57 protein-coding genes and 1 tRNA gene are annotated in these 54,927 nt (G+C 68.7%); 36 read left to right on the forward strand and 22 right to left on the reverse strand.

The features are described from left to right. On the forward strand, window positions 1–321 hold a 321-nt coding region (locus tag VEC03_RS04335), incomplete at its 5' end, for a general secretion pathway protein GspB (protein WP_324912959.1). A gap of 3 nt (window positions 322–324) precedes the next feature. Here VEC03_RS04335 and VEC03_RS04340 read toward each other — a convergent pair. After that, entirely contained in the window at window positions 325–1,017 is a 693-nt protein-coding gene (locus tag VEC03_RS04340) for a hypothetical protein (RefSeq protein WP_324912960.1), read from the reverse strand. Window positions 1,018–1,209: 192 nt separating this feature from the next. Here VEC03_RS04340 and VEC03_RS04345 point away from each other — a divergent pair, with 192 nt between their 5' ends. Both VEC03_RS04345 and VEC03_RS04350 read left to right on the forward strand, forming a co-directional pair. Further along, window positions 1,210–1,719, forward strand: a complete 510-nt coding sequence (locus VEC03_RS04345; RefSeq protein WP_324912962.1) for a polymer-forming cytoskeletal protein — start codon at window positions 1,210–1,212, stop codon at window positions 1,717–1,719. 156 nt (window positions 1,720–1,875) lie between these two features. Then, window positions 1,876–3,585, forward strand: coding sequence for a thiamine pyrophosphate-binding protein (locus VEC03_RS04350; protein ID WP_324912963.1), 1,710 nt, complete (start codon window positions 1,876–1,878; stop codon window positions 3,583–3,585). 87 nt (window positions 3,586–3,672) lie between these two features. On the opposite strand, the gene VEC03_RS04355 is transcribed toward VEC03_RS04350, so the two are convergent. Together VEC03_RS04355 and yedA are read right to left on the reverse strand one after the other, a co-directional pair. Further along, window positions 3,673–4,116 carry an SWIB/MDM2 domain-containing protein gene (locus tag VEC03_RS04355; RefSeq protein ID WP_324912964.1) on the reverse strand — a complete coding sequence of 148 codons (444 nt, stop codon included), beginning with the start codon at window positions 4,114–4,116 and terminating at the stop codon, window positions 3,673–3,675. A 190-nt stretch (window positions 4,117–4,306) separates the two neighbouring features. Next, on the reverse strand, window positions 4,307–5,206 hold the full coding sequence (gene yedA / locus VEC03_RS04360) for a drug/metabolite exporter YedA (RefSeq protein WP_324912966.1): 900 nt from the start codon (window positions 5,204–5,206) through the stop codon (window positions 4,307–4,309). Window positions 5,207–5,297: 91 nt separating this feature from the next. Here yedA and VEC03_RS04365 point away from each other — a divergent pair, with 91 nt between their 5' ends. Next, window positions 5,298–5,792 (forward strand): Lrp/AsnC family transcriptional regulator, encoded by a 495-nt coding sequence (locus tag VEC03_RS04365; protein WP_324912967.1) that lies wholly within the window; start codon window positions 5,298–5,300, stop codon window positions 5,790–5,792. Then, window positions 5,789–6,289 (forward strand): ribonuclease E activity regulator RraA, encoded by a 501-nt coding sequence (rraA, locus tag VEC03_RS04370; RefSeq protein WP_324912969.1) that lies wholly within the window; start codon window positions 5,789–5,791, stop codon window positions 6,287–6,289. The genes VEC03_RS04365 and rraA overlap by 4 nt, the downstream gene beginning before the upstream one ends. Here rraA and VEC03_RS04375 read toward each other — a convergent pair. Then, a complete protein-coding gene (locus tag VEC03_RS04375; RefSeq protein WP_414708454.1) occupies window positions 6,267–7,124 on the reverse strand; it encodes a DMT family transporter in 858 nt (285 codons plus the stop codon). The genes rraA and VEC03_RS04375 overlap by 23 nt on opposite strands. A gap of 214 nt (window positions 7,125–7,338) precedes the next feature. Between VEC03_RS04375 and VEC03_RS04380 the strand changes: the two genes are divergently transcribed. The 15 genes from VEC03_RS04380 (at window position 7,339) to VEC03_RS04450 (ending at window position 22,210) form a co-directional block, all read left to right on the forward strand. Then, the gene (locus tag VEC03_RS04380; protein WP_324912972.1) at window positions 7,339–7,500 is read left to right on the forward strand and encodes a hypothetical protein; all 162 of its coding nucleotides are present in this window, start codon (window positions 7,339–7,341) and stop codon (window positions 7,498–7,500) included. A gap of 14 nt (window positions 7,501–7,514) precedes the next feature. Next, window positions 7,515–8,822 (forward strand): isocitrate lyase, encoded by a 1,308-nt coding sequence (gene aceA, locus VEC03_RS04385; RefSeq protein WP_324913123.1) that lies wholly within the window; start codon window positions 7,515–7,517, stop codon window positions 8,820–8,822. A gap of 166 nt (window positions 8,823–8,988) precedes the next feature. Continuing rightward, window positions 8,989–10,887, forward strand: coding sequence for a CHASE domain-containing protein (locus tag VEC03_RS04390; RefSeq protein ID WP_324912973.1), 1,899 nt, complete (start codon window positions 8,989–8,991; stop codon window positions 10,885–10,887). Window positions 10,888–10,958: 71 nt separating this feature from the next. Then, the gene (locus VEC03_RS04395) at window positions 10,959–11,153 is read left to right on the forward strand and encodes a hypothetical protein (RefSeq protein ID WP_324912975.1); all 195 of its coding nucleotides are present in this window, start codon (window positions 10,959–10,961) and stop codon (window positions 11,151–11,153) included. 193 nt (window positions 11,154–11,346) lie between these two features. Beyond that, window positions 11,347–13,254: a threonine--tRNA ligase gene (gene thrS / locus VEC03_RS04400; RefSeq protein ID WP_324912976.1), complete on the forward strand. Its 1,908-nt coding sequence runs from the start codon at window positions 11,347–11,349 to the stop codon at window positions 13,252–13,254. A gap of 78 nt (window positions 13,255–13,332) precedes the next feature. Beyond that, window positions 13,333–13,929, forward strand: a complete 597-nt coding sequence (infC, locus tag VEC03_RS04405) for a translation initiation factor IF-3 (protein ID WP_324913125.1) — start codon at window positions 13,333–13,335, stop codon at window positions 13,927–13,929. 147 nt (window positions 13,930–14,076) lie between these two features. Further along, window positions 14,077–14,280 carry a 50S ribosomal protein L35 gene (gene rpmI / locus VEC03_RS04410; protein ID WP_324912978.1) on the forward strand — a complete coding sequence of 68 codons (204 nt, stop codon included), beginning with the start codon at window positions 14,077–14,079 and terminating at the stop codon, window positions 14,278–14,280. A 27-nt stretch (window positions 14,281–14,307) separates the two neighbouring features. Then, entirely contained in the window at window positions 14,308–14,667 is a 360-nt protein-coding gene (rplT, locus tag VEC03_RS04415; RefSeq protein WP_324912979.1) for a 50S ribosomal protein L20, read from the forward strand. A 96-nt stretch (window positions 14,668–14,763) separates the two neighbouring features. Then, window positions 14,764–15,807 (forward strand): phenylalanine--tRNA ligase subunit alpha, encoded by a 1,044-nt coding sequence (gene pheS, locus VEC03_RS04420; protein ID WP_324912980.1) that lies wholly within the window; start codon window positions 14,764–14,766, stop codon window positions 15,805–15,807. A gap of 24 nt (window positions 15,808–15,831) precedes the next feature. Then, window positions 15,832–18,261 carry a phenylalanine--tRNA ligase subunit beta gene (pheT, locus tag VEC03_RS04425; protein ID WP_324912982.1) on the forward strand — a complete coding sequence of 810 codons (2,430 nt, stop codon included), beginning with the start codon at window positions 15,832–15,834 and terminating at the stop codon, window positions 18,259–18,261. 32 nt (window positions 18,262–18,293) lie between these two features. Then, entirely contained in the window at window positions 18,294–18,632 is a 339-nt protein-coding gene (locus tag VEC03_RS04430) for an integration host factor subunit alpha (protein WP_324912983.1), read from the forward strand. A 91-nt stretch (window positions 18,633–18,723) separates the two neighbouring features. After that, window positions 18,724–19,173 (forward strand): MerR family transcriptional regulator, encoded by a 450-nt coding sequence (locus VEC03_RS04435; RefSeq protein WP_324912984.1) that lies wholly within the window; start codon window positions 18,724–18,726, stop codon window positions 19,171–19,173. Window positions 19,174–19,195: 22 nt separating this feature from the next. Beyond that, window positions 19,196–19,272, forward strand: a tRNA-Pro gene (locus VEC03_RS04440). A gap of 136 nt (window positions 19,273–19,408) precedes the next feature. Continuing rightward, complete coding sequence (locus tag VEC03_RS04445) at window positions 19,409–20,299, forward strand: adenylate/guanylate cyclase domain-containing protein (protein ID WP_324912986.1); 891 nt, start codon at window positions 19,409–19,411, stop codon at window positions 20,297–20,299. A gap of 18 nt (window positions 20,300–20,317) precedes the next feature. Next, a complete protein-coding gene (locus VEC03_RS04450; RefSeq protein WP_324912988.1) occupies window positions 20,318–22,210 on the forward strand; it encodes a serine/threonine-protein kinase in 1,893 nt (630 codons plus the stop codon). 10 nt (window positions 22,211–22,220) lie between these two features. On the opposite strand, the gene VEC03_RS04455 is transcribed toward VEC03_RS04450, so the two are convergent. The 7 genes from VEC03_RS04455 to VEC03_RS04485 form a co-directional block, all read right to left on the reverse strand. Further along, window positions 22,221–22,772, reverse strand: coding sequence for an NUDIX hydrolase (locus tag VEC03_RS04455; RefSeq protein ID WP_324912989.1), 552 nt, complete (start codon window positions 22,770–22,772; stop codon window positions 22,221–22,223). A gap of 77 nt (window positions 22,773–22,849) precedes the next feature. Beyond that, on the reverse strand, window positions 22,850–23,917 hold the full coding sequence (locus tag VEC03_RS04460; RefSeq protein ID WP_324912991.1) for a TRAP transporter substrate-binding protein: 1,068 nt from the start codon (window positions 23,915–23,917) through the stop codon (window positions 22,850–22,852). Window positions 23,918–24,004: 87 nt separating this feature from the next. Further along, window positions 24,005–25,327, reverse strand: coding sequence for a TRAP transporter large permease (locus tag VEC03_RS04465; protein ID WP_324912993.1), 1,323 nt, complete (start codon window positions 25,325–25,327; stop codon window positions 24,005–24,007). Continuing rightward, window positions 25,324–25,800 carry a TRAP transporter small permease gene (locus tag VEC03_RS04470; protein ID WP_324912994.1) on the reverse strand — a complete coding sequence of 159 codons (477 nt, stop codon included), beginning with the start codon at window positions 25,798–25,800 and terminating at the stop codon, window positions 25,324–25,326. Before VEC03_RS04470 ends, VEC03_RS04465 begins: the two co-directional genes overlap by 4 nt. 124 nt (window positions 25,801–25,924) lie before the next feature. Then, on the reverse strand, window positions 25,925–26,620 hold the full coding sequence (locus tag VEC03_RS04475; protein WP_324912995.1) for a fumarylacetoacetate hydrolase family protein: 696 nt from the start codon (window positions 26,618–26,620) through the stop codon (window positions 25,925–25,927). Further along, a complete protein-coding gene (gene gtdA / locus VEC03_RS04480; RefSeq protein ID WP_324912996.1) occupies window positions 26,617–27,672 on the reverse strand; it encodes a gentisate 1,2-dioxygenase in 1,056 nt (351 codons plus the stop codon). The genes VEC03_RS04475 and gtdA overlap by 4 nt, the downstream gene beginning before the upstream one ends. 31 nt (window positions 27,673–27,703) lie before the next feature. Continuing rightward, window positions 27,704–29,047: an FAD-dependent oxidoreductase gene (locus VEC03_RS04485; protein WP_324912997.1), complete on the reverse strand. Its 1,344-nt coding sequence runs from the start codon at window positions 29,045–29,047 to the stop codon at window positions 27,704–27,706. Window positions 29,048–29,320: 273 nt separating this feature from the next. Between VEC03_RS04485 and VEC03_RS04490 the strand changes: the two genes are divergently transcribed. Then, entirely contained in the window at window positions 29,321–30,043 is a 723-nt protein-coding gene (locus tag VEC03_RS04490) for an OmpA family protein (protein WP_324912998.1), read from the forward strand. 15 nt (window positions 30,044–30,058) lie between these two features. Here VEC03_RS04490 and VEC03_RS04495 read toward each other — a convergent pair whose 3' ends face one another. From VEC03_RS04495 to VEC03_RS04505, 3 genes are read right to left on the reverse strand one after another with little or no spacing between them, the layout of a single operon-like run. Then, window positions 30,059–30,385, reverse strand: a complete 327-nt coding sequence (locus tag VEC03_RS04495) for a 2Fe-2S iron-sulfur cluster-binding protein (protein ID WP_324913000.1) — start codon at window positions 30,383–30,385, stop codon at window positions 30,059–30,061. Between the two features lie 12 nt (window positions 30,386–30,397). After that, a complete protein-coding gene (locus VEC03_RS04500; RefSeq protein WP_324913001.1) occupies window positions 30,398–31,876 on the reverse strand; it encodes a glutamine synthetase family protein in 1,479 nt (492 codons plus the stop codon). Beyond that, window positions 31,873–33,261: a Rieske 2Fe-2S domain-containing protein gene (locus VEC03_RS04505; protein ID WP_324913002.1), complete on the reverse strand. Its 1,389-nt coding sequence runs from the start codon at window positions 33,259–33,261 to the stop codon at window positions 31,873–31,875. The genes VEC03_RS04500 and VEC03_RS04505 overlap by 4 nt, the downstream gene beginning before the upstream one ends. 57 nt (window positions 33,262–33,318) lie before the next feature. Between VEC03_RS04505 and VEC03_RS04510 the strand changes: the two genes are divergently transcribed. From VEC03_RS04510 to pgeF, 3 genes are read left to right on the forward strand one after another with little or no spacing between them, the layout of a single operon-like run. Continuing rightward, complete coding sequence (locus VEC03_RS04510) at window positions 33,319–34,041, forward strand: GntR family transcriptional regulator (protein WP_324913004.1); 723 nt, start codon at window positions 33,319–33,321, stop codon at window positions 34,039–34,041. 37 nt (window positions 34,042–34,078) lie between these two features. Beyond that, entirely contained in the window at window positions 34,079–34,720 is a 642-nt protein-coding gene (maiA, locus tag VEC03_RS04515) for a maleylacetoacetate isomerase (RefSeq protein WP_324913005.1), read from the forward strand. 55 nt (window positions 34,721–34,775) lie between these two features. Further along, complete coding sequence (pgeF, locus tag VEC03_RS04520; protein WP_324913127.1) at window positions 34,776–35,513, forward strand: peptidoglycan editing factor PgeF; 738 nt, start codon at window positions 34,776–34,778, stop codon at window positions 35,511–35,513. On the opposite strand, the gene VEC03_RS04525 is transcribed toward pgeF, so the two are convergent. Beyond that, complete coding sequence (locus VEC03_RS04525; protein WP_324913006.1) at window positions 35,445–35,741, reverse strand: hypothetical protein; 297 nt, start codon at window positions 35,739–35,741, stop codon at window positions 35,445–35,447. The genes pgeF and VEC03_RS04525 overlap by 69 nt on opposite strands. A gap of 93 nt (window positions 35,742–35,834) precedes the next feature. Between VEC03_RS04525 and phaC the strand changes: the two genes are divergently transcribed. The 3 genes from phaC to phbB all read left to right on the forward strand — a co-directional run bounded on the left by phaC (window position 35,835) and on the right by phbB (window position 39,649). After that, window positions 35,835–37,556 carry a class I poly(R)-hydroxyalkanoic acid synthase gene (gene phaC / locus VEC03_RS04530; RefSeq protein ID WP_324913008.1) on the forward strand — a complete coding sequence of 574 codons (1,722 nt, stop codon included), beginning with the start codon at window positions 35,835–35,837 and terminating at the stop codon, window positions 37,554–37,556. A gap of 102 nt (window positions 37,557–37,658) precedes the next feature. Next, complete coding sequence (locus tag VEC03_RS04535; protein WP_324913010.1) at window positions 37,659–38,843, forward strand: acetyl-CoA C-acetyltransferase; 1,185 nt, start codon at window positions 37,659–37,661, stop codon at window positions 38,841–38,843. Window positions 38,844–38,911: 68 nt separating this feature from the next. Further along, window positions 38,912–39,649 (forward strand): acetoacetyl-CoA reductase, encoded by a 738-nt coding sequence (phbB, locus tag VEC03_RS04540; RefSeq protein WP_324913011.1) that lies wholly within the window; start codon window positions 38,912–38,914, stop codon window positions 39,647–39,649. Between the two features lie 34 nt (window positions 39,650–39,683). Here the strand turns inward: phbB and VEC03_RS04545 are convergent, their stop codons facing one another. The 3 genes from VEC03_RS04545 to VEC03_RS04555 form a co-directional block, all read right to left on the reverse strand. Further along, a complete protein-coding gene (locus VEC03_RS04545; protein ID WP_324913013.1) occupies window positions 39,684–40,088 on the reverse strand; it encodes a hypothetical protein in 405 nt (134 codons plus the stop codon). Between the two features lie 117 nt (window positions 40,089–40,205). Further along, on the reverse strand, window positions 40,206–40,574 hold the full coding sequence (locus VEC03_RS04550) for a hypothetical protein (protein WP_324913015.1): 369 nt from the start codon (window positions 40,572–40,574) through the stop codon (window positions 40,206–40,208). Window positions 40,575–40,762: 188 nt separating this feature from the next. Continuing rightward, on the reverse strand, window positions 40,763–41,701 hold the full coding sequence (locus tag VEC03_RS04555; RefSeq protein ID WP_324913016.1) for a LysR family transcriptional regulator: 939 nt from the start codon (window positions 41,699–41,701) through the stop codon (window positions 40,763–40,765). A gap of 876 nt (window positions 41,702–42,577) precedes the next feature. Here VEC03_RS04555 and VEC03_RS04560 point away from each other — a divergent pair. The 9 genes from VEC03_RS04560 (at window position 42,578) to VEC03_RS04600 (ending at window position 52,799) form a co-directional block, all read left to right on the forward strand. Then, window positions 42,578–43,819 carry a nucleotidyltransferase gene (locus VEC03_RS04560; RefSeq protein WP_324913018.1) on the forward strand — a complete coding sequence of 414 codons (1,242 nt, stop codon included), beginning with the start codon at window positions 42,578–42,580 and terminating at the stop codon, window positions 43,817–43,819. Further along, window positions 43,819–44,280 carry a hypothetical protein gene (locus tag VEC03_RS04565; RefSeq protein WP_324913019.1) on the forward strand — a complete coding sequence of 154 codons (462 nt, stop codon included), beginning with the start codon at window positions 43,819–43,821 and terminating at the stop codon, window positions 44,278–44,280. The genes VEC03_RS04560 and VEC03_RS04565 overlap by 1 nt, the downstream gene beginning before the upstream one ends. Continuing rightward, complete coding sequence (locus VEC03_RS04570) at window positions 44,265–45,224, forward strand: CBASS cGAMP-activated phospholipase (protein ID WP_324913021.1); 960 nt, start codon at window positions 44,265–44,267, stop codon at window positions 45,222–45,224. Before VEC03_RS04565 ends, VEC03_RS04570 begins: the two co-directional genes overlap by 16 nt. A 567-nt stretch (window positions 45,225–45,791) precedes the next feature. After that, window positions 45,792–46,184, forward strand: coding sequence for a hypothetical protein (locus tag VEC03_RS04575; protein ID WP_324913022.1), 393 nt, complete (start codon window positions 45,792–45,794; stop codon window positions 46,182–46,184). Between the two features lie 74 nt (window positions 46,185–46,258). After that, entirely contained in the window at window positions 46,259–47,491 is a 1,233-nt protein-coding gene (locus VEC03_RS04580; RefSeq protein ID WP_324913023.1) for a TolC family protein, read from the forward strand. Next, the gene (locus tag VEC03_RS04585; protein WP_324913025.1) at window positions 47,488–48,999 is read left to right on the forward strand and encodes an efflux RND transporter periplasmic adaptor subunit; all 1,512 of its coding nucleotides are present in this window, start codon (window positions 47,488–47,490) and stop codon (window positions 48,997–48,999) included. Before VEC03_RS04580 ends, VEC03_RS04585 begins: the two co-directional genes overlap by 4 nt. Continuing rightward, window positions 48,996–52,172 (forward strand): efflux RND transporter permease subunit, encoded by a 3,177-nt coding sequence (locus VEC03_RS04590; RefSeq protein ID WP_324913129.1) that lies wholly within the window; start codon window positions 48,996–48,998, stop codon window positions 52,170–52,172. The genes VEC03_RS04585 and VEC03_RS04590 overlap by 4 nt, the downstream gene beginning before the upstream one ends. 89 nt (window positions 52,173–52,261) lie before the next feature. After that, on the forward strand, window positions 52,262–52,420 hold the full coding sequence (locus VEC03_RS04595; protein ID WP_324913026.1) for a hypothetical protein: 159 nt from the start codon (window positions 52,262–52,264) through the stop codon (window positions 52,418–52,420). A 37-nt stretch (window positions 52,421–52,457) separates the two neighbouring features. Beyond that, a complete protein-coding gene (locus VEC03_RS04600; protein WP_324913028.1) occupies window positions 52,458–52,799 on the forward strand; it encodes a copper-binding protein in 342 nt (113 codons plus the stop codon). Window positions 52,800–52,814: 15 nt separating this feature from the next. On the opposite strand, the gene VEC03_RS04605 is transcribed toward VEC03_RS04600, so the two are convergent. Genes VEC03_RS04605 through VEC03_RS04620 form a run of 4 tightly spaced genes read right to left on the reverse strand, consistent with a single transcriptional unit; the run spans window position 52,815 to window position 54,825 of the window. Next, a complete protein-coding gene (locus tag VEC03_RS04605) occupies window positions 52,815–53,495 on the reverse strand; it encodes an aquaporin (protein WP_324913029.1) in 681 nt (226 codons plus the stop codon). After that, window positions 53,495–53,995: an arsenate reductase ArsC gene (locus VEC03_RS04610; protein ID WP_324913030.1), complete on the reverse strand. Its 501-nt coding sequence runs from the start codon at window positions 53,993–53,995 to the stop codon at window positions 53,495–53,497. The genes VEC03_RS04605 and VEC03_RS04610 overlap by 1 nt, the downstream gene beginning before the upstream one ends. Before the next feature lie 9 nt (window positions 53,996–54,004). Then, a complete protein-coding gene (locus VEC03_RS04615; RefSeq protein WP_324913032.1) occupies window positions 54,005–54,487 on the reverse strand; it encodes an ArsI/CadI family heavy metal resistance metalloenzyme in 483 nt (160 codons plus the stop codon). 11 nt (window positions 54,488–54,498) lie between these two features. After that, window positions 54,499–54,825 (reverse strand): metalloregulator ArsR/SmtB family transcription factor, encoded by a 327-nt coding sequence (locus VEC03_RS04620; protein ID WP_324913033.1) that lies wholly within the window; start codon window positions 54,823–54,825, stop codon window positions 54,499–54,501. Between the last annotated feature and the right edge of the window lie 102 nt (window positions 54,826–54,927).

Genomic DNA, 54,927 nt, shown 5'->3' on the forward strand with positions numbered 1-54,927 from the left:
GCACCCGCACCCGCACCCGCACCCGCACCCGCACCCGCACCCGCACCTGTCGCTGCGCCGCCGTCCGCCACCGTGCAGGTGCAGGCCGTCGCGAGGGAGCCCGCGAAGTCCCCCGAACTGCAGGGTGCGCCGCCCGGCGCACCGCCCCTCGCGGTCAGCGGGGGTGTGTGGTCGCAGAACCCGGCCCAGCGCCTGTTGATCGTGAACGGCCAGGTATTCAACGAGGGCAGCGAGCTTGCGCCCGGCGTGCGACTGGAGGAAGTGAAGCAGCACCGCGCGGTGCTGAGCTGGCGCGGCCAGCGCTACGCGGTACCTTACTGAGGCTCAGTGCGCCAGCGGCGGCTGGAAGACCGACCAGCGGCCGTCCTTGAACAGGTAAAGCGCCGACGACAGCTGGCGCCGCGACGACCCGGCATACAGCGCCGTTGCGCTGAAGCGCAGGGTGGCAACGGCATCCTCGTCGTCGGCCGGGGCATAGAGCAGGCCGCCGCGCACCGGAACGGCAGCGACCAGGCCCTGCGGATGCCGCTCTTCCAGCGAACGCCAGAAGGAACGGTCGAGGAAGTAGCTGCTGTTGAGATCGTCGGCGCGCCCCCGCACCTGCATCAGCCCGCCTTGCCAGGGCTGGACCAGCGGCTCGCCGTAGGTGCGGCGCATGTTCTGCACCGCCAGTTGCAGCGCCTGTTCCGGCGCCAGTTGCATGCGCTGCAGGTCATCGGGCGATGCGCTCTGCAGTTCCGTGCGGCTGTCGAACACCAGCCGGATGTGCATGTCGCCGACGTAGCGGAACCAGCTCATCTCCAGCTCGACCACGCGCCCGTCGGGCAGTTCGGCCCGCAGCCGGCCGTACGGCTGCAGCGTCTCCTGCGGCTGGTTGTCGCCGTCCGACCCGCGCAGCACCGCCAGCAGGTTGCCTGTGTCGGTGTCGAATTCCTGCGGTGCGCTGGCCTGGGCGTTGGCGCCCAGCGCCACCAGGGCCAACCAGGCCGCAACGAGCTTGCGTGCGTGTCGGTTCATCGAATGCCTCCTGCTGGACCGCATCCTGCTCATCCGTTGCAGGCTCCGCAACAACTGTTACGAGATGTGTTGCAGTGACGCCGCTGGGCCGTGGCATGTAAACAGTTACCGAACTTGCCTCAGCAGGGATGCGTGTAAGCAAGCCCATCCCTAGCATTCGTGACTCATCTACACCACCGAGGAGTTCACGCGATGGCACTGCAGTCCCCCTTCTTCAACAACAACAAGCGCGACAACGACGTGCGCCCGGGCACGCCCAACGCTGCCGCGCTGGCCGCCGCCACCGCGCCCATTCCCACCGCCCCTGCCGCCAACAGCGCCACCTCCAACGTGCCCGGCGGCGAGGCCAAGCTGACCGTCGGCCCGAACATCAAGCTCAAGGGCGTCGAGATCACCGATTGCGACACCCTGGTCGTCGAAGGTTCGGTCGAGGCCACCATGGACTCGCGCATGATCCAGATTTCCGAGCGCGGCTCGTTCAAGGGCTCGGCCGAGATCGACGTGGCCGAGATCCGCGGCGCCTTCGACGGCAACCTGACGGTGCGCCAGAAGCTGGTGATCTACTCGACCGGCAAAGTGACCGGCCGCATCCGCTACGGCAAGGTGGTGATCGAGGAGGGCGGCCAGCTCTCCGGCGAGATCGAGTTCGGCGCCGGTGGCAGCACCGCGGCCGTGCGTCCGCCCAAGCTGCAGGTGGCCTGAGCCCCCAGCCTTTTCGGCACCCCAAGGAAGCGCGGCCTGGTCCGCGCTTTTTTTCGCGCAGCCGACTGGGGAGTGACCGAGTTCTCACCGTCGCGCTCCAGGGCCGGCGCGGATAATCCGCGGGACCTTTCACTAGCCGTTTCCCGTCCAGTCCCCATGACCCCTGACACGCCCCGACTTGCCGGCCACCTGATCGTCGAATGCCTGGTGGAGCAGGGCGTGAGCCACGCCTTCGGGGTGCCGGGCGAGAGCTACCTGGCCGTTCTCGACGGCTTCCACGCGTTCCGCGATCGCATCCGCTTCGTCGTCAACCGGCAGGAGGGCGGGGCCGCCTTCATGGCCGAGGCGGTGGGCAAGCTGACCGGCCGCCCGGGCGTGTGCTTCGTCACGCGGGGCCCCGGCGCCACCAACGCCTCGATCGGCGTTCACACCGCCTTCCAGGACTCGACGCCCATGGTGCTGTTCGTGGGCGACGTCGCGTCCGACCAGCGTGACCGCGAGGCCTTCCAGGAGGTCGACTACGCCAGCTTCTTCGGACCGAGCACCAAGGGCATGGCCAAGCGGGTCGAGCGCATCGACGATCCCGACCGCATTCCGGAAGCGATCGCGCGCGCGTTCGCGACCGCCATGAACGGCCGCCCCGGCCCGGTGGTGCTGGTGATGCCCGAAGACATGCTCACCCGCCGCACGGCCGCCCGGCCGTTGGCGCGGGTGGAGCCGGTCCAAGCCGGCTGCGATCCGCACGCGATGGAGCGGCTGAGCGGCCTGCTGCTGGCGGCACGGCGCCCCTTCGTGATCGCCGGTGGCGGCGGCTGGACGCCGGCGGCCGCGCAAGCCCTGCAGCGCTTTGCGGAGCAGTGGCAGCTGCCGGTGGGCAACGCCTTCCGCTTCCAGGACACCTTCGACAACCACCACCCGCTCTATGCCGGCGACGTCGGCATCGGCATCAACCCGAAGCTGGCCGCGCGCATCCGCGAGAGCGACCTGGTGCTGGCGATCGGCCCGCGGCTGGGCGAGATGACCACGAGCGGCTACACGCTGCTGCAGCCGCCGCGTGCGGCGCAGCTGCTGGTGCACATCCACGCCGGTGCCGAGGAGCTCAATCGCGTCTACCAGGCCGACGTCGCGATCAACGCCGGCATGGAAACGGCAACGACGGCGCTGCAGGCGCTGGCCGCACCCGGGCAATTGCCCTGGGCCGAGTGGGCCCGCGCCGCGCACGCGGACTACCAGGCCAACCTGGTGCCGCAGCCACTGCCCGGCGAGATCGACATGCCGGCCATCCTGGCCGTGCTGCAGAAGCACCTGCCGGCCGATGCGGTGCTGACCAACGGTGCCGGCAACTTCGCCAGCTGGCTGCACCGCTTCCATCGCTACCACGGGCTGGCGAAAGGCCTGAAGACGCAACTGGCCCCGACCTCGGGTGCGATGGGCTACGGCGTGCCGGCGGGCATCGCCGCCAGCCTGGTCAGCGGCCGCACCGCCTTCACCATCGCGGGCGACGGCGACTTCCTCATGACCGGCCAGGAGCTGGCCACCGCGGTGCAGTTCGGCGGCAAGAGCATCGTCGTGCTGCTGAACAACGGCATGTACGGAACCATCCGCATGCACCAGGAGCGCGAGTACCCGCAGCACGTGCACGGCACGCAGCTGCACAACCCGGACTTCGCTGCGCTGGCGCGCGCCTACGGCTACGCCGGCGTGCGCATCACGCGGACGGCGGAGTTCGAACCCGAACTGCTCGCCGCGCTGGAGCGCGAGCAGGGCACGCTGATCGAGGTGATGCTGGATCCCGAGGTGATCACCACGCGCGGCACGCTCAGCGCCATCCGCGAGGCGGCTTTGCAGCGCGCATCGGCCGAATGAACCAGGGCCGCACGCAGCGGCCCTTCCCATCGACAGGCAAAAGAAAAGGGCCGCTGCGAAGCGGCCCTTTGTTCGTCGACTGGCGGCTTACTTGACGTGCTTGCCGATCAGGCCGGCCATCTCGAACATCGAGACCTGTGCCTTGCCGAAGATCTCGCGCAGCTTGGCGTCGGCGTTGACCATGCGCTTGTTGACGGAGTCCTGCAGCTTGTTCTTCTTGATGTAGGCCCACAGCTTGCTCACCACCTCGGTACGCGGCATGGGGCTGGTGCCGACCACGGCCGCCAGCTGGGGGCTGGGGGTCAGCGGCTTCATGAACGCGGCGTTCGGGGTGCGCTTCTTGGCGGGCGCCTTCTTCGCGGCGGCCTTCTTGGCCGGAGCCGCCTTCTTCGCCGCCGCCTTCTTGGCGGGAGCCGCCTTCTTCGCCGGTGCGGCCTTCTTCGCCGGGGCCTTCTTGGCGGCAGCCTTCTTGGCCGGAGCGGCCTTCTTCGCGGGGGCCTTCTTCGCGGCCGCTTTCTTCGCAGTTGCCATGATCTTGTTTCCTTCTAGAAGTGGATCGATCGCCAGCGGCTACGGCTGGCCACCACTGGCAGAGCGGATGCTAAAGGAGAAAAAACGCGTTTCCAAGGGGAAAACGGCTTTTTTCACTGGGGGCTGTCGCTTTTTTGGCGGGGCGGATCGCCCCCGTGCGCGACCTGCGGCGCACGGTCGTTGCCGTGCTTCAGGCGCTCGGTCGGCCCTGCCTGCCGCGCACGATCAGGACCACCCCGGCCAGGATGACCCCGCAGGCGCTCCATTCGGCAGCGCTGACCACCTCGGCGCCCAGCGAGACACCCAGTGCCAGCGCGATCACCGGATTGACGAACGCGTAGCTGGTGGCCAGGGCGGGAGAGGCATGCCGCAGCAGGTACAGGTAGGCGCTGAAGGCCACCAGCGAGCCCGCCAGCACCAGGTACAGCCAGGCCGCCGCGGCCATCGGCTGTGGCGGCCATTGCGGCTGCTCGCCCAGCGCCAGCGAGGCGGCGACCAGGACCACGCCGCCGCACAGCATCTCGCTGGCGAAGCCCGCAGCGCCGGGCGCCAGCGGCAAGCGCGTGGTGGACAGCACCGACCCGAGCGACCAGGCCAGGGTGGCGACGGCGATCCCGGCCAGCGCCTGGGGCGAGCCACCGAAACTGGCGCCCCGCACCAGCAGGAGCACGCCAACCAGGCCGACCGCCATCCCGGCCACCTCGAGCCTGCCGGGCCGCTGGCCGAAGAGGAGCCCCCACAGGCCGACCAGCATGGGCACCACGGCGATGAAGGCCGCCACCAGCCCGGACCCGACGTGCTGCTCCGCACTGGCGGTCAGGCCCATGCCCAGCCCCAGCATCAGGGCGCCGACCACGGCGGCGTGGGCCCACTGGCGGGCCGTCGGCCAGGTGCCGCCGCGCAGCGTGATCCACCCGAACAGCAGGATGCCGGCGACCAGGAAGCGGCTGCCCATCTGGAAGAAGGGCGGGAAGCTGGCCAGGGCCAGCCGGATGGCGAGGTAGGTGGACCCCCACACCAGGTAGCAGGCCAGCAGCGCGGGAACGAGCAGGCTGCGCGGGCGCGCGATGGACAGGGCGGCGGTGTTCATGGACAGCGATCGTAGGTGGCCGGAAGTCCGCTTTACAGGCACACTTCAAGGCAATCGAACCCTGTTGCCTTGAGAATCAAGGTTGAATTCCATGACGACCGAAGTTTCCGAGATCGACGCCTACGACGCCCGCATCCTGGCGGAACTGCAGCGCGACGCGCGCATCAGCATGGCCGAACTCGGCCGGCGCGTGCACCTGAGCCAGCCCGCCGTCACCGAGCGCGTGCGCAAGCTGGAACTGCAGGGCGTGATCAAGGGGTACCGCGCCGTGCTGGACTACCAGCGCCTGGGCTACGGCATCCGCGCGATCGTGCGCGTGGGCCGGGTGGAGTACGCGCGCGTGGTGAAGCTGATCGAGCAGACGCCCGAGGTGATCAATGCCTTCAACGTCACGGGCGAGGACAGCTGGATCCTGGAGATCGCGGTCATCGACGTCGAGCACCTGGACGCCGTGGTCACGCGCTTCTGTATGCTCACCGAGACCTCGACCTCGATCGTGCTGAACATGCCGCGCGAAAACGCCTCGGTGCTGCCGGCCCGTCGAGAGAACATCAAGCCCGCCATCAAGAAAGTGACCGGTCGATGAATCCGCCCGACTTCAGCACCTGCGACCTGTGCGACGCGCACGAGAAGGACGCCATCCCCATCCTGCGGGCGCTGCCCCCGGTGTTCCGGGAGTTCGGCAGCGTCGCGCGGTTCTGCGGGCCGGTGGCCACCGTGCGTTGCTTCGAGGACAACTCGCGGGTCAAGGAAGCCGTCGAATCCCCGGGGGAGGGCCGCGTGCTGGTGGTGGACGGCGGCGGTTCGGTCCGGCGTGCCCTGGTCGGCGGCAACCTGGCCTCCGCGGCGGCGCGCAACGGCTGGGCCGGCATCGTCGTCGATGGGGCGGTGCGCGACAGCCGCGAGTTGCAGGCCGCAGGCATCGCCGTCCGCGCGCTGGCGCTGATGCCCCAGCGCTCGGTCAAGCGCAACGAGGGGGAGCGCGACGTCCCCGTGCTGATCCAGGGGGTGCCGGTACGACCGGGCCACTGGCTCTACGCCGACGAGGACGGCATCGTCGTCAGCGAACGGCCCCTGGCCTGACCGGCAGCGTCGCCAGCAACACGCCGGCCAGCGCCAGCGCGAACGCCGAGGCCTGCAGCAGGCCGAACGGCTCGCCCAGGACCAGCACGCCCACCGCTGCCGCCGAGACCGGCAGCATGACCGTGAAGACGCCGCCCAGCGCGGCGGGGAGGGTGCGCAGCCCGGTCATCCACAACCAGACGCTCCACACGCTGGCTGCCAGCGAATAGAACAGCAGCAGCGCCCAGGTGCCGGCGCCCGGGCTGCCGAAGTCGAAGGTCCACGCCTGCCAGAGGCCCAGTGGCGTCATCAGCGCCAACCCCCACAGGTTGACCACCGCGGTGATGCGCCGCGGCCCGATCGCGCCGGTCAGCTTCTTGCCGATCACGGCATAGGACGCTTCGCACAGCACGGCGCCGACGATCAGCAGGTTCCCCAGCCAGGATTGGCCGCCCGCGGCGCCCGCATCGGTACGGCCCAGGGCGAGCAGGGCGATGCCGCCGGCAGCGCAGGCCACCGCGGCCCACACCCGCGGGGCCACCCGTTCGCGCAGGAAGGCCCAGCTCATGACGGCGACCACGGCGGGGATGGCGGCCATGATGACGCCGGCCGACACGGCGCTGGTCATGCTCACGCCATAGAGCATGAAGATCGAGAACAGGAAGTTGCCCAGCAGCGATTCCAGGAACAGCAGCCGGCGCACGTGCGGCGTGGGCGGTGGTTCGTTGGTCGGGCGGCGCAGCCAGTGCGGGATGGCGAGCGCGCCGATCGCGAAGCGCAGCCAGGCCAGCAGGAACACCGGGATGGCGGCGACCAGTGGCTTGGACAAGGCGACGTAGCTGCCCACCAGGGACATGCTGAGCGCCAGGCACGCGCAGGCGAGGACGCGGGAAGGACGGGCGGCGGACACGAGGAGCGAAAAGCGCGCATCTTGCCCGAGCCGTGTGCCATGGCTTCCGCCACCCTGCCAGAGCGCATTTCGTTTTCGCGCAAAAGCCTTCCACGATGCGGAAACATGGTTTGTTGCGATGCGGCAAATTTTCCCAATATGAGAATCGAAGATTCGCTATATGAAAAACGATACGCATGCCATTGAAAAACAAGGAGAAATTTTTTGGTCTTCTATAAGACACAAGATGCGCGCCAAGTCTTCTACAAGACTTAAAGTCTTCTCCATGGCGGACGAAGCCTTCGCCGACCGGCCTTGCAACAACCACGGAGAAAGACCATGAGCAACTGGACGCACCTGAGCCGCGAGCAGCAGATCGCGCAACTGGAGAAGGACTGGGCGGAGAACCCGCGCTGGAAGGGCATCAAGCGTGGCTACAGCGCCGCCGACGTGGTGCGGCTGCGCGGCTCGCTGCAGATCGAGCACACGCTGGCCAAGCGCGGCTCCGAGAAGCTGTGGAACCTGATCAACACCGAGCCCTTCGTCAACTCGCTGGGCGCGCTGACCGGCAACCAGGCCATGCAGCAGGTCAAGGCCGGCCTGAAGGCGATCTACCTGTCCGGCTGGCAGGTGGCCGGCGATGCCAACAGCAACGGCGAGATGTACCCCGACCAGTCGCTGTACTCGGTGGACTCGGTGCCGAAGGTGGTTCGCCGCATCAACAACACCTTCCAGCGCGCCGACCAGATCCAGTGGAGCGAGGGCAAGGGTCCCGGCGACGAGGGCTACGTCGACTACTTCGCGCCCATCGTGGCGGATGCCGAGGCCGGTTTCGGCGGCGTGCTCAACGCCTTCGAGCTGATGAAGTCGATGATCGAGGCGGGCGCCGCGGGCGTGCACTTCGAGGACCAGCTTGCCGCGGCCAAGAAGTGCGGCCACATGGGCGGCAAGGTCCTGGTGCCCACCCGCGAGGCGGTGTCCAAGCTGGTGGCGGCGCGCCTGGCGGCCGACGTGATGGGCACCCCCACCGTGCTGCTGGCCCGGACCGACGCCGAGGCGGCCGACCTGGTGACCAGCGACGTGGACGCCAACGACCAGCCCTTCTTCACCGGCGAGCGCACGGTCGAGGGCTTCTACCGCAGCCGCAACGGCCTGGAGCAGGCCATCAGCCGCGGCCTGGCCTATGCCGAGTACGCCGACCTGATCTGGTGCGAGACCGGCACGCCGGACCTGGCCTTCGCCAAGGCCTTCGCCGACGCCATCCATGCGAAGTTCCCCGGCAAGCTGCTGGCCTACAACTGCTCGCCGTCCTTCAACTGGAAGAAGAACCTGGACGACGCCACCATCGCCAAGTTCCAGAAGGAGCTGGGCGCCATGGGCTACAAGTTCCAGTTCATTACCCTGGCCGGCTTCCACAGCCTCAACTACTCGATGTTCAACCTGGCCTACGGCTATGCCCGCAACCAGATGAGCGCCTTCGTCGAGCTGCAGCAGGCCGAATTCGCGGCGGCCGAAAAGGGCTTCACGGCGGTCAAGCACCAGCGCGAGGTGGGCACCGGCTACTTCGACGCGGTGACCACCACCATCGAGAAGGAAGCCTCCACGGCCGCACTGAAGGGTTCGACCGAGGACGCCCAGTTCTTCGACGAGAAGAAGGCGGCCTGATCCGGCGGCAAGGGCCGGCAAGGCCCGGAGGCCCGGTGGCCTCCGGGCCTTTTTGCCTTTTCTTCACCTGCCGGGGATCCGGGGTGCGCCGTTCGTCCGCCCCAGCCTGTGCCGCGCAGCAGCGGGGTAGCATTCATCGCGAGTCGCTGCTGCCTCCCGCGCTGACGTGTTTGCACCCCCCGAGTCCGCTCCCCGCTCCGATGCCGATGCCGTGCGCAAGCGGTCGCCGTGGCTGGCGCCGGCCGTGGTGTTCGGGCTGGCGCTGGCCATCACGGCCGTCCTGCTGCTATCGGTCACCCGCACGATCGAGCAGCGCGACCAGGCCGCGTTCGAGGCCGAGGCCACCCGGACGGCCGACGCGATGCGGGAACGCGTGGACACCACCATCACGCTGCTGCACGGTGTGAGCGGACTGTTTGCCGCCAGCCGCAACGAGGTCTCGAAAGCCGAGTTCGCTGCCTACATCGCGCAACTGGGCCTGAGGGACCGCTATCCGGGCATCCTGGGCATCGGCTACACGATGCGGCTCCAGCCCACCGAGGTACCCGCGCTGGAGGATCGCATGCGGACCCGGGGCGGCGAGCCCGGCTTCCGGGTGTGGCCCAAGGACCCCCGACCGGAATACCACTCCATCCTGTTCCTGCAGCCCCTGGGGGAGCGCAACCGCGCGGCCATCGGGTACGACATGGCCACCAACCCGGTCCGCAAGGCCGCGATGGAACGCGCGCGCGACCTCGGACGGCCGGCCGCCTCCGGCAAGGTCACGCTGGTGCAGGAGATCGACGAGCACAAGCAGGCCGGCTTCGTCATCTACCTGCCCGTGTATCGCGGCGACCGCCCGCCCAGGGATCTTGCGGGGAGGCGGCAGTCGCTCCAAGGCTTCGTCTATGCGCCGCTCCGGGTCGGTGACCTGTTGGCGGGCGTGCGCGGCAGCAGCATCCGCCAGATCGATTACGAGCTCTACGACGGCGAGCAGATCGGGCCCGAGGCATTGCTGCTGTCGACACGCGAGCCAGGCGCCCATCCCGCGGAGTACCGGACGATGCGGCGGCTGGACGTCGCAGGCCGGCCGTGGCAGCTGGTGATGACCAGCCGGCCGGCACTGGAGTCGCTGTCGCAGCGTCGGCTCGTCCCCTGGCTGGCCGTCCTGTCGGTGGCGGTGTCGGCCCTGCTGGCCTGGATCACGCTGGTGCAGGCCCGCGCCCGTCGTGCCGCCGAGGCCGCGGCCCGACAGCGCGAGCTCAACGAACTGGCGCTGCGGGCCAGCGAGGAGCGCGCCCTGGAGCGGGCCCAGCGGCTGGAGCAGCTCTATGAGGAACAGCGCGAGGGCGACCGGCGCAAGGACGAGTTCCTCGCCGTGCTGGCGCACGAGCTTCGCAACCCGCTGGCCCCGATCCGCAACTCGCTGGAAATCCTCAACCGCGCCCCCGAGGGCGAACTGGCCAGCCGGGCGCGCGCCATCGCCGAGCGCCAGGTCAAGCAGATGGTGCGGCTGATCGACGACCTGCTCGATGTCTCGCGCATCTCGCGCGGCAAGATCGTGCTGCAGGTGCGCAGGATGCGGCTGGCCGAAGCCGTCGAGGCGGCCGTCGAGACCAGCCGGCCGTTGATGGAGGAGCGCGAGCACCGGTTGCACACCGGGTACGTGGAGCCGGACATCGAGCTCGATGCCGATCCCACGCGGGTGGCGCAGGTCCTCACCAACCTCCTGAACAATGCGGCGAACTACACGCCGCCCGGCGGCGACGTGTGGCTGCAGGTGAGCACGCCCGACCCGGGGGAGGTGCGTATCTCGGTGCGGGACAACGGCATCGGCATCGAACCGCAGCGCCTGAACCAGGTGTTCGAGCTGTTCATGCAGGTGAACCGGTCGCCGGCGGGGGGTGGGCTGGGCATCGGCCTGAGCCTGGCGGCCCGGCTGGCCGAGATGCACGGCGGCCGGATCGAGGCCCACAGCGAAGGCCCGGGCCGCGGAGCCGAGTTCGTGCTGGTCCTGCCACGGGCCGGCCACGGCCCTGCGATCGACCCGGCTGCGAGTCCCGGGGCGGCCACCCACGCCAGCTGAGGCCGGGAAGGGCCTCTTTGCGCCGCGGCCGCCCGCCGCTAGAGTGGCCGACTGCCCCAGCAGGAGGATCCATGGCCGACAACAGCGAGAGGACGGGTGTCTTCGATGAGCGCCAATTGGGCCAGCAGCGCTGTCCCGACTGCGCCGGTTCCGGCGAACTGCGCATCGAGAGCGAGAACATCAACGAGCACTTCGAGGTGGAGAAGCAGGTCGTGATCGCGCCTTGCACCCGGTGCAACGGGTCGGGTTTTGCCCCGGCGGGGTAGAATCGGTGCTTCTTCCACCAGCAAGAACCGGGAAAGGCAGCTTCGGTTATGACACCGCGAACTACCTCGCAAGGAACGGCCCGCTAGCGGCCGGGTAGTCGCGCACGCACTGAACGCATCCCTTCCCGATGTCCAGCAAGAGCGCGGCTACAGGCCGCGCTTTTCGTTTGTCCCGCTGGAGTTACAGCCGCCCATGATCCAGATCACGCTTCCCGACGGCTCGCGCCGTGAGTACCCCGCACCGGTCACGGTGGCGGAGATTGCCGCATCGATCGGCGCCGGCCTGGCCAAGGCCGCGCTCGCCGGCAAGGTCGACGGCAAGGTGGTGGACACCGCGTACACGGTGGACCGCGACGCACCCGTCTCCATCATCACCGCCAAGGACCCGGAAGGCCTGGAGGTGATTCGCCATTCGACGGCGCACCTGCTTGCGTACGCGGTCAAGGAGCTGTTCCCGGAGGCGCAGGTGACCATAGGCCCGGTGATCGAGAACGGCTTCTACTACGACTTCGCGTACAAGCGCCCCTTCACGCCCGAGGACCTGGCTGCGATCGAGAAGCGCATGGCCGAACTGGCCGCCAAGGACGAGCCCGTGGTGCGCCGCGTGCTGCCGCGCGACGCGGCGGTGGAGTACTTCAAGGGCCTGGGTGAGCACTACAAGGCCGAGATCATCGCCAGCATCCCGCAGAACGAGGAAGTTTCGCTGTACCGCGAAGGCGGCTTCGAGGACCTGTGCCGGGGCCCGCACGTGCCCAGCACGGGCAAGCTGCGGCACTTCAAGCTGATGAAGGTGGCCGGCGCCTACTGGCGCGGCGACCACCGCAACGAGATGCTGCAGCGGGTGTATGGCACGGCCTGGGCCAGCAAGGACGACCTGCAGCAGTACCTGACCATGCTGGAGGAGGCCGAGAAGCGGGACCACCGCAAGCTCGGCCGCGAGCTGGACCTGTTCCACATCGACGACGTGGCACCCGGCGTGGTGTTCTGGCACCCCAAGGGCTGGGCGATCTGGCAGGTGGTCGAGCAGTACATGCGTCAGGTCTACAAGGACACCGGCTACCAGGAGGTCAAGGGCCCCCAGATCCTCGACAAGAGCCTGTGGGAGAAGACCGGCCACTGGCAGAACTACCGGGAGAACATGTTCACGACCGAGAGCGAGAAGCGCGACTACGCCCTCAAGCCGATGAACTGCCCGGGCCACGTGCTGATCTTCAAGTCGGCGCTGCGCAGCTATCGTGACCTGCCGCTTCGCTATGGCGAGTTCGGCCAGTGCCACCGCAACGAGCCGTCGGGCGCGCTGCACGGCATCATGCGGGTGCGCGGCTTCACCCAGGACGACGGCCACGCCTTCTGCACGGAGGACCAGATCCTGCAGGAGTGCGTCGACTACACGGCCAAGCTGCAGCAGGTCTACAAGGACTTCGGCTTCACCGACATCCTCTACAAGGTGGCGACGCGGCCGGAGCAGCGGGTCGGCTCGGACGCCTTGTGGGACAAGGCCGAGCACGCCTGCATGGAGGCGCTGCGCCGATCCGGGGTCGAATTCGAGGTCTCGCCCGGCGACGGCGCCTTCTACGGGCCCAAGATCGAGTACACGCTCAAGGACGCGCTGGGCCGGCAGTGGCAGTGCGGCACCATGCAGGTCGACTTCAACACGGCCGAGCGCCTGGGCGCGGAATACGTCACGGAGACCAGCGGACGCGCCCACCCGGTGATGCTGCACCGGGCCATCGTCGGCAGCCTGGAGCGTTTCATCGGGATGCTCATCGAGCACCATGCCGGCGCGCTGCCGGCGTGGCTGGCGCCGGTGCAGGTCGCCGTGCTGAACATCACGGACGGGCAGGCCGACTGGGCCCGGGAGGTTGCAAAAAGTCTGCAGAATCAAGGCTTTAGGGTGGAGCTCGACCTGCGCAACGAGAAGATCACGTATAAAATACGGGAGCATTCGATGCAAAAGCTGCCTTTCATCCTGGTCGTGGGCGACAAGGAGAAGGCGGCTGGTGCCGTCGCAGTGCGCGCCCGGGGCAATCAGGACCTCGGCGCAATGCCCCTGCAGGCTTTCGCCGAAAGGCTGTCCCGGGACATTGCCGGCAAGTGCTGACCTTCAACGAAGTACAGGGCTTGGCGTCCGCGCGTACCGCGGCGGTTTTGCTGCTGGTGCAGCCCATTTGTTTGAAGGATCCAGACCATCGCTACTGACTTCCGCGACCGCCGCCACCGCGAGGAACGCAAGCACCGCCTGAACCGGGAAATCATGGCCCCGGAGGTCCGGCTCTCCGGGCCGGACAACGAACCCCTGGGAATCGTCAGCCTGCAGGAAGCCCTGCGCATGGCCGGCGAACTGGACGTGGACCTGGTGGAGATTGCCGCCACTGCCAATCCGCCGGTATGCCGGCTGATGGACTACGGCAAGTTCAAGTACCAGGAACAGAAGAAGGCCGCGGAAGCGAAAGCCAAGCAGAAGGTCATCGAGGTCAAGGAAATCAAGTTCCGCCCGGGAACCGACGACGGCGACTACAACATCAAGATGCGCAACATCCGGCGCTTCCTGGAAGAAGGCGACAAGTGCAAGATCACGCTGCGCTTCCGGGGCCGCGAGATCACGCACCAGGAGATCGGGATGGCGCTGCTGCAGCGCATCCGCGACGAGCTGGGCGACGCCATCCTGGTGGAGCAGTTCCCCAAGCTCGAAGGGCGGCAGATGGTCATGATGATCGCGCCGGGCCGCAAGAAGGCGGCCCAGGCCAAGCCGGCGACCGAAACGGCCGCGGCGTAGAGAGGAGTTCGGCGCCTGCCGGGTTTGGTCACCCGGCCGGTGCGACAGGCGGCGGGCCCCCGTGCCCGCCGCACAAGTGGCTCGGGGCCATCAAGACGCGAAGGATTCGCGGCGCCTCACGAGCACAAGGCAAGAAGGAGCAGTCACATGCCCAAGATGAAGACCAAGAGCGGGGCCAAGAAGCGCTTCCGCGTGCGTCCGGGTGGCACCGTCAAGCGGGGCCAGGCTTTCAAGCGCCACATCCTGACCAAGAAGTCCACCAAGAACAAGCGCCAGCTGCGCGGTGCCGTGAACGTCCACGAGACGAACCTCGGCCACATGGCGCAGATGCTGCCGTTCGCCGGCCTGTAACCCGCAGACGAAAGAAGGAGAAAGCACATGCCTCGCGTCAAACGTGGTGTCACGGCCCGCGCCCGCCACAAGAAGGTGCTCGCCCTTGCCAAGGGCTTCCGCGGCCGCCGCGGCAACGTCTTCCGCATCGCCAAGCAGGCGGTGATGAAGGCGGGCCAGTATGCGTACCGCGACCGCCGCACGAAGAAGCGCGTGTTCCGCCAGCTGTGGATCGCGCGCATCAACGCGGCCGCGCGTGAATGCGGCCTGACCTACAGCCAGTTCGCCAACGGCATCCGCAAGGCCGGCATCGAGATCGACCGCAAGGTGCTGGCGGACATCGCCGTGCACGACAAGGCCGCCTTTGCCGGCATCGTGGAGCAAGTCAAGGCCAGACTGGCAGCTTGAGTTCCAAGGCCGGTGCCGCTCCTTGGCGGGACCCGGTGCAACCCACTCGATGAACAGGGCTAGGGCTGGCAGGCACTAGCCCTGTTTTCCTTTCGCATGACCGAAGACTTGCAATCCATCGTCGAAAGCGCACGCAGCGCATTCGCCCAGTCCGCCACCCCGGCGGAGCTGGAGAACGCCAAGGCCCGGTACACCGGCAAGGCCGGCCGCATCACCGAGCTGATGAAAGGCCTGGCGGCCTTGCCCGTGGAAGAGAAGAAGTCCCGGGGGGCGGCGATCAACGTGGCCAAGCAGGCCATCGAGGCGGCGCTGGCCGAGCGGCGGCAGGCGCTGGCCGATGCCGAGCTGGCCGTGCAGCTGAAAGCCGAGGCGCTGGACGTCACGCTGCCCGGCCGCGGCCGGGAGCCGGGTGGCCTGCACCCGGTCAGCCTGACGATGGAGCGCATCGAGCTGATCTTCGCCAGCATGGGCTTCGACGTGGCCGACGGCCCCGAGATCGAGACCGACTGGCACAGCTTCACCTCGCTGAACAATCCGCCGAACCACCCGGCGCGATCGATGCAGGACACGTTCTACGTGGACATCGACGGCGAGGACGGCATCCCCTACAACCTGCGCCCGCACACCAGCCCGATGCAGGTGCGCTACGCGCAGCAGCACGTGAAGAAGTACGCCGGCCGCGAGATGCCCGAGATCCGCGTCATCGCCCCCGGCCGCACCTACCGCGTGGACAGCGACGCCACCCACTCGCCGATGTTCCACCAGTGCGAGGGCCTGTGGCTGGGCGAGAACGTGAGCTTCAAGGACCTGAAGGTCGTCTTCACCGACTTCTGCCGCACGTTCTTCGAGAGCGACGACCTCGCGCTGCGCTTCCGGCCGAGCTTCTTCCCGTTCACGGAGCCCAGCGCGGAGATCGACATCCAGTTCCAGAGCGGGCCTCTGGCCGGCCGCTGGCTGGAGGTGGCCGGCTCGGGGCAGGTGCACCCGACGGTGGTGCGCAACATGGGCCTGGATCCCGAGAAGTACATCGGCTTCGCCTTCGGCATGGGGCCGGATCGCCTGACCATGCTGCGCTACGGCGTGAACGACCTGCGCCTGTTCTTCGAAGGCGACATCCGCTTCCTGCGCCAGTTCCGCTGAGACCGCAAGCCGAGTTCAACAGACATGCAATTCCCCGAGTCCTGGCTGCGCGAGTTCTGCAACCCGCCGCTGTCAACCAAAGAAATCGCCGACGTCCTCACCATGGGCGGGCTGGAGGTGGAAGACCTGCACCCCGTCGCCCCGCCGTTCACCGGCGTGGTGGTGGGCGAGATCAAGGAAGCCGTCCAGCATCCCAACGCCGACCGCCTGCGCGTCTGCCAGGTGGACGTGGGGCAGGGCGCCTTGCTGAACATCGTGTGCGGCGCGCCCAATGCCCGTGCCGGCATCCGCGTGCCGTGCGCGAAGGTGGGCGCCGAACTGCCGCCGGGCGATGACGGCAAGCCCTTCGCCATCAAGCTGGGCAAGCTGCGCGGCGTCGAGAGCCAGGGGATGCTGTGCTCGGCGCGCGAGCTGAAGCTTTCCGACGACCACGGCGGGCTGCTGGAACTGCCGGCCGACGCGCCCATCGGCAAGGACGTGCGCGAGGTGCTGCAGCTGGACGACCAGGTCTTCACGCTGAAGCTCACGCCCAACCTGGCGCATGCGCTCAGCGTGTATGGCGTCGCGCGCGAGCTGTCGGCGCTCACCGGTGCGCCGCTGAAGCAGCCCACCTTCCGGCCGGTCGAACCGGCGCACGACGGCCGCCTGCGCGTGAAGGTGCAGGCCCCCGACCTGTGCGGCCGCTTCTCCGGCCGTGTCGTGCGCAACGTCGACACCCAGGCGAAGACGCCGCAATGGATGGTCGACCGGCTGGCGCGCTGCGGGCAGCGCAGCGTCACCGCGCTGGTGGACATCTCCAACTACGTCATGTTCGAGTTCGGGCGGCCCTCGCACATCTTCGACTACGACAAGATCCACGGCGGCCTCGACGTCCGCTGGGGGCGCGCCGGCGAGCAGCTCAAGCTGCTGAACGGCAACACGATCACGGTGGACGAGAAGGTCGGCGTGATCGCCGACGACCGCCAGGTCGAATCGCTGGCCGGCATCATGGGCGGCGACGCCACTGCCGTGTCCGACGACACGCGCAACGTCTACGTCGAGGCCGCGTTCTGGTGGCCGCAGGCCGTGCAGGGGCGCTCGCGGCGCTACAACTTCTCGACCGACGCCGGCCACCGCTTCGAACGCGGCGTCGATCCCAGCCTGACCGTGGAGCACATCGAGCACATCACTAGGCTGATCCTCGACATTTGCGGCGGCGAAGCGGGCCCGATGGACGACCAGGTGCTCGCGCTGCCCGAAGGCAAGCCCGTGACCCTGCGCGTGGCGCGCGCCGCCAAGGTGATCGGCATGCCGGTCTCGGGCGAACAATGCCTGGGCGCTTTCAAGCGACTGGGCCTGCCGGCGAAGGCCGAAGGCGGCAACGCCATCGTGGTCACGCCGCCGCCGTATCGCTTCGATCTGGCGATCGAGGAGGACCTGATCGAGGAGGTCGCGCGCGTCGTCGGCTACCAGCGCCTGCCGACCACGCCGCCGCTGGCGCCCGTCACGCCCCAACTGCGGCCTGAGAACCGTCGCTCGCGCTTCGCGGTGCGCCGCCTGCTCGCCGCTTTGGGCTACCAGGAGACGATCAACTTCAGTTTCGTCGAGGAGCACTGGGAGAGGGACCTCGCCGGCAACGCCGAACCGATCCGGCTGCTCAACCCGATCGCGAGCCAGATGAGCGTGATGCGCTCGTCGCTCATGGGCTCGCTGCTGCAGGTGCTGCGCCACAACCTGGACCGCAAGGCCGAGCGCGTGCGCGTGTTCGAGCTCGGCCGGGTCTTCCTGCGCGACGCCTCGGTGCAGACCGGGGCCAGCTCCGTGCGCGGCGTGCGGCAGCCGATGCGCGTGGCCGGCCTGGCCTATGGCGAACCCGATGGCCTGCAGTGGGCCCGCAAGTCGCCGGGCACCGACTTCTTCGACGTCAAGGGAGACGTCCAGGCCCTGCTGTCTCCCCACGGTGCGGTGTTCACCGCGGCCGAGCACCCGGCGCTGCATCCCGGCCGCTGTGCCCGGATCGCCATCGGCGGCCAGGACGTGGGCGTGCTCGGCGAGCTGCACCCGCGCTGGCGCCAAGCCTGGGACATGCCCCAAGCCCCGGTGCTGTTCGAGGTCGATCTCGACGCGGTGCTGGCCCGCACCGTGCCGCAGCTGCAGCCGGTGCCGCGCTTCCAGCCGGCGCAGCGCGACATCGCGGTGATCGTGTCCGAATCGGTTTCGCACGACGCCCTCATGACGGCGATCCGCTCGGCCGACACCGGTGGCCTGCTGCGCGATGCCTTCCTCTTCGACGTCTATCGGCCCCGGCAGGCCGGCGGCGGCATGGCCGAGGGCGAGAAGAGCCTGGCCGTTCGCTTGACGCTGGCCAACCCCGAAGCCACACTGACCGACGAGCAGATCGATGCGGCGGTGCAAGCCGTGACCGCACGCATCGCCGCCCAGCTGGGCGGGCGGCTGCGCGGCGCAGGAGGTTGAGCGTGCTCACGACAACAAGGGACAAGGCGAGCATGGATTTCACGGTCGAGAGCCTGGAAACCCCGGCACTGACGAAGGCGCAGCTGGCCGAGTTGCTGTTCGAGCAGATCGGGCTGAACAAGCGCGAGTCCAAGGACATGATTGACGCGTTCTTCGACCTGATCGCCGGCAGCCTGGTCGACGGCAAGGACGTCAAGATCTCCGGCTTCGGCAATTTCCAGATCCGCACCAAGGCGCCGCGCCCGGGCCGCAACCCGCGCACCGGCGAAGCCATCCCGATCCAGGCGCGCCGCGTGGTCACCTTCCACGCCAGCCACAAGCTCAAGGAGCAGATCCAAGGTCACGGCGCCGCGCCTGCCGACGCCGAGTGAACCGAACACGCGCGGCGTGCGGTGTCACCGCTTTGCACCCGCGTGGTCTTAGAGTAACCTTGCAGCTTTCTCTCCTAGCGCATTGATTTCAGTGGAGAAAGCACTCCCCGCCATCCCCGCCAAACGCTACTTCACCATCGGTGAGGTCAGCGACCTGTGCGGCGTCAAGCCGCACGTGCTGCGCTACTGGGAGCAGGAGTTCACGCAGTTGCGGCCCATGAAGCGCCGCGGCAACCGCCGCTACTACCAGCACCACGAGGTGCTGATGATCCGGCGCATCCGGGACCTGCTGTACGACCAGGGCTTCACCATCAGTGGCGCACGCAACAAGCTGCAGGAACTGGTGCAGCTCGAGCGCGACAAGCGCCGTGCCGGGGAGGTCATGCTGGACGGCGTGGAGGTGATCGAGGTCGAGGATTCCCGCCTCGAGGACTTCGAGGACAGCGCGCCCCCGCACGACAGCAGCGCGATTTCCGAGAAGCTGCTGCTGGTGCGGCGCGAACTGTTCGAAATCCGCGACCTGCTGTCGGCCGGCCACTGAGCGCCGGCTATAATGGCAGGCTCGGCGTGTAGCGCAGCCTGGTAGCGCACTTGCATGGGGTGCAAGGGGTCGCGAGTTCGAATCCCGCCACGCCGACCAGTCAACCTGGCCAATAAGGGGTTGCGGCTCACGCCGCAACCCCTTTCTTCTTTGGTGCGGCGCCGCGACGCAGGCAGGGCGCCCGCCGCGCCTGCTGCTTCTTTCCCGCTGAGCTGGCGCATACAATCGTTGCCACATGGCCACCGTCGTTTTTGCTGATCTCGTCGGGAGCACCGGCATCTTCGAGCGGCTGGGCGACGAGACGGCCGGCCGTTTCGTCACCCAGCTGACGACTGCGCTGTCGCGCAGCTTCGAGCAGCACCGCGGGCGCGTGGTCAAGCTCCTGGGCGACGGCCTGTTCGTGGTCTTCCCCGACGAGTCCGACGCCATCGCCGCGTGCGTCGGCATCCAGAAGCGCCTGCAGGAGACGCCGGTCTATCCCGGCGGTTCCGGCAAGCCGGTGCAGATGCAGATGGGCGTGGAATCCGGCGAAGTCGTGGAGATCGAGGGCGACTGCTACGGCGATGCCGTCAACAGCGCCGCGCGGCTGGCCGACCTGGCCGGCGCCGAGCAGATCCTCACCACCAGCCGGGTGCGCGAGTCGCTCAATCCCGAGCTGCGCGGCAAGCTGCGCAGCCTGGGCCCTATGTTCCTGCGCGGCAAGAACGAGCAGACCGAGGTCTGGCGGGTGCAGTGGCAACCCGAGCGGGACGTCGACGCCACCATGATGGGCGCCTCCATGTTCAAGGCGGTTGCCAACGGGCACCTGGAGCTCACCGCCAATGGCCAGACGTTGCGCTTGGATCCGCACGGCTCTTCGCTAACCCTGGGCCGCGCGACCACCGCCACCCTGTCGATCAACGATTCGCGCGTTTCGCGCGTCCATGCCACCGTCGACTGGAAGGGCGGTCATTTCATCCTCAACGACCAGTCCAGCTTTGGAACCTGGGTCTACATGGGCGGGGGCAACACGCCCCTGGTGCTGCGCCGTACGGAGTGCTACCTGGTGGGCAACGGGTTGATCACGCTCGGCTGCGAGCGCGAGGCCGAGGCCGCGCCGCGGGTGGAGTTCGCCGTGGTGGCCTGATCCCAGGCGGGGCCTGACGTGCATCTGAAGAAGCTGGGCCGCTACGAGCTCGTACGGGTGCTCGGCAAGGGCGCGATGGGCGTGGTCTACGAAGGCCGCGACCCGAACCTGGACCGCAGCGTCGCCCTCAAGACCATCATGGTCGACGACCTGTCGCCCGACGCGGCGGCCGAGTACGAGACCCGCTTCCGGACCGAAGCCCGCTCGGCGGCGCGACTCCAGCATCCCAACATCGTCAGCGTCTACGACTCCGACCGCGATGGCGGCACCGCCTTCCTGGTGATGGAGTACGTCCAGGGCCGGGACCTGAAGCAGCGACTGGACGGAGGCGAGCGCCCTTCGCTCGGCGAGGCCCTGCGCCTGTTGGGCGACCTGCTGTCCGCGCTCGATTTCGCCCACCGCCAGGGCATCGTGCATCGCGACGTCAAGCCGGCCAACCTGCTGGTGGAAGCCGACGGCCGGCTCAAGCTCACCGATTTCGGTGTGGCGCGCATCGCGGGTGAAGCCACGCGCACCCAGGGCAGCATGATCGGCACGCTGAAGTACATGGCGCCGGAGCAGATCCAGGGCCTGAAGGTGGATGCGCGCGCCGACCTGTTTTCCGCGGGCGTGGTCGCCTACCAGCTGCTCACCGGCGTGCGGCCGTTCGACGGCGACAACGATTTTTCCGTGATCCACCAGGTGATCGGACACACGCCTCCGCCGCCCAGCACGGTGGCGCCGCAGCTGCCGCCTGCTGTGGATCCGGTCCTTGCGCGCGCGCTCGAGAAGGACCGCGAAGCCCGCTTCCAGTCCGCGGCGGAGTTCCTGCAGGCCCTGCGGGAAGCCTTCGCCGGCCTCGACGAAGGCGCGCTCGCCGCGCTGCGGCCGCCGGCGCCGGTGCCCGCGTCCTCGGCCTCCGCCGATGCACCGACTGTTCCGATGACCCGGCCCGCCACCACCGTGCCGAACGGCCCCATCACCCACGAACTGGAGCTCGAATACTGGCGTGACGTCCGGGATTCGAGCGACCCGCGCGACATCGAAGGCTTCCTCGCGCGCTTCCCGCAGGGCATCTATGCCGACCTGGCGCGCGGCCGCTTGCAGCGCCTGTCCGGTGCCGGTGGCTCCCCGGAGCCGACCGTGCCGACCGGGATCACCCTGGCCCCCGCACGCGCGCCCGCCGAAGCGGGTGCCGGCCTGGACACCGTGCCTACGCTGCCGCTCGATCCGACTGCGCCGCAGCCAGCGCCGGCGGGCGGTGCGGCCGTGTCGGCAGCGCCGGCAGGCGAGGTGGCGGTGTCGACGCAGCCTCCGGTCGCATCCGGCGCGGTTCCCGCGGACCGGGCCCGCCTGCCGCGCCGCAACCTGCTCTGGATCGGCGCTGCCGCGGCGGTCGCCGGCTTCGCCCTTGCCGTGGCCTTGATGGGCGGGCGGGCCGGTGGTCCCGGCGAGGCCGAGGCGATGACGCCTATGTCGCCACCGGCCGTCGATGCAGCGGTGCCGGCCGCCGATCCACTGGGCCAGGCCGCCGCGCCCGCGCACGCCGGCGGCGATGCTGCGGCACCCGCGGCCCATGCCGAGCCGAACTCCGCGGCGGCGAAGAGACCCAGTTCCGGGTCAGCGTCGACGGCCCGCCGAAACTCCGTCCCGGTCGCGATGCCGACGGTGGCGCCGGCGGCAACCCGGGCGGAGCCCGCGAAGTCGGAGAAGCCGGAGAAATCCGAAAGTGCCGTAGCCGCGGTGCAAGCCACCCGTTCGCAAGCCCAGCGGCTGGTGCCGCCCGCCGAAACCTGCGGCGACAAGTTCTTCCTGGCCAAGCAGTTCTGCCTGCAGGCCGAGTGCGCCAAGCCCGGCTACCAGAATTTCCCGGCCTGCGTCACGCTGAGGGAACAGGCACGCCTGCGCGAAGAGAGCAAGGTGCGCAACTGAGCGCGTGCGGCTACAGCACGTCGAGGTTGTGGACCTCGAAGCGGCCGCGGCGTCTATCCTCGAAGTAGCACAGCAGGGTCTCGCGCACGGTCCGGAAGGCGATCTCCTCCCACGGGATCTCGCCTTCGGTGAACAGGCGCGCCTCTATGGTCTCGTGGCCGGGGTCGAAGCGATCGCTCAGCAGGCGCGCCAGATAGTAGAGGTGCACCTGTCCCACCCGGGGCACGCTGATGACGGTGAGCAGGTTGCCCATCTCGATCTGGGCGCCGGCTTCCTCGTCCGTCTCGCGCGCAGCACCCTGCACGGTGGTTTCGCCCAGTTCCATGAAGCCGGCCGGCAAGGTCCACTTGCCCCAGCGCGGCTCGATGTTGCGCTTGCACAGCAACACCTTGTCGTCCAGCCACGGTACGGTGCCGACCACGTTGAGCGGGTTCTCGTAGTGGATGGTGCCGCACGCCGGGCAGACGGCGCGCTCGCGCGTGTCGCCGTCGTCGGGCACCCGCAGGACCACCGACGAGCCGCATTCGCGGCAGTACTTGATCGGGTTGCGGAAGGCGGTCACGCTGGCTGGAGGAAAGGATCCCGGGCGCAGAAAAGGGCTCCCGAAGGAGCCCTTTGGTACGGGAAGGCCGGTCGAGTTTAAGCCTTCTTGGGCGCCGGCGTGGTCTTGCCGTGCTTCTCGATCAGGGCCTTGGCGGTCTCGAGCAGCTTCTTGCCGTCGAAGCCGCGCTTGTTCATGTCCTCCACCCATTCGGCTTCGACGCGGGCGGAGCGCTTCTTGAACTCCTGCGCGTCGGCGGCGGGGATGGTGTAGATGGTCGCGCCGGCATCGACGGAGACCTTGCGGCCCGGGACGTCGTTACCCTGCTGCACCTTGCCCAGCCAGCCCGAGGTCTCCATGCCGGAGTTGGCGTCGATCACCTTCTTCAGCTCGGGCGACAGCGACTCGTACTTCGCCTTGTTCATCGCCATCACGAAGGTGGTCGTGTAGAGCGCGCCGCCGGCCGGATCGAACTCGCTGTGGTACTTGGTCAGCTCGTGCACCTTGACCGAAGGCACCACTTCCCACGGGATCACGCAGCCGTCGATGGTGCCCTTGGACAGGGCGTCGGGGATCTGCGGCAGCGGCATGCCCACCGGGATGGCGCCCAGGTAGCCCAGCATCTTGGTGATCTGGCGGGTCGGGCCGCGCAGCTTCATGCCGCGCAGGTCATCCGGGTGCTTGATCTGCTTGTTCTTGGTGTGGAAGAAGCCGGGGCCGTGGACCTGCAGGGCGATCGGGTGCGTGTCCTTGAACTCGTCCTGCGCGACCGTCTGCACGTACTCCCAGTAGGCCTTCGAGGTGGCCTCGGCGTTGTTCATCATGAACGGCAGCTCGAACACCTCGATGCGGGGGAAACGGCCCGCCGTGTTGCCCGGCAGGGTCCAGACCACGTCGACCACGCCGTCCTTGGCCTGGTCGTACAGCTGCACCGGGGTGCCGCCCAGCTGCATGGCCGGGTAGGCCTCGAACTTGATCTTGCCGCCCGAGTCCTTCTCGACCTTCTCCATCCAGGGCTTGTGCATGCCCAGCCACACGTTGGACTGGGGGGACATGAAGGTGTGGAACTTCAGGGTGACGGCCTGTTGCGCCAGGCCGCTCAGGCCGGGCGCGCCGAGAGCCACTGCCGCGGCAGAGGTCTTCAGCAGTGTGCGTCGCTGGATCATGGCGGGTTTCTCCGAGGAAGAATTTGGGACTTGACGAAAGTACAACAGGGGTCGGGTGAAGGCTACGGGGCTTTCCCTCAGCGGCACTCACCCGAGGAACTGCACCACCCACAGGGATATGGGCGGGAAGAACAGCAGCAGCAGCGTGCGGATCACGTCGCTGGCCAGGAAGGGCATCACGCCTCGGTAGCTCTCGCTGATCGGTATGTCGCGTGCCATGCCGTTGACGATGTACACGTTCAGGCCCACCGGCGGTGCCAGCAGCCCGAAGCCCACCGTCATCAGCACCATGATGCCGAACCAGATCGCCACCGATTCCTGCGGCATGCCGAAATCCAGCCCCATGACCATGGGGAAAAAGATCGGGATCGTCAGCAGGATCATGGACAGTTCGTCCATCACGGCGCCGAGCACGACGTAGAACAGCAGGATGGCGGAGACCACGGCGACGGGCGACAGGCCCCAGCTGCCCACCACGCTGGCCAGCTGCGCGGGCACCTGGGTCAGGGCCAGCGCGGCGTTCATCAGGTCGGCCCCCAGGAAGATCATGAAGATCATGGCCGAGCCCTCGGCCGTGGCGTAGAAGCAGTGCTTGAACTTCGTCCACGTGATCTCGCGCTTGAGCAGGGCCGCGATGAAGGTGGACGCAGCGCCGACGGCGGCGCCCTCGGTGGGCGTGAAGAAGCCTCCGTAGATGCCGCCGAAGACCAGCAGGAAGATGATGGCGATCGGCAGGACCCCGTACACGGTCGACAGGGTCAGGCGCGGTGCATCGTCGGCGTCGTGGTCCGGCGCGTGGCCGGGCACCAGCCGCACGTAGATCGCGATCGCGATGATGTAGCCGGTCATCGCGATGATCCCGGGGATCATCGCGGCCGCGAACACCTTGGCGATGTTCTGCTCGGCCAGGATGGCATAGATGATCAGCGGCACCGACGGCGGGACCAGGATGCCCAGCGTGCCGCCCGCCGCCAGCGTGCCGGTGGCCAGCCGGCCGGAGTAACCGTGCCGCTTCATCTCGGGCAGCGCCACGGAAGTGATGGTGGCGGCCGTGGCGACCGAGGATCCGCAGATCGCGCCGAAGGCCGCGCACGCCATCACGGACGCCATCGCCAGCCCGCCGCGGAAGCGCGACATCACCGCACTGGCGAACTCGAACAGCGCGCGCGACAGCCCGCCCTGGGTGGCGAAGTGGCCCATGAGGATGAACAGCGGAATGACCGACAGGTCGTAGCTCGCGAAGCGCGCGAACGATTGCGTGTTCAGGAAGAAGGCCAGCGGCAGCCAGCCCGCCTGCAGCACGTAGCCGATGGCGCCGGCGGCGAACATGGCGATGGCGATCGGCGTGCGGATCGCCATCAGCAGCAGCATGATCCCGAAGATCAGCGCGGTGAGGGCCAGCGGGCTCATTCGCGCACCTCCGGTCCGAAGCCGAGCACCGCCTGCCACAGGCCGATCACCGCCGTCAGCACCAGCGGCGGGACCATGCAGGCATAGACCACCCACACGGGGAAGCCCAGCATCATGGTGCCCGACTGGCTCTCGAACGCGTTGATGCCGCCCAGCACCGTGCGCCATGACAGCAGTGCCATCGCCGCCCCCAGGAGCAGCGCGCCGAACCGGTCCAGTGCCGCATTGGTGCGCTCGCTCGCGCGGGTGGTGAAGAAGTCGACGATGATGTTGCCGCGGCGGAGCTGGCACCAGGGCATGAACATGGCGATCGCCGCGCCGGCGGCCACGCCGGTCAGTTCGAAGTCGCCCACCAGGGTGATGCCGACCGTGTTGCGGCCGATCAGGCTGGCGCACGTCATCAGGGTGATGGCGGTCAGCAGCAGCCCGGCAGCCACGGCGCACAGCTTGGCCAGGGGTTCCAGTACGCGCAAAGCGGTCTCTCCTCGTTCGTTCTTGTCCGCGGGCCGGCACCCGCGGCTGCCACCGGCGCTGCGCGCACCGGTGGCGGATTATGGTCGTGCCGGGCACGGCGCCCCGGCCCATGCCGGACGGCGATCAGCCGATTCGCACGCGCAATTCGCCCAGCCCCCCGACACCCCCGACCAGCGTGTCGCCGGACACAACCGCCGCCACGCCTTCGGGCGTGCCGGTGAAGATCAGGTCGCCGGGCGCCAGTTCCCAGGCGGCGGACAGGTGCTCGATGGTCTCGCCGATGTTCCAGATCAGCTTGGACACCTTGCTGCGCTGGCGGTTCTGGCCATTGACCTGCAGCCAGATCTCGGCGTTCGCGACATCCGCGGCCTGCGCCGCCGGCGTGATCGGGCCCACGGGGCCGGACTGGTCGTAGCCCTTGCCGATGTCCCACGGCCGGCCCTGCTTCTTCATCTCGCCCTGCAGGTCGCGGCGCGTCATGTCCAGGCCCACGGCGTAGCCGAAGATGTGCTTGTGCGCGTCGGCGGCCGCGATGTTGCGCCCGCCGGTGCCGATCGCCACCACCAGCTCGATCTCATGGTGCAGGTTCTTCGTGAGCGTGGGGTAGGGGATGGTGCCCGTCTCGCCCTGCGGCACCGGCACGATCGCGTCGGCGGGCTTGAGGAAGAAGAAGGGCGGCTCGCGGCCGGTGAAGCCCATTTCCTGCGCGTGCTCCACGTAGTTGCGGCCCACGCAGTACACGCGATGGACCGGAAACCGTTCCGCGCGGCCGAGCACCGGCACCGAAGTGACCGCGGGGGCCGGGAAGACGTAGCTCATGACAACCTTTCTTCTCTGTGGATGGCCAGTGCCTGGTGCACGGGCCGGTCGGAAAAACTGAACAGCACGCAGCCGTCCTGCGAGGCGAGGCGGGCGGTGTGCCAGGACGGGACCACGAAATGGTCGCGCGGTCCGAAGTCGAAGTGCCAGCGCTGCCCGCCGGCCTCGATGTCCACGCTGCCCGTGCCCTCGACCACGCTGTAGACGGCGCCATCGGTCTGCCGCCAGCCCTTGCCCGAAAAGCCGGCCGGCAGCTTCTGCATGAAGGTGGCCATGGTCGGCATCGGATGCCCGCCCGTCAGCGGGTTCACGTATCGCAGCTTGACGCCGTCCCATGCGTCGATCGGCGCGTCGCGCTCCAGTTGCTCCAGCGCCTCGCGGCTGCGCGCGTAGGGATAGCTGAAGATGGGCGAGGTGGCGCCGAACGGGGCATCGTGGCGCACCGGCGCCATGTTGTGGCCATAGCGCGCGAAGCTGCTGCCTTCCTTGCGCGTGACCTGCTGCGAGCGCGAGCTGTCGTTCTCGGCGAAGCCGGCATCGAGGAAGCGCACCATCGGGATGTCGAGGCCGTCCAGCCATACGACCGCTTCGCCGCCTTCGTTGCCATGGTCATGGAAGGTCCAGCTCGGCGTGATGATGAAGTCGCCCGGGTGCATGGTGGTGCGCTCGCCGTCGACGGCGGTGTAGGCGCCGCTGCCCTCGACGATGAAGCGCAGCGCGCTCTGCACGTGCCGGTGGCTGGGCGCGACTTCGCCCGGCAGGATCAGCTGCAGGCCGGCGTACAGCGACTGGGTGATGGCGGACTGGCCGCGCAGCGCCGGGTTCTCGAGGATCAGCACGCGGCGAACGGCCTCTTCGGCGGTGATGGCCTCGCCCGCACGCATCAGGAAGGGGCGCACCGCCTCGTAGGTCCAGTGCGCGGGCACGCAGGGCGTGCGCGGCTGCGGCGGCACCAGCGCATGCAGCACCTCCCACAGCGGCGTGAGGTGGTGCGGATCCATGTCGCGGTAGAGCTGCTGCCGCGCGTGCAGGGTGGTATCGGGCGTATCCATGTGGCGATCTTGCAGTGTGGCTAGAGCCGGTTCAATCTTCGCGGCCGAGCCAGGCGCCGCGCGCGGCCAGGCGCGCCTGCAGCGCGCCCAGGTCCACGACGGCCGCCGAAGTACCCGCCGACAGCGCCAGGTCGGCGGCCGTGCCGGCCGCTTCGCCCATGACGAAGCAGGCGCCGGTCACGCGGGCGGCGGACTGGGCCTCGTGCGACATCGAGGCGCAGCGTCCGGCCACCCAGAGGTTGTCGATGCCTTGGGGCACGACCATACGGTAGGGCAGGTGGTTGAAGCCGCGGCTCTGCGGGATCGGTGGCCAGCGGAACTCGACGTCCCCCTTGAGGTGCAGTTCCAACGGCCAGCCGTTGACGCCTATGGTGTCGTCGAAGCTGGCGCAGCCCAGCACGTCGGACTCGGTGAGCTGGTACAGGCCCCGCACGCGACGCGTCTCGCGGATGCCGACCTGGGGCGCGATGTCGACGATGTAGCTCTGCTCGAAGCCGGGCACCTCGCGCAGGAAGCCGGCCACGCTGGCGATCTGCCGGCGGCCCTGCAGTTCGGCTTGGGTCAGTTCGTCGGCATCGGTGCCGTCCAGCGCATCGCCGCGTTCGTTGGCCAGTTGCGTGAGGTTGACGCGCCACTCGATGCCGCTCTTCTGCGGCCGCACGATGGGCGTCTTGCGCGGGAAGCGGTGCCGCCCCTCGGCTTGCGCCTGCAGCATCAGCCGGGGAATGGTCTCCCAGGCCTTGCCGGCGCGCTGCGGATCCACCCCATTGATGCGGAACATGGTGGAGGGATAGAGGAAGTTGCCGGCGCCGTCGCCCTTGTCGTACGGCACGCCGGCCCAGGCGGCGAGATCGCCGTCGCCGGACGCATCGACGAACGCGCGTCCGAGCACGGCGCGGCGGCCCGACTTCGTCTCCACCAGCAAGGCGCCGATGCGGTCCGGCGCATCCATGACCACGCCCGCTGCCAGTGCATGGAACAGCAGTTGGACGCCGGCAGCCTGCATCAACTGGTCGGCGGCGATCTTGTAGGCCGGCGTGTCGTAGGCCTGGGCCACTGTCTTGCCGAACAGGGCATGCGGCGCATTCAGCCCGCCCAGGGCATCGATGCGCGACAGCAGGTCGGCGGCGACCCCGTGCACCACCTGCCGGATCTCGCCGTGCACGTTGGCGTGCAGGCCGCAGAAGTTGGTGACGCCGGCAGCCGTTCCCATGCCGCCGAGAAAGCCGTAGCGCTCCACCAGCAGGGTGCTGCGACCGGCCTGCGCGGCCGCCACGGCCGCCGCAATGCCGGCCGGCCCGCCCCCGAGCACGACCACGTCGTACTCGCCGTGGACCTCGGTCTGGCGGCTGGGCTCGGTGAGGCTGCGCGGCATCGGGGAAGGCGTGCGGACGGCGGGTCGGACCCGCCAAGCTTGACAATTGCTAAGCGTACATACTATCAGCACGCTGGCCTATCAGGGTTCACCCGCGCGCAGGCCGATTGCAGCACGGCCCCAGCCTTGGCAGGCATGGCGGAGCGCTTCCGCGGGTACGAGCAGCCCCGGACCGTTTGCGGGATTTTTCCTGCACGAATCGTTGACTCCGGCGTGCACGCTGTCCCGGTCCGCGGCAGTGAAGTGGGGGGAAAACCATTGCGGAGGCGCGTCATGCACAACAGCACCCGAATTCCCCATACCGTCCTGCTGGCGGCCGCTGCTGCCGTCGCAGTGGCCGGCTGCGCCGACATGAACATGCCGCAGATGAGCCCCACGGCACGCAACACGGCCATCGGCGCCGGCATCGGTGCGGTGGCCGGCGGGGTCATAGGCCGCGACGCGGGCAGTGCCGCCGTCGGGGCCGGGCTCGGGGCCCTGGGCGGCTATGTCTGGTCCACCCAGATGGAGCGCAAGAAGCAGGAGATGCAGCGCGCGACCGTGGGCACCGGCGTGACCGTGGCGCAGACGCCCGACAACCAGCTCAAGCTAGAGATCCCGAGCGACATCTCCTTCGACACCGGGCGTGCGGACATCAAGCCGAACCTGCGCCCCATCCTCGACCAGTTCGCCACCGGCCTGTCGAACCAGCCCAATACCGAGGTGCGGATCGTCGGGCACACCGACAGCACCGGCAACGATGCCATCAACGATCCGCTCTCGCAGCGCCGCGCGGATGCTGCACGCACCTACCTGGCGGAGCGTGGGGTGGATCCGCGGCGCATCGTCACCAGCGGACGGGGCAGCCACGAACCGGTGGCCGACAACAACACCGAGGCCGGCCGCGCCAGGAACCGGCGGGTGGAGATCTTCCTGGGCGAGCGGGCCGAGGTGGCGGGTGGCCCGCAGCAGCCGGCGCCGTCCAGCCCTGGCATCCCGGCGACCCAGGTGCGCTGAGCGCCGGGGCTGTCGTCAGGTCTGCGTGGCGGGCAGGTCGACCGTCAGGCCGTCGAGCGCCGGCTCCAGCCGGATCTGGCAGGACAGCCGGCTGTTCGCCTGGCGTGGCGATGCGGTGAACTCCAGCATCCCGAGTTCGTCGCTGCCCGCCTGCGGGAGCATCGCGGCGAACGGCTCGCGCACGTAGACATGGCAGGTCGCGCAGGTGAGCAGGCCGCCGCATTCGGCTTCGATGCCAGGTGCGTTGGCCGCCACGGCCGCCTGCATCAGGCTCTGGCCGGGCTTGCCCTCGAGGGTGATGGGTGCGCCGCCGCCGGCGGGCACCAGGTGGACCTTGATCATCGGGTCTGGGATTCAGAAGCGGCTGAAGTACTCGCGCCGCTGGAAGTCGGCGTTGTCCTCGGCCTGCAGGTGGCGTTGCAGTTCGGACTGCTTGACGGTGCAGAAGTAGTCCACGAAGGGCTGGCCGAAGCCTTCCACCATCACCGGGTCGGCCTGCAGCGCTTCGAGCGCGTCGCCCAGGCTGGTCGGGATGCGCTCGCCCGAACCGCCGTACGGCGAGTCGGTGGCCGGCGGTGCCTTCAGGTGGCGCTCGATGCCGTCCAGCCCGGCATGGATCTGCGAGGCCATGTACAGGTAGGGATTGGCGGCGGGCTCGCCGATGCGGTTCTCGATCCGGGTGGCCCGGTCGCCGCACTGGCCCACCACCCGCAGCATGGCGCCGCGGTTGTCGCGCCCCCACAGCACCGATTGCGGTGCCAGCGCGTTGGGACGGAAACGGCCGAAGCCGTTCACTGTCGGCGTGCAGAACACGGCCATGGCGCGGGCGTGCGACAGCAGCCCGGCGAGGTAGCTGGCACCGACGTCCGACAGGGTGTGAGTGGCATCGGCCGGCGTGGTGCCCGGTGCCGGCGACTCGCGCAGGAAGGCGTTGCGGCCGGTCTGCGCGTCGACCAGCGACTGGTGCAGGTGCCAGCCGCTGGACATGATGGTGGGGAAGGGCGGGCGGCACATGAAGGTGGCGTGGTAGCCAGCCCGTCGCAGCGCCTGCCGCACTCCGTTGCGGAACAGCACCATGTTGTCCGCGGCGGTGAGGGCATCGGTGACGTCGAAGACGGCCTCGACCTGGCTCGGGCCCAGCTCGATCTCCAGCGACAGCAGCGGTAGCCCGAGGGCCTGCGCCGTGTGCTGCACGATTCGCATCGGCTCCTCGGCCAGGTCGTACCAGTTCTCCGCCAGCAGGTTGTAGCCGGGATGGATCAGGCTGACCGCCGGGGGCAGGCCCGGCCAGGCCGCCAGCTCGGGATCGAGCTGCGCCTTGGTGTCCTCGATCCGGTAGATGTGGAACTCGATCTCCAGCCCGCAGCGCATGCGCCAGCCGGCGCGCTCCAGCCGCTGCAGGGCCCGCTGCAGCACCCGCCGGGTGTCCAGTTCCACCGGCTGGCCGTCGAGGAACCAGGGCTGCGCGCGCAGCCAGCCGCTGCCGGGCGACCACGGCAGTTCGCGCAGGCTTTCCGGATCCGGCAGCAGCAGCAGGTTGTTGGCGAAGCCGAAGCCGGGCAGGGTGGCGGTGCCGCCGGGCTCGAACACCTTGTAGGCAGTGCGGTCCGAGGTGTCCTTGAGCATCAGCGTGCTGACCATGCCGACGCCCTCGTCGAAGGCGCGGCGCGCGGCCGAGGCCACCAGCGTCTTGCCGCGGGTCACGCCATGCAGGTCGCACCAGGCGACCCGCACCAGTTCCAAGGCGTCGGCGCCGATCTGGCGGGTCGCGCGCTGGGTCGCTTCCTCGCGGGCGGCGTCGTGCAGGCCGCAGCGCTGGGCGAACGTCGTCATGCGGTCTCCGCGGCGGCAGTGGCCTTGGCGATCCAGGGCGCGCCCTCGCGCTTGGCCTGCACCCGGGCCTGCCACCAGCCCGGCCACTCGCCGGCCGGTGCGATGCCGTCCACGGTGTCGGGTCCGACCATCTGTGCTGCCAGGGACGCGTCGGCGACGCCGGGTGCGGTGCCGCCGGCCTGCACGGTCTCGATCGCCTTGAGCAGCATGCGGCGGTTGGCCATGATCACCTTGTCGGTGGTGCCCAGGTGCTCGCGCGTGCGGTCCTGGATCGGGCCCATGCTTTCCACCGCCCACTGGTCGTGCACGTTGATGTCTTCCTCGCCCATGCCCAGGTAGGTCTGCGAGCGCTGCTCGTCGGGGTTGAAGCCCCAGTTGTTGTGGCGACCCGCCTTGGGAATGTAGTCGGGCAGCGAGACGAACTGCAGCCGCTGGTTGCGCATCGCCTCCTTGTCCACCGGGCCCGCGAAGCTGGTGAAGATGGAATACCAGTAGGTGTGGGTGTCGTCCACCGGCACGTGCATCTGGGTGATGGTGAGCGTCTCCGACAGCGGGATCACGAAGGTGTGCGGGAAGATCGCGTTGGTGATGCGCACGTGCGTGAGCTTCGGCGTCATCGACCGCAACGCCGTCAGCCGCAGTCCCCAGGGCATGGGCTCGAAGCTGATGTCCGGCTGGCAGAACTCGCGCATGATGCGCGTCATCGGCCAGCGCTCGCCGCCGGCGGCCTCGCCCGCGCTGGCGCTGCGGAACTGCTTGCCGGCCGGGTTGTCGCCGATACCCTCCAGCGGCGCGTCGTTCAGGAAGCGGTGCAGGAACGAGGGGTGCGCCGGGTCGATGCCGACCTCGAACGCCTGCAGCCAGTTGGCGTGCCACAGGCCCTTGAAGGCGAAGGTGTGGGTCGACGGCGCGGCGAAGCAGTCGAACTGGGGGAAGGGCGGCGGCTCGCTGCCCGGCTCGCCGAACCAGCCGAACAGCACGCCGCTCTTCTCCACCACCGGGTAGCTGCGCTGGCTCACCCGCTCGCACAGCCGGCTGCCGGCGGGCTCGCCGGGCGTTTCCAGGCAGGCGCCGGCGGCGTCGAACTTCCAGCCGTGGAAGGGGCAGCGCAGGCCGTCCCCCTCATGCCGGCCGAACGACAGGTCGGCGTTGCGGTGCGGGCAGTCGCGATCCAGCAGGCCCCAGCGCCCCTGCTGGTCGCGGAACAGCACCAGGTCCTGGCCCAGCACGCGCACGGCCTTGAGTGGGCGGCCGGCCATGCGCGGGTCCAGGGCCGGGTCGAACTCGTCCACCAGCGCGACCGGCTGCCAGTACTGGCGCATCACCGCCCCGCAGGGCGTGCCGGGCCCGATGCGCGTGACGAGTTCGTTCTGTTCTGCCTTCATGGCCGTCCTTTCAAAAACGGTATCCCAAATTTGAAGTTCAGTGTACAGTCGCCCGCCATGAACCTGCAAGAGACGGTGCTGATGCAGCTGCGGGACCTGATCCTGCGGGGCGAGTTCGCCCCCGGCCAGCGCTTGGCGGAGCAGCAGTTGGCCGAGCGCATGGGGGCCTCGCGCACGCCGGTGCGCGCGGCGCTCGTCACGCTGGAGCAGGAGGGCTTGCTGGAGGTCAGCGACACCGGCAAGTACCTGGTGCGGCAGTTCACCCCGCGCGAGGTGGCCGACGCGATCGCGGTGCGCGGCCACCTGGAAGGCATGGCGGCGCGGCTGGTGGCCGAGCACGGCGTCTCGCGCCAGCTGCAGCTGGACCTGGAAGCCTGCCTGGCGGACGGCGACCGCCTGCTGGCCGCCAATCCCCTGGGCTACGAGAACTACGCCGGCTATGCGGCCATGAACGACCGCTTCCATTCGCTGGTGCTCGAGGCCAGCGGCAATCGGGCGCTGCAGCGCGCGGTCGCGATGAACAACGCGCTGCCTTTCGCGCCCGCGTCGGCGATGCTGCCCATGATGTCGACGGCCGAGCAGGATCGCGAATGGATGCTGTACGCCCACAGGCAGCACCACATGCTGTTCGACGCCATGCGGCGCGGCGAAGGCGCCCGCGCGCAGGCGCTGGCGGTGGAACACACCGAAGTCGCGCAGATGAACATGCGGCTGGCGCTGGAGCGTCGCAGCGAGACCGAGCGCGTGTTCCCCGCGATCCGGCTGGTCGTCGGCCGCTGAGGGTGCCCGCGCGAGGAGCCGGCGGTATGCTCGCCGCATGAAGCTGCACAACTACTTCCGTTCCTCCGCGTCGTTCCGCGTGCGCATCGCGCTCGAGCTCAAGGGGCTGTCGTACGACTACGTGCCGGTGCACATCGCCAAAGGCGAGCACAAGCAGCCCGGCTACGTGGCGGTGTCGCCCTCGATGCTGGTGCCGACGCTGGAGACCGACACGGGCGAGCAGCTGGGGCAGTCGATGGCCATCATCGAATGGCTGGACGAGACGCACCCGAACCCGCCGCTGCTGCCGCCGGAGCCGCTCGCCCGCGCGCAGGTGCGGGCGCTGGCGCAACTGGTGGCTTGCGAGATCCACCCGCTGAACAACTTGCGCGTGCTCAAGTACCTGGTGCACGAACTGAAGGTGGGCGAGGACGCCAAGAACGCCTGGTACCGGCACTGGGTCCGCGAAGGCCTGCTGGCCTTCGAGCGCGAACTGCAGCGGCTGCCGCGCGGCACCTACTGCGACGGCGACACGCCGACGCTGGCCGACTGCTGCCTGGTGCCGCAGATCTTCAATGGCCAGCGCTTCGGTGCCGACTTCGCCGGCCTGGACCGCACCATGGCGGTGTTCGACGCCTGCATGCGGCATCCCGCCTTCATCAAGGCGCAGCCGTCGAGCTGCCCGGACCACGAAGCTTGAGGCGCCGACAGCAGGGAGGGGCGGGGTGATCGTTCCCGACTGGCCGGTGCCGCCGATGGTGCGCAGCCTGTTGTCGCTGCGCGAGGGCGGCGTCTCGCGCGCCCCCTTCGACAGCCTCAACCTCGGCGACCACGTGGGTGACGACCCGGCGGCCGTCGCCGAGAACCGCCGGCGCTACGCCGAGGCCACGGTGGCGCGCCCGGTCTTCCTCAAGCAGGTGCACGGGGTGCACTCGGAGCGGCTCGACTGCGACAGCCCGGATGGACTCGAGGCCGACGCCTGCTGGACCCGCGAGCCCGGCGTGGCCTGCACCATCATGGTGGCGGACTGCCTGCCCGTGCTGCTGGCCGACCGCGAAGGACGCGCGGTGGCTGCGGCGCACTGCGGCTGGCGCGGCCTGGCCGGACAGGAAGGGCGCGGCGTGCTCGAGTCCCTGTGGGAATCGTTCTGGCCGCAACTGGCCGCCACGCCGGCCGAGGCGGCCGCACGCACGCTCGCCTGGCTGGGACCGTGCATAGGGCCGGGCGCCTTCGAAGTGGGGACCGAGGTGAAGGAGGCCTTCGAGGCGGCATCGCCCGGCGCCTCCATGCGCTTCCGGCTCGCGCCCGGCGGCAAGTGGCTGGCCGACCTGCCCGGGCTGGCACGCGACCGCCTGCGGGCACTCGACATCATCCGGCTGTTCGGCAACGACGGCAGCGCCGACTGGTGCACCGTATCGCAGCCCTCACGGTTCTTCTCGCACCGGCGGGACCGGGCCAGCGGCCGCTTCGCCGCCAGCATCTGGCTGGCCTGAGGCGGCGGGCTCCCCTTCCTTGCGCGCCGCAAGCTCGGCCTGTTCACGCGCCTTGATCGCCCGCTTGCGGGCCGGCGTCGCCATCAGGTAAATCACCAGCGCCACGGGCAACACGCCATACAGCAGGAAGGTGAAGATGGCACCCAGCACGGTGCCGCCGCTGTTGGTGGCTTCGGCCACGGCCATCATCAGGGCCACGTACAGCCAGCCTATGACGACGATGTACATGCGCCCTTCTTCAGGATTTTGTTGCGGTGCAACATCAATGATGGAATACTCCGGGATAACCCGGACACACTGACAAGAACACAGGAGACAGGCATGCATTCTCAGACAGACTGGCTGGCCCTCGCGCAAGGCTTCAACCAGGGCCTGGGCGAGAGCTGGAAGAAGGCCATGGAGGCCTTCGGCGGCGGCAAGGGCCTGGAGGCGTTCTCCGGCCTCGGTCCGGGTTTCGCCAAGGGCCAGCCGGTGCCGCAGATCCGCTTCGACCCCGAGAAGCTGGCCGCGCTGCAGGCGGCCTACCTGAAGGAAGCCGCCGAACTCTGGAACCACGGCCTGGTGGGCGCTGCCGCCGGCGACAAGCGATTCAGTTCCGAAGCCTGGGGCAGCAACCCGGTCGCCGCCTTCAGCGCGGCCGCCTACCTGCTGAACGGCCGCACCCTGCTGGGCCTGGTGGAGGCCGTGGAGACCGACCCCAAGACCAAGGCCCGCCTGCGCTTCGCCGTCGAGCAATGGATGGCCGCCTCGGCCCCCAGCAACTTCCTGGTGCTCAACGCCGAGGCCCAGCGCAAGGCCATCGAGACGCGCGGCGAAAGCATCGCGCGCGGCATGCAGAACCTGCTGAACGACATCCAGCAGGGCCACGTCTCGATGACCGACGAGAGCCAGTTCGAGGTCGGCCGCAACGTCGCCACCACCGAAGGCGCCGTCGTGTTCCAGAACGAGCTGTTCCAGCTGATCGAATACAAGCCGACCACCGCCAAGGTCTTCGAGCGGCCCTTCCTGGTGGTGCCGCCCTGCATCAACAAGTTCTACATCCTCGACCTGCAGCCCGACAACTCGATGGTGCGCTACCTGGTCGAGCAGGGGCATCGCACCTTCGTGGTGAGCTGGCGCAACCCGGACGAGTCGATGGCCGACACGACCTGGGACGACTACGTGGGCGAGGGCGTGCTGGAGGCGATCCGCGTGGTGCGCGAGATCGGCGGCGGCAAGCCGATCAACGCCCTGGGCTTCTGCGTCGGCGGCACGCTGCTGGGAACGGCCCTGGGCGTGCTGGCCGCGCGCGGCGAGAAGCCGGTGGCCAGCGCCACCCTGCTGACCACGCTGCTGGATTTCAGCAGCACGGGCATCCTGGACGTCTTCATCGACGACAACTTCGTGCGGATGCGCGAAGCGCAGATGGGCCAGGGCGGCCTGCTCAAGGGCCAGGAACTGGCGTCCACCTTCAGCTTCCTGCGGCCCAACGACCTGGTGTGGAATTACGTGGTGGGCAACTACCTCAAGGGCGAGACGCCGCCGCCCTTCGACCTGCTGTACTGGAACAGTGATTCCACCAACCTGCCGGGCCCCATGTACGCCTGGTACCTGCGCAACACCTACTACGAGAACAACCTGGTCAAGCCCGGCAAGGTCACCGTCTGCGGCGAGAAGCTGGACCTGCGGAAGGTGGACATCCCGGTCTACATCTACGGCTCGCGCGAGGACCACATCGTGCCCATCGACGGCGCCTACGGCAGCGTCAACGCACTGCCGGGCAGGAAGCGCTTCGTGATGGGCGCCTCCGGCCACATCGCCGGCGTGATCAATCCGCCGGCGAAGAACAAGCGCTCGTACTGGACCAACGACAAGCTGCCCAAGAGCCATGCCGCGTGGCTCGAAGGTGCCAAGGAGCACCCGGGCAGCTGGTGGCCCGACTGGATGGCCTGGCTCAAGCCGCACGCGGGCAAGCCGATTGCCGCGCCCAGGCGGTACGGCAAGGGCAACACCTACAAGGCCATCGAACCCGCGCCCGGGTCCTACGTGAAGAAGAAGGCCTGAGCGCGGCGCAGGCCGTCATCCCGCGGGCAGGAATCCATCCCAGGGGGCAGCAAAGCAAGGGCGTCCATGCGAAGGCGGTGGACCCGGCAACAAGGAGATCCCATGCAACACGACATCGTCATCGTCTCGGCCGTCCGCACCGCGGTCGGCAAGTTCGGCGGCTCGCTCGCCAAGACCCCCGCGACGGAGCTCGGCTCCATCGTGATCCGCGAGGCGCTGGCGCGCGCCCGCGTGGAGCCGGCCCAGGTCGGCGAGGTGATCATGGGCCAGGTGCTGGCCGCCGGCGCCGGGCAGAACCCGGCGCGCCAGGCCTCGCTCAAGGCCGGCCTGCCCAAGGAAGTGCCGGCCATGACCATCAACGCCGTGTGCGGCTCGGGGCTCAAGGCCGTGATGCTGGCCGCGCAGGCCATCGCCTGGGGCGACAGCGAGATCGTCGTGGCAGGCGGCCAGGAGAACATGAGCGCCGCACCGCACGTGCTGCTGGGCTCGCGCGAAGGCCAGCGCATGGGCGACTGGAAGATGATCGATTCGATGATCGTCGACGGCCTGTGGGACGTCTACAACCAGTACCACATGGGCGTGACGGCCGAGAACGTGGCGCGCGAGTACGGCATCGCCCGTGCCGCACAGGATGAGCTGGCGCTGGCCAGCCAGAAGAAGGCTGCCGCGGCGCAGGACGCCGGCCGGTTCAAGGACGAGATCGTGCCGGTCGCCATTCCCCAGAAGAAGGGCGAGCCCGTGCTGTTCGATGCCGACGAGTACATCAATCGCAAGACCAGCGCCGACGCGCTGGCCGGGTTGAGGCCGGCGTTCGACAAGGCCGGCAGCGTGACGGCCGGCAACGCGTCGGGCATCAACGACGGCGCCGCCGCGGTCGTGGTGATGTCGGCGCAGAAGGCCGCGGCGCTGGGGCTGCAGCCGCTGGCGCGCATTGCCGGCTTCGCCACCGCCGGCCTGGATCCGGCCACGATGGGCATGGGCCCGGTGCCGGCTTCGCGCAAGGCGCTGCAGCGCGCCGGCTGGAACGTGCAGGACGTCAACCTGTTCGAGCTCAACGAGGCGTTCGCCGCCCAGGCTTGCGCGGTCAACAAGGAACTCGGCCTGGACCCGACCAAGGTCAACGTCAACGGCGGCGCGATCGCGCTGGGCCATCCCATCGGCGCGTCCGGCTGCCGCGTGCTCGTGACCCTGCTGCACGAGATGCGTCGCCGCGAAGCGAACAAGGGCCTGGCCGCGCTGTGCATCGGCGGCGGCATGGGAGTTTCCCTCGCCGTCGAACGCGCCTGATTCGATAGAGTGGTCCGCAAGCCGCCCCGCACCGGGGCGGCGCTGTCGCACATCCAAGGAGAGAACGAATGGCACAGAAGGTGGCGTACGTCACGGGCGGCATGGGCGGGATAGGCACCGCCATCTGCCAGCGCCTGCACAGGGAAGGCTTCAAGGTGATCGCCGGCTGCGGGCCGACGCGCGACTACGGCAAGTGGCTGGACGAGCAGAAGGCGAAGGGGTTCACCTTCTACGCGTCGGTGGGCAATGTCGGCGACTGGAACTCCACCGTGGAGGCCTTCAGCAAGGCCAAGGCGGACCACGGTCCCATCGACGTGCTGGTGAACAACGCCGGCATCACGCGCGACCGCATGTTCCTGAAGATGACGCGCGAGGACTGGGACGCGGTGATCGAGACCAACCTCAACTCCATGTTCAACGTCACCAAGCAGGTGGTGGGCGACATGGTCGAGCGGGGCTGGGGCCGCATCATCAACATCTCGTCGGTCAACGGCGAGAAGGGCCAGGCCGGGCAGACCAACTACTCGGCCGCCAAGGCCGGCATGCACGGCTTCACCATGGCGCTGGCCCAGGAACTGGCCAGCAAGGGCGTGACGGTCAACACGGTCAGTCCCGGCTACATCGGCACCGACATGGTCAAGGCCATCCGGCAGGACGTGCTGGACAAGATCGTGGGCACCATCCCGGTCAAGCGCCTGGGCGAGCCCAGCGAGATCGCGTCGATCATCGCCTGGCTGGCCTCGGAGGAAAGCGGCTACTCGACCGGCGCCGACTTCTCGGTCAACGGCGGCCTGCACATGGGGTGAACGGAGCTGGCGTCCGCCCGCGGGCGCCGGCGCTTCAGGCCAGGTCCTCGATCACGAGCCGGCGGTAGCGCTGCGCATGGGAGGGCCGGTGCCTTTCCAGCGCCTTCATCACGCGTTCGGCCGCCTCGTTGTCGGGCGCATGGATCAACAGCGCCCACTGGCCCTGCGCGGCGAGGTGGGTGAACCGTCGGATCGTGTCGCCTTCGGTCCCGGCCGACGGCAGCGGCATGTCGCCGCTACCCACCGTGCGCGCCACGTCGCCCATCATCTTCTCGGGCGTGATCAGGCTCAGTTCGGCGGGGTCGATCCCGCCGGCGACCAATGCCTGCCCGGCGGTGCGTGCCGCCTCCTCGCCGGGAAACATGGCCACGATGTGGCCGGTCGGGTAGAACTGGCCCCGCAGGTTCAACAGATCCGGGCCGAGCTCAAGGTACTTCATCCGCGCCTCCGTGTGCTTCTGGCGAACGGAACCATTGCACCAAGGAGGGCTCGGCCGCGGTGTCGGCATGCGGGGCCCGCCACTGTAGGAGCGCGCGCCCCGTGCCGCTGGGACGTGTCACTGCCGCGGCGACGGCACCGCGAGGCTGCCCCAGCCGCGCCGGCCCAGCTCGAAGGAGCCGCTGTCCTCGCCGTAGAGCGCCGCGGTCTTCATGCGGTCCTGCAGGTAATCGTCACGCACGGCGCTGCGGCTCATCGCCGCCGAGCCGCCGCTGCTGGCCTGGGCCTGGGCCTGTCCCGGCGCATAGGTACCCAGCGAATACACGCGCGAGCCGGCCGGTTCGAGGTTGCGCTTGGCCGGGATGCCGTTGGCTTCGCGTGCGACTTCGGCGCGGGTGCGCGTGCCTTCGAACGCCAGGGCCCGGTCGCCGCCATAGAACTCGTCCGCCATGGCGGACGACGCCGCGAGGCCGGTGGTGGCACCCATCAGGGCGCATGAAAGCAGCGGGAGCAATCTTCGGTACAGCATGGCGCTTCCTTTCGGCAAGGGGGAAAGTGACGCCTGTCGGACAACCCTGTCGGACGGCGCCGCGCCACTGTAGGAGTGCGCATCGGCGGGTGGAACGCTACGCACCGCATGCCCCCGTTGCGGAATCCGCAACGATGCCGGCCCCCTCAGTGCGCCACGCCGGCGAAGGGCTGCGCGCCGTGCAGCATGCTGTCGCGCGCGTGCGCCACGAGGAAATCGAGGAAGGCACGCGTGCGCGAGGGCAGGAACTTGCGGCTCGGCAGGACCGCGACCAGCGCCAGCCGTGCCGTGATCCAGGGCTGCAGCAGGACCTGCAGTCGGCCGGAGGCGATCAGCGGTGCCAGCAGGTCGTCGGGCTGGCTGCTGATGCCGGCGCCCTCCAGGGTGGCGCCCAGCAGCGTGTCGGTGTGGTTGGCCGTCAGGACCGGCGTGACCTCCACCTCCTGGGCGGCGCGCTGCCCGCTCGAATCCAGCAGCCGCAAGGGTCCGGGCCGCTGGCCGGGCAGCCGCAGCTGGAGGAACCGGTGCGCCGCCATGTCGGCCGGCTCGCGCGGCTCGCCGTGGCGCTGAAGGTAGTCGGGCGAGGCGCAGAGCACGCCGTGGCTCAGCAGGATGGGCCGGATGATCGCGTCGGGATCGATGTGCACGGAGCCGCTGAGCACTGCCAGGTCGTAGTCCTCGACGGCCGGATCGGGCGAATCCTCGACCTGGACGTCCACGGCCACCGCCGGGTGCATCAGCTGGAAGCGCGCCACGGCGGGGCCCAGCAGGTGGGTGGCCGCCACGGGTGGCGCCAGCACGCGCACCGTGCCGCTCATGCTGCTGGTGTGGACCTGTACCAGCGACTCCGCCTCGTCGATCTCGCCCAGGATGGCCTTGAGGCGCTGCAGGTACTCCTCGCCGGCGTCGGTGAGCGCCAGGCGCCGCGAGGTCCGCTGCAGCAGCCGGACCCCCAGGTGCTGCTCCAGGTCACTGACGAGCCGGGTGACCACCGCCGGTGCCAGGTCCAGCTTGCGGGCCGCGGCGGCGAAACCGCCCAGCCCGACCACCTGCTGGAACACCCTCATCGATTGCAGCCGATCCATTCGCCCTCGCGGGAAGTCCCTATGGCGAGCCATTATTCGGAAAAGGCCTGGGTGGAACCGCTTTGACGGAAGTCGAAACGCGCCTGACATCCGTGTTGCGCGAGGCCGTGCTGGCGTCAACGCAGCCGATGGGCAGGGCCGCCGCCTTCACCGGGGACAATGGGTCCTTCCATGAACTTTGCTGCCAATTCCCTGGACCACGCGAGGCGGGTGTGCGTCGCTCCGATGATGGATCGGTGCGAGACCCCAGCATCCATGCGGGTTGCAGGGCCATCGTGTGCAGCAGGTGTGCAATTGCGCGCGGACCGGCTCCCGCGCCCCAGCTGTTCGATGGTAAGTGGCGTCCAACTGGCGCGCGCCGGTGCGGGTGCGCGGGCAGCCTGATGCACATGGCTGGCTGGCGCCAGCCCGTCACCCATACCGCACCCATGGAGCAGGGCGGCCGGCCTAGCTCAACTGCAACCGAACGTTACGTCCGCTGCGGTCTAATCCTTTTTGGCTATGAACGTGTAACGATGACGTTACTTTTTGACGCACTCATCATTGCCGTCCGATAGCGCAGTAGGTGGCGTCCTACGTAGACTTGCTGAGCCTAGAGGGCCAAAAAAAAACCACACCGCGCCTTCACGCGGTGGGTTCTCGAAGCACTGGAAGCCGGCGGCGCCGCAATCTTGGCGGACTAGGCGCAGCCGGGTTGTTCTTTTCCGTGCGGGCCGGAGTATATCGGCGCCAGCCTACGGCTGAGCAAGTCGGGTATTCCCACCCCCGCGCGGCTTTTCTGAAAGCAATCTATGGCTGCGCATCGATCCCGCCTGCTGTCCCCCAGCGGCACCTCCACCACCACGACCAGCGCCGCGTGCGCGAAGGGAGAGCGTCATGCATAACGACCTCTCCTGGCCGGTTGTCGGTCCGCTCAACCCGGCCACCAAGCGCGTCGTCTACGGCGTGCTCGACACCGTCGCGCGCTCGCACGAGCTCACGGCAAAACACCTGGAGCGCCTGGAATCCTCCTACCAGGCCACCAGCGACGCCATCGCCGCGTCGCCGGAGTTGGGGGACGACGTGACCGAAATCCACGCGCAGGGCTCGCGCGCGCTTGGCACCAGCGTGCGCCCCATAGGCAAGCATGGCTTCGACATCGACAGCATCAGCCACCTGCGCGCTGGCGCCCGGGCCAAGTACAGCGGCGACGGCGGCGCCGAGCGGCTGCTGCAAGCACACTTCACCGTGCTCAAGCGCCACGGCGACCGCCACGGGTTGAAGGTGAGACGCAAGACGCGCTGCATCCAGATCGAGTACACCGCCGAGCTGCACGCGGACATCACGCCGTTCTTCGAGGATCCGTGCCCGGGTCTGCGCTGGGGCGAGCACCACGGCGTCGTGCCCGACCGTGAACTGCGCAGCTACTGTGCCTCCAACCCGGTGGGCTACCGCAAGTGGTTCGACACGGCGGCGGCTATCCGCCCCAACCTGGCCATGCGGGTGATCGTGGCCAAGTCGCTGGCGGCCGAAGGCGTCGATGTGGTCCCACTGCCCGCGGCCGATGAGGTGTTTCCCAGGTTCCTGTGCCGGCTGGTGCAGGTGGCCAAAATTCACCGCAACACGCTGTTCGCCAACGCCCCGGAGCTGGCGCCCACCAGCATCTTCATCACAACCCTGATCGCCACCGCGTACAGCAATCTCGCCCTCGTGCAGCACGGCGATGAGCTGGACCTGATGCTGAACATCGTCAAGGCCATGGCCAGTTCGTTCCAGCGGCGATGGCTGCCGGACGGGCAGGAAGAGTGGGTGTTGCTCAACCCGACGACCCACAACGAGAACGTTGCGAGCCGGATGAACACCCCCGAGCGCCAGAGCGCTTTCCGCCAGTGGCTCGCCAAGTTCTTCGAGGACCTGTTCCTGCTCGCGTCCAGTGCTGCACGGGCCGAAGGCGGCGACCAGCGACTGGTCCTCGTGGAGTCGGCGTTCGGCGCGCAGGCGGCCCGCCATCTGCGCACCGAGACCATGGCGTTGGTGCAGGCTCGAAGGGCATCCAGCTGGGCGGCTGCGGCCGTGCCGACGGGGCAGGGGCTGGTCCTGCCCAGCCGCTCGCACACCTTCCACGGGAGCCAGTCCTGATGCGGCCGCCGGGGGCGCGTCCGCCGACGCTGGCGCAGCGACTGGTTGAACTCAAGGCGCTCGGGCTGGGGAACCCGCAACACCGCCTGACGACAGCGGCGCTGACCTATGAGTTCTCGATGGGCCCGCCGGGCGGGCGGATGTACCGCTGCCGCCTGGTGCTGGAGCGGGGTCCGGCCTGGCCCGAAGTGCTGGTGCTGTCGCCCGACCTGTCGCAGCTGGCGGGTGGCCGTGAGCTGCCGCACACCTATGGTCGCAAGGGCTTGGCCACCCGGCTTTGCCTGTGGCGGCCCGATTCGGGTGAGTGGACGCCGATGCGCAGGCTGGGCGACACGGTGATCGCCTGGACCGCCGAGTGGCTGGCCTACTTCGAGGACTGGCTGTTCAGCGACGAGTGGTTGGGCGGCGGTGTCCACGCCGGCATCACGACGCCGCCGGGGTTGCCATGCGCCGCATCCTGAGCCTGGGCGGCGGCGGCATCAAGGGCGCGGCGACCGCCGCCTACCTGGCCCACCTGGAGGAGGCGAGCGGCCGGCGCATCGCCGACTGCTTCGACCTGATCGCCGGGACCTCCACGGGCGGCATCATCGCCATCGCCTTGGCATCGGGGGTGAAGGCGTCTGACCTGGTCGAGTTCTACATCGAAGACGGCCCCGCGATCTTCCCCAAGGACCGGCCGACGGCGGGGTGGTGCGGCTTTGTCTCGCGCCTGCGGCGAACCAAGTACGACCCCACCGCACTGCGCGAGGCACTCACCCGGCGGCTGGGCGAGCGGCTGCTGGGCGGGGCCTCCACGCGCCTAGTCATCCCCGCCGTCCAGCCCGCGCGCGCGGAGATGTACCTGTTCAAGACGCGCCACCACCCGCTGTTCCGGCACGACCACCGGCTGCATGCCGTGGACGTGGCGATGGCCACGTCGGCTGCACCCACCTATCTTCCACAGCACCTTGTGCCCAACGGGGGCCCATTTGCTGATGGCGGGCTGTGGGCGAACAACCCGGTCGGCGTCGCGGTCGCCGAAGCGGTGAGCTATCTGGACTGGGCGCCGGAAACGCTGAGGGTGTTGAGCATCGAGACGCCGCAGGAGCCGCAGGTGATACCGGACAAAGGCCTGCTCGCGTGGAGCAATTCCTTGACCGTTCTCGACCGGCTGGGAGCACTGCAATCGTCGGCGGCGCGGGGTACAGCGCTGGCGTTGATGCGCGACGTGGGCAACATGCCTGGGCCGCAGCGGTTCATGGAAGGGATGACCGGCGGTTTCCCCAAGGGCTACTTCGGTTTGGACGAAACGGAGCAGATCAAGCACTTGATTGGCCTGGGCGCAGCTGAGGCCCGCAAGCACGGGAACCGGATCGGCGAAATGTTTCTGTCCACTAGCAAGGCGCCGTTCACGCCATGCCCGTGATGCCGCGGCGCGCCGGGTGGAAGGCCTCGCAAACGCGCCGTGCGCGTGGCGGCTGCGCGCTGGGCGACCCGCTGGTTAGTAGGGCACTTGCTCGCGTCACGCTACGGTCACGCCGTCATCGTGACGAGCGTGACCCACCATAGGGCAGGGCGGCGGCTCGCGGCCCATACGACCAACACGGAGCACCCTGACTGAGCCGTGCCGAACGGCAACCGAGGGATTATGAGACCCGCGCCGGACTCCGCGCCCCTCCACGCTACTCCGAATCGCACCACAAGAAAATCGGTCCACCGGCGGTCTTGCAGGCGACCTTGGTCCCGCCGCAGCCGAGGCTGACCTGACACCGGCCGGCCGCCTTGCCCGCGTAGCACTCAGCCGGCGGCGTCGCGGCCTTCGATTCGCCTTCGCAGTGCGCCGGAGTGCTCCAACAAATGGCCGCGGCGGGCGGGGCAGTTCGCCGGCCGATGCGGGCAGCGGCTGCGTCGGGCGCGGTCCTTCTTCGCCCCGCTCTTCTCGGCGAGCCCCTACACCGCTCGTATTCCAGCTGCAGGCTACACTTTGCGGGTCATGGTTGGACAGCGCGCCCGTCGCCTCACCACCACGGTCTTCGTGGTGGTGGCGCTGCTGTTTTCGCAACTGGCGCTGGCCAGCTACGCCTGTCCGCCTCAGCCGGTCCAAGCGGATGCCATGCCGATGGCGGGCGGCGAGCCATGCGAAGGCATGGACATGCAGGTGGATGAGGGCCAACCCGTCCTGTGCCACCAGCACTGCGTGAACGCGCCGCAGTCGTTCGAGCCCATCCACCTGCCGACCCTGAGCTTGCCGGCCATCGTGCAGGTGCTCGTCGTCCAGCAATTCGTGGGTGGCACGCCGGACGAGTCGCGCCTGCATGCCGATACCGGCCAGATGCGACCACCACCGGACCCGCTATTCCTCTCGACCCTGCGCCTTCGGGTTTGACCCGCTTCACCGATTGAACCGGCGCTGGACGGGCTTGCCTGCGTCCAGCCTTTCTCGTTCGTCGTGGAGCTCCCATGTGTTCGTTCGTTTCGCGCGCGGCCGTCCTGGCTGCCATTTCGGTCCCGCTGGCCTGCGCGGCGGCGCCCATCACGCTGCCGGAGGCGCTCCAGCTCGCAGTTCAACGCTCCGAAGCTGCGCGCGCTGGCCGCGCCAGCGTGGTCAGTGCGGGTGAAGCGGCCCAGGCCGTAGGGCAATTGCCCGATCCCGTGCTGGGCCTCAGCCTGGAGAACTGGCCGGTGACGGGGCCTGATCGCTTTACCACCACCCGCGAGAACATGACGATGAAGCGCATCGCCCTGTCCCAGGAGTGGGTGTCGGCGCAGAAGCGGTCGCTTCGCAGTGGCGCAGCCAATGCCTTGGTGGCGCGGGAGGCAGCTGGCGTGGCCGCAGCCACGGCAGATACCAGGCTGCAGGCCGCGCTGGCGTACATCGACGTGTATTACGCGGCCGAGGCCGTCAAGCTGGGCGTGCTGAACGAACGCCACGCCCGAGAAGCGCTGGAGACCGCCCGAGCGAGGCTGTCGTCCAGCGCGGGCAGCGCCACGGATGTCCTGGCATTCTCGTCGTCGCAAGGCATGGCCGAGGATGACACGGCAGACCTGCGCCAGCAGCTGGCGTCGTCGAGCATCGTGCTGGCCCGCTGGACTGGCCGCACGACCGAGGACCTGAGCGCCCCGAACGTCCCTTCCGCGCCGCCTGAGCAGGCGTTCCTCGACGCCCATCCCGTCGTCCTCGCCAAGCAGCGCGAGCTGGAGGCGGCTCGCCAGGATGCAGCTGTAGCGGCCTCGAACCGCCATCCCAACTGGACCTGGCAAGTGGCCTACGGGCAGCGCACCGGGTTCTCCGACCTGGTGACCTTGGGCGTGAGCATCCCGCTGCCGGTCGCACCGGCGGCCCGGCAGGACAGGGACACGGCGGCCAAGCTGGCGTTGATCGACAAGGCGGAGGCCGAGCTGGCTGAGGCGACACGCGCCGCACAGGCGGAGTACCGGCAACTAGCCAGCGAGCAGCAGCACCATATCCACCGGATTGTGCGCTACGAGGCCACTGTGCTCGCGCCGGCCGTCCAGCGAACCGCGGCCGCGGTGGGCGGCTACCGATCCGGCCAGGGCAGCCTGGGGATGGTGTTCGAGGCCCGGCATGCGGAACTGGAGGCCCGCCGCAAGCTGCTTGGCATGCAGCGGGACATCGCCCGCATGCAGGCCCAGCTGGCGTTTCGGCCCGTGCGGCAGGAGGACTTGCAATGAAGCGAAGCGCAATGGTCGCGGCCGCAGTGGTGGTGGCCGCGCTGGTTGCCGCCAGCGCCTTCTACGCCGGGCGCATGAGTGCGTCACCTGCACCTGCGGCTGCCGGTTCGACATCCCCACCGCCGGGCGAGCGCAAGGTGCTGTACTGGCACGACCCCATGGTCCCGGGCCCGCGGTTCGACAAGCCAGGCAAGTCGCCCTTCATGGACATGCAGCTGGTTCCCGTCTACGCCGACGAGGCCAACGAGAGCGGCGTAACGGTCAGCCCAGGCGTGCAGCAGAACCTGGGCATCCGCACGGCCCCCGTGAGGAAGGCGCAGATAGCGCCGGCCTTCGACGCGGTCGGGGCTGTGCAGTTCGACGAGCGGCGCACTGTAGCGGTGCAGACGCGCGTGGCCGGCTACGTCGAGCGCCTGGCGGTCCGCGCGCCGATGGAGCGGGTGCGGAAGGGCCAGGTGCTGGCCACCCTCTATGCCCCGGATTGGCTGGCGCCGCTCAACGAGCTCGTCGCGCTCCAGCGCGCGGGCGCCTCGCAGGAGCTGGTGCTGGCGGCACGGGAGCGCACGCGCGCCTTGTCGATCCCGCAGGACCTTGTTCGCCAGGCCGAGGCAGGCGGCAGCGTCACGGGCCGCTACACGCTTACCGCGCCGGCCGGCGGGGTCGTCGCCGAACTGGGCGTGCGTGAAGGGGTGGCCGTGTCGCCCGGCATGAGCCTGTTCCGCATCGCCGGCCTGGACAAGGTCTGGGCGGTCGCCGAGATCCCGGAGACCCACGCCGTTCGGCTCGTGCGCGGCCAGAAGGTGAGCGCCGCGTTGCAGGCCGACCCGGGCCAGGCGTTCGCGGGCGAGCTCAAGGAAATCCTGCCGGAGGTCAGCGCCACCACGCGCACGCTCAAGGCTCGCTTCGAGGTGGACAACCGGGGCGGCAAGCTGATGCCGGGAATGCTGTTGCGCATCCGGGTCGAAGCACCGGCCACCGAGCGGCTGGTCGTGCCCGCAGAAGCGGTGATCCGCACCGGCACCCGTGCCGTCGCCATCGTGCGCAAGCAGGACGGCACGTTCCAGCCGCGCGAGGTGAAGCTGGGTGTCGATCTCGGCGACCAGCTGGAAATTGCGCGAGGGCTGAACGAAGGCGACGAGGTCGTCGCCAGTGGGCAGTTCCTGGTGGATTCCGAGGCCCGTCTGCGCTCCGTGCTGGATGGCATGGCCGCCGTCGGTTCGGCCGTGCCCGCGGCCTCTGCACCATCCACGGCCACGCCCGCTCCAGCCGCCAAGGGCGTCTACCGGGCGGAGGGCAAGGTCGAGAGCGTGGAACCCGACGGCATCACCATCTCGCACGGACCCGTGCCGGAACTGCGGTGGCCCGCCATGACGATGGGTTTCGGCAAACCCGACCCCAAGGCCTTCTCCGCCGTCAAGCCGGGCGACATGGTCCGCTTCGAGTTCAAGCAGGGCGGCGCGATGGGCTACGAGCTGGTCAACGTCCAGCCGTCAGGGGCAGGCAAGTGATCGCAGCGCTCATCCGCTGGTCGATTCGCAACCGCTTTCTGGTGCTGATGGCCACCGCGTTCCTGGTGGTGGGCGGGATCTGGTCCGCCAAGGGCATGGCGCTGGATGCACTGCCGGACCTGTCGGACACCCAGGTCATCGTGCGCACTTCCTACCCGGGCAAGGCGCCCCAAGTGGTGGAGGATCTGGTCACCTATCCGCTGACGACCACGATGCTCAGCGTGCCGGGGGCCAGGACGGTGCGCGGCTACTCGTTCTTTGGCGATTCGTTCGTGTACGTGCTCTTCGACGACAAGACGGACCCGTACTGGGCCCGCTCGCGGGTCGTCGAAGCCTTGAACCAGGTGCAGGGCCGGCTGCCGCCAGGCGCAACCGCCGCGTTGGGACCGGACGCCACCGGGGTGGGCTGGGTCTACGAGTACGCCTTGGTTGACCGCACCGGCCGGCACGACATCTCGCAGTTGCGCGCGCTCAATGACTGGTTCCTGAAATTCGAGCTCAAGACGGTGCCCGACGTGGCCGAGGTGGCGAGCATCGGCGGCATGGTGCGCCAGTACCAGGTCGTGCTGGACCCGGACCGCATGCGGGCGCTGAGCATCACCCAGGCGAGCGTGATGGACGCGCTGCGCCAGGCCAACCAGGCTGCCGGCGGCTCGGTGGTGGAGCTGGCCGAGGCGGAGTACATGGTGCGCTCGCGCGGATTCCTCAGGACACTGGAGGACTTCCGAACCATTCCGATCAAGCTGTCGGGCTCCACTCCGGTGCTGCTGCGCGACGTGGCGACCGTGCAGGTCGGCCCGGAAATGCGGCGCGGCATCGCCGAGCTGGATGGCCAGGGCGAGGTGACGGGAGGCGTGGTGGTTATGCGCTCGGGCAAGAACGCGCGCACGACCATCGAGGCGGTCAAAGAGAAGCTGTTCGCCCTGCAGGGCAGCCTTCCGCCGGGGGTGCAGGTGGTCCCGACCTACGACCGCTCGCTGCTGATCGACCGCGCCGTGGACAACCTGCGCTGGAAGCTGGTGGAGGAGTTCGCGGTGGTGGCGCTCGTGTGCGCGGCGTTCCTTTTCCACCTGCGCTCGGCGTTCGTGGCCGTCGTGACCCTCCCGGTCGGGGTGCTGGCCGCCTTCATCGTCATGCATTGGCAGGGCGTCAGCGCAAACATCCTCTCACTCGGCGGGATCGCCATCGCCCTTGGCGCCATGGTGGACGCCTCCATCGTCCTGATCGAGAACGCGCACAAGCATCTCGAAGCGTTCGAGCACCGGCACGGCCGCGGCCCGACCCTGCCCGAGCGGTGGGAGCTGGTCACCGCTGCGGCCATCGAGGTCGGGCCGGCGTTGTTCTTCTCACTGCTGGTTATCACCCTCTCATTCATCCCGGTGTTCACGCTGGAGGCGCAGGAAGGCCGGCTGTTCTCGCCCCTGGCGTTCACCAAGACCTATGCCATGGCCGCCGCCGCGGGCCTGTCGGTGACGCTGGTGCCTGTCCTGATGGGCTACTTGGTGCGCGGGCGCATTCCCCCTGAGGCCGCAAACCCGTTGAACAGGTGGTTGATCGGCTTGTACCGGCCGGCACTGGAAAGCGTGTTGCGCTGGCCGAAGGCGACGCTCACTGTGGCGGCCGTGTTGTTTGCGCTGACAGTCGTGCCGGTGCTGCGGCTGGGGGGCGAGTTCCTGCCGCCGCTGGACGAAGGCGACCTGCTGTACATGCCTTCGGCCCTGCCGGGTTTGTCGGTGTCCAAGGCCTCCGAACTGCTGCAGCAGACCGACCGCCTCATCAAGACGGTGCCAGAGGTCGAGCGCGTCTTCGGCAAGGCCGGCCGGGCGGACACGGCCACCGACCCTGCGCCGCTGGAGATGTTCGAGACCACCATCCAGTTCAAGCCGCGCGCGCAGTGGCGACCTGGAATGACGCCTGACAAGCTGGTCGAGGAACTGGACCGCGTGGTCAAGGTGCCGGGCCTGTCCAACGTGTGGGTGCCGCCCATCCGCAACCGCATCGACATGCTGGCAACCGGCATCAAGAGCCCGGTGGGCATCAAGGTCGCGGGCGCCGACCTGGCGACCATCGACCGCCTGACCGGCCAGATCGAGGCCGCGGTGAAGAAGGTGCCCGGCGTTTCGTCGGCCTTGGCCGAACGGCTCACGGGCGGGCGCTACATCGACGTGGACGTGGACCGCCTGGCGGCCGCCCGATACGGCCTGTCGGTAGCCGACGTACAGGCCATCGTGTCCACCGCTATCGGCGGCGAGAACGTCGGCGAGGTGATCCAGGGACGCGAGCGGTATCCGATCAACGTGCGCTATCCGCGCGAAATCCGTGATTCGCTGCAGCGCCTGCGCGAACTGCCGTTCGTGACGGACAAGGGCGCGCAGCTGCAGCTGCAGGACGTGGCGCGAGTGGCCATCCAGGACGGGCCGCCCATGCTGCGCAGCGAGAACGCCCGACTCTCGGGATGGGTGTACGTGGACGTGCGCGGGCGCGACCTGCGCTCGGTCGTGCACGACATGCAGGGCGCCCTCGACCGCGAAGTGAAGCTGCCGGCCGGCTATGCGGTGTCCTGGTCCGGGCAGTTCGAGTATCTGGAGCGCGCCACGCAGCGGCTAAAGCTCGTCGTGCCGGCGACTCTGGCAGTGATTTTCGTGCTGCTGTACTTGCTGTTCCGCTCGTTCCGCGATGCCGCCCTGGTGATGGCTGCAGTGCCGTTCGCCCTGATCGGCGGCTTCTGGCTGGTGTGGGCCCTCGGGCACAGCATCTCGGTGGCCACCGCCGTGGGCTTCATCGCCCTGGCCGGCGTGGCCGCCGAGTTCGGCGTGGTGATGCAGGTGTACTTGCGCAACGCCTACGCCAGGCGCCTAGCCCAGGGCGAACCCGACAACGAGAGCACGTTGCTGGACGCCATCCGCGAAGGTGCCGTCCTGCGCGTTCGACCCAAGGCGATGACGGTGGCCGTCGTCATGGGCGGGCTGCTGCCCATTTTGCTGGGGGGCGGCACCGGCTCGGAAGTGATGACCCGGATCGCGGCGCCGATGGTCGGCGGCATGGTCACGGCGCCGCTGCTGAGCATGCTCGTGATCCCGGCCGCCTGGTATCTCCTGCACCGTCGTCGTCCACGAACGGTGGCAACACCCAATCAATCGCCCGGTTTTTCCAGCCCGCACCCCACCCCTTGAAAGGAGCTCGTATGAATAGATTGCTGGGATCGGCTTTCGCTGTAGGTGCAGCCTTTGCCCTTGCGGCCTGCGCGCAGCAGCACCCGACGATGGAGCACAGCATGATGATGGGCCACATGCCCATGATGATGGGTGGCTCGCAGACACCCTCCGCCGACATGGGAACCATGATGGCGGCCTGCATGGAACACATGCAAGCGACAGCGGGGTCGCACCTGAACGGCGACAACCGCCCGGGCGGGCGCTAGTCAGGCCACTTCAATTCCGATGCCCCCGAAAGTATGTATGAAGAAATTTATCCATCTGGTCTCCGCGTTGCTGCTGGTCGCCACTGCCGGCGCCTACGCGCAGGGCATGTCCATGCCAATGCAGCCCGCGGCATCCGCCGGCTCCAAAGCAGCGATGCCCTTGGTCAACGGGGAGATCAGGAAGCTGGACGCCAAAACCGGCCTGATCGTGCTCAAGCACGGGGAAATTGCCAACCTGGGCATGCCGCCCATGACGATGGGCTTCGATGTCGCCGACAAGTCGATGCTCAAGGGCCTGAAAGTGGGCCAGAAAGTCAAGTTCCAGGCCGAGATCGTGTCTGGCAAGGCGACCGTGACGGAACTGCATCCGACGCGATAACGGCGCGGGACAAAACTACTGATCGGCGCCGCGGCTGACGCCGCCAAATTCGCCGCCAAACGAGTGGCCAAGAAGCAGGCCGACAAAGCCGCCGACCACCTGCGACGCGATGAAGGCGGTGATCGAGGCCGGCGCGATGCCCGCGAAACTGTCGCTGAACATCCGCCCGAATGCCGCCGCCGGGTTGGCGAACGACGTGGACGAGGTGAACCAGTAGGCTGCGCCGATGTAGGCCGCAACGAGTGCGGGCGCGCGGCCAGCAGCAGCGCGGGCGATCACCAGCACCAAGCCGGCGGTCGCCACTACCTCGGCGAGCCATTGCCCCGGGCCGCCTCGAGCCTTCGCGGCCCACTGGACGGCCGGTAGGTCGAACATCAAGTTGGCCAGCATCGCGCCAGCAGCAGCGCCGGCGAGCTGTGCGACGATGTAGAGCAGCACGTCGCCGCCGCTGAGCGCGGCAGTGCGCCGGAAGACGACGGTCACCACAGGATTGAAGTGAGCGCCGCTAATCGGCCCGAACACTTCGATCAGCACGAACAGCGCGAAAACCGTCGCCACCGTGTTCGCCAGCAACGCCACGGCAGCGTTGCCGGCAGCCAAGCGCTCGGCCATGATGCCGGACCCGATCACAGCCGTGAGCAGCAACATGGTGCCCACGAACTCCGCCAGCAGCCGACGGATAGCGAGTGCCGGCATCACTTGCCGGACAGCTCGCGGGCGGTGGCCTGCAGGCGCAGCTTGTCCAGGCGCTCGGCCGGCAGGTTGACCAGCATCTCCAGCCGGCTGCGAATCGCGTGCAAGGTTGCCTTGAACGCCGCCTTTCGCTGCTCCTCGGGACCCTGCGCCTCGCTCGGGTCCGGGTAGCCCCAGTGCGCTGTCGCTGGGTGCCCTGGCCAGACCGGGCACACCTCACCGGCCGCGTTGTCGCACACGGTGATGATGAGGTCCATCTTTGGCGCATCGGTTGCGGCGAACTCGTCCCAGCTCTTGCTCCTCAGTCCCGCAACGCCGTAGCCAGCGTCCTGCAAAACTGTGAGTGCCAACGGGTTGGGCTGCTGGTTGTCGCGGGGGTTGCTGCCTGCGGAATACGCTCTGAACCGGCCTTTCCCGATATGGTTCAGCGTGGCCTCGGCCAAGATGCTGCGGGCGGAGTTGTGTGTGCAGAGGAACAGCACGTTCAGGGCAGCGCTCTCCATCACCATCCCTCAGCAGCAAGCCTTGGCGTCCGACTTGACCGCGGACTTCGGCATGAACTTCACGGCCGCGCTCGTCGGTGCAGTGGCGCAGCACGCCGCATCTGGTGCCGGGCGCGTCTCGCTGAACACGGGGATCAAGTCCAGGGTCTGGAACTGCTCCCACGCGATGCCCTGCGGGTCGGTGATCCAGTACTTGTCGCTCTTGGCGTAGCAGCAGGTGGTCTGCCCTTCGTCGAGCAGCGCCATGTCGGCCTGGACGGCATTAGTCTTCATCGCGGCCAGTTCCTCGGGCGTCTCCACTTGGATGCCGAGGTGATCCACGCCCGGAGCGTTGCCCCGGGTGGAGATGGCGAAGTTGACGGGCGGATCGGCCAGCATCCACTTGGCGTAGTCGCCCTCGGTGCGGGCCGGCTGCTGGCCAAACATGGCGGTGTAGAAGGCGATGTTCTTGTCGAGGTTCTCGACGTGGACGTGGACATGGAATCGCTTCATGGCTTTTTCCCTCAGCAGGTGGTGCAGCCGGCGGCTGCGGGATCGAGACACTCAGCGCCCTGGCAGCAGTGCGCCGTCAGGTAGCTGAGCACGGCATTCATCTGGTCGTAAGCGGCGCGGTAGACGATGTTTCGGCCGACCCGCTCCTGGGTGGTCAACCCGGCGTGGACCAGCTCCTTGAGGTGGAAGGACAACGTCGCCGCCGGAAGGGACAGCGCCTCCGCCATGGTGCCGGGCGTCAGGCCCTGCGGGCCAACCACGACAAGGGCGCGAAACACTTGCAGTCGGGCTGGGTGCGCGAGTGCGGCGAGGGCACGGACGACTTCATTCTCTTCCATATTTCCATCATAATCGAATCAATCGAGAGCATATTCCAGCCGACAAACTTCCGTTTTCAAGCTCGACCGATTCCCGCTCCCCTCGTACCCGTCTGGTGAACG

It is taken from the genome of Ramlibacter sp. (assembly GCF_035627355.1).
In the GTDB taxonomy this organism is placed as follows: Bacteria; Pseudomonadota; Gammaproteobacteria; order Burkholderiales; family Burkholderiaceae_C; genus Ramlibacter.

Bases quoted from the DNA above. Each gene is read 5' to 3' on its own strand.
- VEC03_RS04460 (WP_324912991.1), bottom strand. From the start codon at position 23,917: ATGATCCAGCGACGCACACTGCTGAAGACCTCTGCCGCGGCAGTGGCT.
- VEC03_RS04595 (WP_324913026.1), top strand. From the start codon at position 52,262: ATGGAGCACAGCATGATGATGGGCCACATGCCCATGATGATGGGTGGC.
- VEC03_RS04600 (WP_324913028.1), top strand. From the start codon at position 52,458: ATGAAGAAATTTATCCATCTGGTCTCCGCGTTGCTGCTGGTCGCCACT.
- VEC03_RS04345 (WP_324912962.1), top strand. From the start codon at position 1,210: ATGGCACTGCAGTCCCCCTTCTTCAACAACAACAAGCGCGACAACGAC.
- VEC03_RS04380 (WP_324912972.1), top strand. From the start codon at position 7,339: ATGAAAAACGATACGCATGCCATTGAAAAACAAGGAGAAATTTTTTGG.
- rplT (WP_324912979.1), top strand. From the start codon at position 14,308: ATGCCTCGCGTCAAACGTGGTGTCACGGCCCGCGCCCGCCACAAGAAG.
- VEC03_RS04565 (WP_324913019.1), top strand. From the start codon at position 43,819: ATGCGGCCGCCGGGGGCGCGTCCGCCGACGCTGGCGCAGCGACTGGTT.
- VEC03_RS04445 (WP_324912986.1), top strand. From the start codon at position 19,409: ATGGCCACCGTCGTTTTTGCTGATCTCGTCGGGAGCACCGGCATCTTC.
- rraA (WP_324912969.1), top strand. From the start codon at position 5,789: ATGAATCCGCCCGACTTCAGCACCTGCGACCTGTGCGACGCGCACGAG.
- VEC03_RS04550 (WP_324913015.1), bottom strand. From the start codon at position 40,574: ATGGGTGCCACCACCGGCCTCGCGGCGTCGTCCGCCATGGCGGACGAG.
- VEC03_RS04490 (WP_324912998.1), top strand. From the start codon at position 29,321: ATGCACAACAGCACCCGAATTCCCCATACCGTCCTGCTGGCGGCCGCT.
- VEC03_RS04365 (WP_324912967.1), top strand. From the start codon at position 5,298: ATGACGACCGAAGTTTCCGAGATCGACGCCTACGACGCCCGCATCCTG.
- VEC03_RS04495 (WP_324913000.1), bottom strand. From the start codon at position 30,385: ATGATCAAGGTCCACCTGGTGCCCGCCGGCGGCGGCGCACCCATCACC.
- VEC03_RS04430 (WP_324912983.1), top strand. From the start codon at position 18,294: ATGGATTTCACGGTCGAGAGCCTGGAAACCCCGGCACTGACGAAGGCG.
- phaC (WP_324913008.1), top strand. From the start codon at position 35,835: ATGCATTCTCAGACAGACTGGCTGGCCCTCGCGCAAGGCTTCAACCAG.
- VEC03_RS04585 (WP_324913025.1), top strand. From the start codon at position 47,488: ATGAAGCGAAGCGCAATGGTCGCGGCCGCAGTGGTGGTGGCCGCGCTG.
- VEC03_RS04620 (WP_324913033.1), bottom strand. From the start codon at position 54,825: ATGGAAGAGAATGAAGTCGTCCGTGCCCTCGCCGCACTCGCGCACCCA.
- VEC03_RS04375 (WP_414708454.1), bottom strand. From the start codon at position 7,124: ATGTCCCTGGTGGGCAGCTACGTCGCCTTGTCCAAGCCACTGGTCGCC.
- VEC03_RS04395 (WP_324912975.1), top strand. From the start codon at position 10,959: ATGGCCGACAACAGCGAGAGGACGGGTGTCTTCGATGAGCGCCAATTG.
- VEC03_RS04500 (WP_324913001.1), bottom strand. From the start codon at position 31,876: ATGACGACGTTCGCCCAGCGCTGCGGCCTGCACGACGCCGCCCGCGAG.
- VEC03_RS04350 (WP_324912963.1), top strand. From the start codon at position 1,876: ATGACCCCTGACACGCCCCGACTTGCCGGCCACCTGATCGTCGAATGC.
- VEC03_RS04560 (WP_324913018.1), top strand. From the start codon at position 42,578: ATGCATAACGACCTCTCCTGGCCGGTTGTCGGTCCGCTCAACCCGGCC.
- VEC03_RS04555 (WP_324913016.1), bottom strand. From the start codon at position 41,701: ATGGATCGGCTGCAATCGATGAGGGTGTTCCAGCAGGTGGTCGGGCTG.
- VEC03_RS04545 (WP_324913013.1), bottom strand. From the start codon at position 40,088: ATGAAGTACCTTGAGCTCGGCCCGGATCTGTTGAACCTGCGGGGCCAG.
- VEC03_RS04355 (WP_324912964.1), bottom strand. From the start codon at position 4,116: ATGGCAACTGCGAAGAAAGCGGCCGCGAAGAAGGCCCCCGCGAAGAAG.
- VEC03_RS04605 (WP_324913029.1), bottom strand. From the start codon at position 53,495: ATGCCGGCACTCGCTATCCGTCGGCTGCTGGCGGAGTTCGTGGGCACC.
- pheS (WP_324912980.1), top strand. From the start codon at position 14,764: ATGACCGAAGACTTGCAATCCATCGTCGAAAGCGCACGCAGCGCATTC.
- VEC03_RS04615 (WP_324913032.1), bottom strand. From the start codon at position 54,487: ATGAAGCGATTCCATGTCCACGTCCACGTCGAGAACCTCGACAAGAAC.
- VEC03_RS04580 (WP_324913023.1), top strand. From the start codon at position 46,259: ATGTGTTCGTTCGTTTCGCGCGCGGCCGTCCTGGCTGCCATTTCGGTC.
- gtdA (WP_324912996.1), bottom strand. From the start codon at position 27,672: ATGGATACGCCCGATACCACCCTGCACGCGCGGCAGCAGCTCTACCGC.
- VEC03_RS04340 (WP_324912960.1), bottom strand. From the start codon at position 1,017: ATGAACCGACACGCACGCAAGCTCGTTGCGGCCTGGTTGGCCCTGGTG.
- maiA (WP_324913005.1), top strand. From the start codon at position 34,079: ATGAAGCTGCACAACTACTTCCGTTCCTCCGCGTCGTTCCGCGTGCGC.
- phbB (WP_324913011.1), top strand. From the start codon at position 38,912: ATGGCACAGAAGGTGGCGTACGTCACGGGCGGCATGGGCGGGATAGGC.
- rpmI (WP_324912978.1), top strand. From the start codon at position 14,077: ATGCCCAAGATGAAGACCAAGAGCGGGGCCAAGAAGCGCTTCCGCGTG.
- thrS (WP_324912976.1), top strand. From the start codon at position 11,347: ATGATCCAGATCACGCTTCCCGACGGCTCGCGCCGTGAGTACCCCGCA.
- VEC03_RS04610 (WP_324913030.1), bottom strand. From the start codon at position 53,995: ATGGAGAGCGCTGCCCTGAACGTGCTGTTCCTCTGCACACACAACTCC.
- yedA (WP_324912966.1), bottom strand. From the start codon at position 5,206: ATGAACACCGCCGCCCTGTCCATCGCGCGCCCGCGCAGCCTGCTCGTT.
- VEC03_RS04465 (WP_324912993.1), bottom strand. From the start codon at position 25,327: ATGAGCCCGCTGGCCCTCACCGCGCTGATCTTCGGGATCATGCTGCTG.
- VEC03_RS04505 (WP_324913002.1), bottom strand. From the start codon at position 33,261: ATGAAGGCAGAACAGAACGAACTCGTCACGCGCATCGGGCCCGGCACG.
- pheT (WP_324912982.1), top strand. From the start codon at position 15,832: ATGCAATTCCCCGAGTCCTGGCTGCGCGAGTTCTGCAACCCGCCGCTG.
- VEC03_RS04575 (WP_324913022.1), top strand. From the start codon at position 45,792: ATGGTTGGACAGCGCGCCCGTCGCCTCACCACCACGGTCTTCGTGGTG.
- VEC03_RS04510 (WP_324913004.1), top strand. From the start codon at position 33,319: ATGAACCTGCAAGAGACGGTGCTGATGCAGCTGCGGGACCTGATCCTG.
- VEC03_RS04570 (WP_324913021.1), top strand. From the start codon at position 44,265: ATGCGCCGCATCCTGAGCCTGGGCGGCGGCGGCATCAAGGGCGCGGCG.
- VEC03_RS04485 (WP_324912997.1), bottom strand. From the start codon at position 29,047: ATGCCGCGCAGCCTCACCGAGCCCAGCCGCCAGACCGAGGTCCACGGC.
- VEC03_RS04475 (WP_324912995.1), bottom strand. From the start codon at position 26,620: ATGAGCTACGTCTTCCCGGCCCCCGCGGTCACTTCGGTGCCGGTGCTC.
- VEC03_RS04535 (WP_324913010.1), top strand. From the start codon at position 37,659: ATGCAACACGACATCGTCATCGTCTCGGCCGTCCGCACCGCGGTCGGC.
- pgeF (WP_324913127.1), top strand. From the start codon at position 34,776: ATGGTGCGCAGCCTGTTGTCGCTGCGCGAGGGCGGCGTCTCGCGCGCC.
- VEC03_RS04525 (WP_324913006.1), bottom strand. From the start codon at position 35,741: ATGTACATCGTCGTCATAGGCTGGCTGTACGTGGCCCTGATGATGGCC.